Annotated in this window: 49 protein-coding genes and 2 pseudogenes; 24 read left to right on the top strand and 27 right to left on the bottom strand. The window is 69.4% G+C overall.

The genetic code is table 11. The annotated features are described in order from the left end of the window. Positions 1-213 precede the first annotated feature (213 nt). The 7 genes from D0D37_RS17095 to D0D37_RS17060 all read left to right on the top strand — a co-directional run bounded on the left by D0D37_RS17095 (position 214) and on the right by D0D37_RS17060 (position 10,085). Positions 214-4,299 carry an nSTAND1 domain-containing NTPase gene (locus D0D37_RS17095; protein ID WP_116201542.1) on the top strand — a complete coding sequence of 1,362 codons (4,086 nt, stop codon included), beginning with the start codon at positions 214-216 and terminating at the stop codon, positions 4,297-4,299. 112 nt (positions 4,300-4,411) lie between these two features. Next, complete coding sequence (locus D0D37_RS17090) at positions 4,412-4,939, top strand: DUF2165 domain-containing protein (RefSeq protein WP_116201541.1); 528 nt, start codon at positions 4,412-4,414, stop codon at positions 4,937-4,939. Between the two features lie 1,777 nt (positions 4,940-6,716). Further along, positions 6,717-6,857 carry a hypothetical protein gene (locus D0D37_RS46650; RefSeq protein WP_162834280.1) on the top strand — a complete coding sequence of 47 codons (141 nt, stop codon included), beginning with the start codon at positions 6,717-6,719 and terminating at the stop codon, positions 6,855-6,857. A gap of 194 nt (positions 6,858-7,051) precedes the next feature. Beyond that, positions 7,052-7,372 carry a hypothetical protein gene (locus D0D37_RS17075; protein WP_116201538.1) on the top strand — a complete coding sequence of 107 codons (321 nt, stop codon included), beginning with the start codon at positions 7,052-7,054 and terminating at the stop codon, positions 7,370-7,372. Further along, positions 7,365-8,522 carry a putative T7SS-secreted protein gene (locus D0D37_RS17070; RefSeq protein WP_116201537.1) on the top strand — a complete coding sequence of 386 codons (1,158 nt, stop codon included), beginning with the start codon at positions 7,365-7,367 and terminating at the stop codon, positions 8,520-8,522. The genes D0D37_RS17075 and D0D37_RS17070 overlap by 8 nt, the downstream gene beginning before the upstream one ends. Beyond that, the gene (locus tag D0D37_RS17065) at positions 8,519-8,788 is read left to right on the top strand and encodes a hypothetical protein (RefSeq protein WP_116201536.1); all 270 of its coding nucleotides are present in this window, start codon (positions 8,519-8,521) and stop codon (positions 8,786-8,788) included. The genes D0D37_RS17070 and D0D37_RS17065 overlap by 4 nt, the downstream gene beginning before the upstream one ends. An 829-nt stretch (positions 8,789-9,617) precedes the next feature. Then, positions 9,618-10,085, top strand: a complete 468-nt coding sequence (locus tag D0D37_RS17060) for a molybdopterin cofactor-binding domain-containing protein (RefSeq protein WP_208719998.1) — start codon at positions 9,618-9,620, stop codon at positions 10,083-10,085. Positions 10,086-10,243: 158 nt separating this feature from the next. On the opposite strand, the gene D0D37_RS17055 is transcribed toward D0D37_RS17060, so the two are convergent. Then, entirely contained in the window at positions 10,244-11,002 is a 759-nt protein-coding gene (locus tag D0D37_RS17055; RefSeq protein WP_116201535.1) for a GntR family transcriptional regulator, read from the bottom strand. Positions 11,003-11,122: 120 nt separating this feature from the next. Between D0D37_RS17055 and iolC the strand changes: the two genes are divergently transcribed. Genes iolC through D0D37_RS17030 form a run of 5 tightly spaced genes read left to right on the top strand, consistent with a single transcriptional unit; the run spans position 11,123 to position 17,139 of the window. Next, a complete protein-coding gene (iolC, locus tag D0D37_RS17050) occupies positions 11,123-12,070 on the top strand; it encodes a 5-dehydro-2-deoxygluconokinase (RefSeq protein WP_116201534.1) in 948 nt (315 codons plus the stop codon). Further along, entirely contained in the window at positions 12,067-12,933 is an 867-nt protein-coding gene (locus tag D0D37_RS17045; protein WP_116201533.1) for a Cgl0159 family (beta/alpha)8-fold protein, read from the top strand. Before iolC ends, D0D37_RS17045 begins: the two co-directional genes overlap by 4 nt. Next, positions 12,930-13,769 carry a 5-deoxy-glucuronate isomerase gene (gene iolB / locus D0D37_RS17040; protein WP_116201532.1) on the top strand — a complete coding sequence of 280 codons (840 nt, stop codon included), beginning with the start codon at positions 12,930-12,932 and terminating at the stop codon, positions 13,767-13,769. The genes D0D37_RS17045 and iolB overlap by 4 nt, the downstream gene beginning before the upstream one ends. Then, on the top strand, positions 13,766-15,634 hold the full coding sequence (gene iolD, locus D0D37_RS17035) for a 3D-(3,5/4)-trihydroxycyclohexane-1,2-dione acylhydrolase (decyclizing) (RefSeq protein ID WP_116201531.1): 1,869 nt from the start codon (positions 13,766-13,768) through the stop codon (positions 15,632-15,634). The genes iolB and iolD overlap by 4 nt, the downstream gene beginning before the upstream one ends. A gap of 11 nt (positions 15,635-15,645) precedes the next feature. Further along, a complete protein-coding gene (locus tag D0D37_RS17030) occupies positions 15,646-17,139 on the top strand; it encodes a CoA-acylating methylmalonate-semialdehyde dehydrogenase (protein WP_116201530.1) in 1,494 nt (497 codons plus the stop codon). Between the two features lie 47 nt (positions 17,140-17,186). On the opposite strand, the gene D0D37_RS17025 is transcribed toward D0D37_RS17030, so the two are convergent. Then, positions 17,187-17,555 carry a DoxX family protein gene (locus D0D37_RS17025; RefSeq protein ID WP_116201529.1) on the bottom strand — a complete coding sequence of 123 codons (369 nt, stop codon included), beginning with the start codon at positions 17,553-17,555 and terminating at the stop codon, positions 17,187-17,189. Between the two features lie 101 nt (positions 17,556-17,656). On the opposite strand from D0D37_RS17025, the gene D0D37_RS17020 reads away from it, so the two are divergent. After that, positions 17,657-18,058 (top strand): winged helix-turn-helix transcriptional regulator, encoded by a 402-nt coding sequence (locus D0D37_RS17020; RefSeq protein WP_116201528.1) that lies wholly within the window; start codon positions 17,657-17,659, stop codon positions 18,056-18,058. 60 nt (positions 18,059-18,118) lie between these two features. Here the strand turns inward: D0D37_RS17020 and D0D37_RS17015 are convergent, their stop codons facing one another. The 6 genes from D0D37_RS17015 to D0D37_RS16990 form a co-directional block, all read right to left on the bottom strand. Continuing rightward, on the bottom strand, positions 18,119-18,985 hold the full coding sequence (locus D0D37_RS17015) for a sugar phosphate isomerase/epimerase family protein (RefSeq protein ID WP_116201527.1): 867 nt from the start codon (positions 18,983-18,985) through the stop codon (positions 18,119-18,121). A 66-nt stretch (positions 18,986-19,051) separates the two neighbouring features. Further along, on the bottom strand, positions 19,052-20,044 hold the full coding sequence (locus D0D37_RS17010) for a sugar phosphate isomerase/epimerase family protein (RefSeq protein WP_116201526.1): 993 nt from the start codon (positions 20,042-20,044) through the stop codon (positions 19,052-19,054). Next, positions 20,041-21,060, bottom strand: a complete 1,020-nt coding sequence (locus D0D37_RS17005; protein WP_116201525.1) for a Gfo/Idh/MocA family oxidoreductase — start codon at positions 21,058-21,060, stop codon at positions 20,041-20,043. The genes D0D37_RS17010 and D0D37_RS17005 overlap by 4 nt, the downstream gene beginning before the upstream one ends. A 22-nt stretch (positions 21,061-21,082) precedes the next feature. After that, positions 21,083-21,427 carry a universal stress protein gene (locus tag D0D37_RS17000; RefSeq protein ID WP_116201524.1) on the bottom strand — a complete coding sequence of 115 codons (345 nt, stop codon included), beginning with the start codon at positions 21,425-21,427 and terminating at the stop codon, positions 21,083-21,085. A 3-nt stretch (positions 21,428-21,430) separates the two neighbouring features. Next, positions 21,431-22,879: a sugar porter family MFS transporter gene (locus D0D37_RS16995; RefSeq protein WP_116201523.1), complete on the bottom strand. Its 1,449-nt coding sequence runs from the start codon at positions 22,877-22,879 to the stop codon at positions 21,431-21,433. A 77-nt stretch (positions 22,880-22,956) separates the two neighbouring features. Then, on the bottom strand, positions 22,957-23,886 hold the full coding sequence (locus D0D37_RS16990; RefSeq protein ID WP_116201558.1) for a TIM barrel protein: 930 nt from the start codon (positions 23,884-23,886) through the stop codon (positions 22,957-22,959). A gap of 167 nt (positions 23,887-24,053) precedes the next feature. Here D0D37_RS16990 and D0D37_RS16985 point away from each other — a divergent pair, with 167 nt between their 5' ends. After that, complete coding sequence (locus tag D0D37_RS16985; protein ID WP_244223544.1) at positions 24,054-25,085, top strand: LacI family DNA-binding transcriptional regulator; 1,032 nt, start codon at positions 24,054-24,056, stop codon at positions 25,083-25,085. Between the two features lie 413 nt (positions 25,086-25,498). Here D0D37_RS16985 and D0D37_RS16980 read toward each other — a convergent pair whose 3' ends face one another. From D0D37_RS16980 to D0D37_RS16955, 6 genes are read right to left on the bottom strand one after another with little or no spacing between them, the layout of a single operon-like run. Then, positions 25,499-26,542 (bottom strand): LLM class flavin-dependent oxidoreductase, encoded by a 1,044-nt coding sequence (locus D0D37_RS16980; protein WP_116201522.1) that lies wholly within the window; start codon positions 26,540-26,542, stop codon positions 25,499-25,501. Continuing rightward, a complete protein-coding gene (locus tag D0D37_RS16975) occupies positions 26,542-26,751 on the bottom strand; it encodes a tautomerase family protein (RefSeq protein ID WP_116201521.1) in 210 nt (69 codons plus the stop codon). Before D0D37_RS16975 ends, D0D37_RS16980 begins: the two co-directional genes overlap by 1 nt. Before the next feature lies 1 nt (position 26,752). Further along, the gene (locus tag D0D37_RS16970) at positions 26,753-28,240 is read right to left on the bottom strand and encodes an aldehyde dehydrogenase (protein WP_116201520.1); all 1,488 of its coding nucleotides are present in this window, start codon (positions 28,238-28,240) and stop codon (positions 26,753-26,755) included. Further along, complete coding sequence (locus D0D37_RS16965) at positions 28,233-28,964, bottom strand: alpha/beta fold hydrolase (protein ID WP_116201519.1); 732 nt, start codon at positions 28,962-28,964, stop codon at positions 28,233-28,235. The genes D0D37_RS16970 and D0D37_RS16965 overlap by 8 nt, the downstream gene beginning before the upstream one ends. Positions 28,965-28,970: 6 nt before the next feature. Then, positions 28,971-29,522, bottom strand: a complete 552-nt coding sequence (locus D0D37_RS16960; RefSeq protein WP_116201518.1) for an amino acid synthesis family protein — start codon at positions 29,520-29,522, stop codon at positions 28,971-28,973. Next, a complete protein-coding gene (locus D0D37_RS16955) occupies positions 29,519-30,139 on the bottom strand; it encodes an amino acid synthesis family protein (RefSeq protein ID WP_116201517.1) in 621 nt (206 codons plus the stop codon). The genes D0D37_RS16960 and D0D37_RS16955 overlap by 4 nt, the downstream gene beginning before the upstream one ends. Before the next feature lie 330 nt (positions 30,140-30,469). Between D0D37_RS16955 and D0D37_RS16945 the strand changes: the two genes are divergently transcribed. From D0D37_RS16945 to D0D37_RS47945, 6 genes and pseudogenes are all read left to right on the top strand, one after another. Beyond that, positions 30,470-31,942 carry a purine-cytosine permease family protein gene (locus tag D0D37_RS16945; protein WP_116201515.1) on the top strand — a complete coding sequence of 491 codons (1,473 nt, stop codon included), beginning with the start codon at positions 30,470-30,472 and terminating at the stop codon, positions 31,940-31,942. Positions 31,943-31,967: 25 nt separating this feature from the next. After that, positions 31,968-32,396, top strand: a complete 429-nt coding sequence (locus tag D0D37_RS16940; RefSeq protein WP_116201514.1) for an ester cyclase — start codon at positions 31,968-31,970, stop codon at positions 32,394-32,396. Between the two features lie 38 nt (positions 32,397-32,434). Continuing rightward, on the top strand, positions 32,435-32,926 hold the full coding sequence (locus tag D0D37_RS16935; RefSeq protein WP_116201513.1) for a flavin reductase family protein: 492 nt from the start codon (positions 32,435-32,437) through the stop codon (positions 32,924-32,926). A 34-nt stretch (positions 32,927-32,960) separates the two neighbouring features. Beyond that, the gene (locus D0D37_RS16930; protein WP_116201512.1) at positions 32,961-33,650 is read left to right on the top strand and encodes a GntR family transcriptional regulator; all 690 of its coding nucleotides are present in this window, start codon (positions 32,961-32,963) and stop codon (positions 33,648-33,650) included. An 11-nt stretch (positions 33,651-33,661) separates the two neighbouring features. Beyond that, positions 33,662-34,324 (top strand): 3,4-dihydroxy-2-butanone-4-phosphate synthase, encoded by a 663-nt coding sequence (locus tag D0D37_RS16925; protein WP_116201511.1) that lies wholly within the window; start codon positions 33,662-33,664, stop codon positions 34,322-34,324. Positions 34,325-34,867: 543 nt separating this feature from the next. Then, positions 34,868-35,069: pseudogene (locus tag D0D37_RS47945) on the top strand (lysine 2,3-aminomutase); the annotation flags it as partial. 342 nt (positions 35,070-35,411) lie between these two features. Here D0D37_RS47945 and D0D37_RS16915 read toward each other — a convergent pair. Further along, on the bottom strand, positions 35,412-36,542 hold the full coding sequence (locus D0D37_RS16915; protein ID WP_116201510.1) for a flavin-containing monooxygenase: 1,131 nt from the start codon (positions 36,540-36,542) through the stop codon (positions 35,412-35,414). 6 nt (positions 36,543-36,548) lie between these two features. Then, positions 36,549-37,013 carry an ester cyclase gene (locus D0D37_RS16910; protein ID WP_116201509.1) on the bottom strand — a complete coding sequence of 155 codons (465 nt, stop codon included), beginning with the start codon at positions 37,011-37,013 and terminating at the stop codon, positions 36,549-36,551. A 62-nt stretch (positions 37,014-37,075) separates the two neighbouring features. Between D0D37_RS16910 and D0D37_RS16905 the strand changes: the two genes are divergently transcribed. Beyond that, positions 37,076-37,747, top strand: a complete 672-nt coding sequence (locus D0D37_RS16905; protein ID WP_116201508.1) for a TetR/AcrR family transcriptional regulator — start codon at positions 37,076-37,078, stop codon at positions 37,745-37,747. A gap of 369 nt (positions 37,748-38,116) precedes the next feature. Here the strand turns inward: D0D37_RS16905 and D0D37_RS46645 are convergent, their stop codons facing one another. Continuing rightward, the gene (locus D0D37_RS46645; protein ID WP_162834279.1) at positions 38,117-38,254 is read right to left on the bottom strand and encodes a hypothetical protein; all 138 of its coding nucleotides are present in this window, start codon (positions 38,252-38,254) and stop codon (positions 38,117-38,119) included. Here D0D37_RS46645 and D0D37_RS16900 point away from each other — a divergent pair. After that, positions 38,229-38,381 (top strand): annotated as a pseudogene (locus D0D37_RS16900) (undecaprenyl diphosphate synthase family protein); the annotation flags it as partial. The gene D0D37_RS46645 and the pseudogene D0D37_RS16900 overlap by 26 nt on opposite strands. 59 nt (positions 38,382-38,440) lie before the next feature. On the opposite strand, the gene D0D37_RS16895 reads toward D0D37_RS16900, so the two are convergent. The 5 genes from D0D37_RS16895 to D0D37_RS16875 are packed head-to-tail and all read right to left on the bottom strand — an operon-like array spanning position 38,441 to position 43,095. Continuing rightward, a complete protein-coding gene (locus D0D37_RS16895; RefSeq protein WP_208719997.1) occupies positions 38,441-39,190 on the bottom strand; it encodes an HpcH/HpaI aldolase family protein in 750 nt (249 codons plus the stop codon). Beyond that, complete coding sequence (locus D0D37_RS16890) at positions 39,187-39,951, bottom strand: SDR family NAD(P)-dependent oxidoreductase (RefSeq protein WP_116201555.1); 765 nt, start codon at positions 39,949-39,951, stop codon at positions 39,187-39,189. The genes D0D37_RS16895 and D0D37_RS16890 overlap by 4 nt, the downstream gene beginning before the upstream one ends. Next, positions 39,948-41,249: a histidinol dehydrogenase gene (hisD, locus tag D0D37_RS16885; protein ID WP_116201506.1), complete on the bottom strand. Its 1,302-nt coding sequence runs from the start codon at positions 41,247-41,249 to the stop codon at positions 39,948-39,950. Before hisD ends, D0D37_RS16890 begins: the two co-directional genes overlap by 4 nt. Beyond that, a complete protein-coding gene (locus tag D0D37_RS16880) occupies positions 41,234-41,986 on the bottom strand; it encodes an alpha/beta fold hydrolase (RefSeq protein WP_244223543.1) in 753 nt (250 codons plus the stop codon). Before D0D37_RS16880 ends, hisD begins: the two co-directional genes overlap by 16 nt. Further along, on the bottom strand, positions 41,953-43,095 hold the full coding sequence (locus D0D37_RS16875; protein WP_116201554.1) for a cupin domain-containing protein: 1,143 nt from the start codon (positions 43,093-43,095) through the stop codon (positions 41,953-41,955). Before D0D37_RS16875 ends, D0D37_RS16880 begins: the two co-directional genes overlap by 34 nt. A gap of 93 nt (positions 43,096-43,188) precedes the next feature. Here D0D37_RS16875 and D0D37_RS16870 point away from each other — a divergent pair, with 93 nt between their 5' ends. Further along, on the top strand, positions 43,189-44,211 hold the full coding sequence (locus D0D37_RS16870; RefSeq protein ID WP_116201505.1) for a hypothetical protein: 1,023 nt from the start codon (positions 43,189-43,191) through the stop codon (positions 44,209-44,211). On the opposite strand, the gene D0D37_RS16865 is transcribed toward D0D37_RS16870, so the two are convergent. Further along, on the bottom strand, positions 44,203-45,069 hold the full coding sequence (locus tag D0D37_RS16865) for an oxygenase MpaB family protein (RefSeq protein ID WP_116201504.1): 867 nt from the start codon (positions 45,067-45,069) through the stop codon (positions 44,203-44,205). The two genes, D0D37_RS16870 and D0D37_RS16865, sit on opposite strands and share 9 nt — an antisense overlap. 201 nt (positions 45,070-45,270) lie before the next feature. Between D0D37_RS16865 and D0D37_RS16860 the strand changes: the two genes are divergently transcribed. Further along, positions 45,271-46,278 carry an aspartyl/asparaginyl beta-hydroxylase domain-containing protein gene (locus D0D37_RS16860; protein WP_162834278.1) on the top strand — a complete coding sequence of 336 codons (1,008 nt, stop codon included), beginning with the start codon at positions 45,271-45,273 and terminating at the stop codon, positions 46,276-46,278. A 217-nt stretch (positions 46,279-46,495) separates the two neighbouring features. Here D0D37_RS16860 and D0D37_RS16855 read toward each other — a convergent pair whose 3' ends face one another. From D0D37_RS16855 to D0D37_RS16840, 4 genes are all read right to left on the bottom strand, one after another. Next, positions 46,496-47,284: an ABC transporter permease gene (locus D0D37_RS16855; RefSeq protein WP_116201502.1), complete on the bottom strand. Its 789-nt coding sequence runs from the start codon at positions 47,282-47,284 to the stop codon at positions 46,496-46,498. After that, a complete protein-coding gene (locus tag D0D37_RS16850; protein ID WP_116201501.1) occupies positions 47,281-48,243 on the bottom strand; it encodes an ABC transporter ATP-binding protein in 963 nt (320 codons plus the stop codon). Before D0D37_RS16850 ends, D0D37_RS16855 begins: the two co-directional genes overlap by 4 nt. Then, positions 48,240-56,837: a non-ribosomal peptide synthetase gene (locus tag D0D37_RS16845; protein ID WP_116201500.1), complete on the bottom strand. Its 8,598-nt coding sequence runs from the start codon at positions 56,835-56,837 to the stop codon at positions 48,240-48,242. Before D0D37_RS16845 ends, D0D37_RS16850 begins: the two co-directional genes overlap by 4 nt. Positions 56,838-56,840: 3 nt before the next feature. Further along, positions 56,841-57,671 (bottom strand): AMP-binding enzyme (locus D0D37_RS16840; RefSeq protein WP_162834277.1); only part of this gene is annotated, 831 nt, incomplete at its 5' end.

Genomic DNA, 57,671 nt, shown 5'->3' with positions numbered 1-57,671 from the left:
CAGAAGAGGCCGAGGCCACGCGTACACGACGTTCAGGGCCAACCCGCTTCGAATGTCTGGTCCACATACGTAACGACCAGCCCGTCAGGGATCACCTTGCATTCTCGGGCCACGGTGACGAGTATGGATCTCCGCCTCGCAGGGGTAGCCGCATAACTACTCACGGCACACCTCTTGCCGCAGCGGCGACATCAGCTTGGGGAGGGCGATGAGGTGGGCTTTGAGCCGCGTGGGCTGTTCGCGGAGCGCTTCGCGCTGCTCTACGCCGAAGCGGGCGATCCGCCGCTGAAGCGGGTAACCGAATCAGTTCTGCGAGCGCGCCGGGTCGATGAACGGGGTCGTCCCGTCAGAGTTTCGGCGCAGCGGGTAAGCGACTGGCGACGTGGACGGAACGTTCCTGCCCGCTTCGCCTCGCTGGCTGTCGTTCTGGAGATCCTGATCGGACAGGCACGCCAGATACGTCCCACCCCGATCGTGCCCGAGCTGTACGACCTGGTTGCCTGGCGAGAACTGTGGAAGCTGGCTCTCGACAGCCCGATTCCCGGCACTTCCGCGGCCGGTGACAGCCCTGACAGCAGAACTGCCGGGCAGCCCGGATCCACAGACTCGGGTGCGTGCCCTTACCGGGGCCTGGCGTCGTTCAGGCAAGAGGACGCTGGCTCTTTCTTCGGACGCCGTCGCGGCACGGACGCTCTTGTCGCCAGGTTGGCGAACAAAGCAGGCGCCGGGATGGTCATGCTGGTCGGGGCGTCAGGCGCCGGGAAGTCGTCGCTGATCGCCGCCGGTCTGCTCCCGAGGCTGGAAGAGGCGCCTTCGGCCGGCGCATCGAGCGGCAACTGGACGGCCGTCACGATGACTCCGCGGGACAATCCGATCCGCGAACTCATGGCACGTGTGCCGGAGCTTGAGAATGCCGTCAAGCTTTTGTCTGATTGGCGCAGCACAGAAGCTGGAGCTTGGTCAGGCGAAGACACGGCCATGGGGCAAGAGGATGCTGATGGCACCGAGGAAGATTTCCTGGCAGCGGTTCAGGTCGCCGTCGCCGAGCACCTCGACCGCCAAGCGCGGTCGATGACTCAGCTTGTGCTGGTCGTCGACCAATTCGAGGAAACCTTCACCCTGTGCACGGACGAGGTCCAGCGAAGGTTGTTCGTTCGCACCCTTCACGCCATCAGCACTGTCACTTCAGCCGACACTGGGCGACCTGCTGTCGTGTTGCTCGGGTTGCGAGCTGATTTTTTCGTTCATTGCCTCGAATACCCGGAACTCACGGCCGCCTCGCAGAGCAACGACCTGCAGGTTCTCGGCCCTATGACCACCGGCGAGCTGCGCGAGGCCATCACCGGCCCCGCGAAGTCGGCGGGGCTGCAGCTGGAACCAGGGCTCGTCGAATTGATCGTCCGCGACGTCAGTGCTGGTGCGGTGCGCACTCACACCGGTTGGGCGGAAAGCCTCCACGACGCCGGAGTTCTGCCCCTGCTGTCGCACGCGTTGCTGGCGACCTGGCAGCATCGCCAGCCTGGCAGGCTCACGATCGAGGCGTACCAGGCAGCCCGCGGAATCCGGGGTGCGGTAGCGGCGACCGCGGAACGGGTGTGGGCCGACCTGGATCAGCCAGGGCGAACAGCCGCACGCGCCATTCTCCTGCGACTTGTGCGAGTCAACGAGGACATGCGCGACACGCGGAGGCGATCGACCCGGCAGCAATTAGTCGACCAGGCCGAGGATCCCGCGTCCGCGGAGAAGGCTCTGGAAATGCTGACCGCAGCCCGGCTGGTCACGCTCGACGAACGATCGGTCGAAATCACGCACGAAGCCCTGCTTCAAGCCTGGCCTCGGCTGCGAAGCTGGCTCGATCAGGACCGGGCGGGAAACCTCCTGCGTCAACGACTTGAAGAGGACTCGACGTCCTGGGACAGCCAGGAACGCGACGCGTCCTTGCTCTATCGAGGTGCGCGCCTGGAGACGGCTGCGCAGTGGATGAAGACAGCTGGCCCCGCTGACGTAACGATCACTGCCCAGGAATTCCTGGCGGCATCTTCACGACAACACCGCCGAAACAGCTGGGCCCGGCGCGCCACCATGGCTGCTGTGGTCGTCTTCGCCCTTGTCGCGGCATCAACGGCAGTGGTAGCCATTCGGCAACGCGACGAAGCCCAGTTCCTGCAGGTCGTCTCCGAAGCCGACCGGCTGCAGGCGTCCGATCCCTCGCTGGCGGCCCAGCTCGATCTCGTCGCGCACCAGTTGCGTCCAGACGATCAGAATGTGCTGACCAGGCTGCTCTCCACCCAGCAGAGCCCGCTGGCCACACCGCTGACCGGCCACAACGGCGCTGTGTACTGGACCGGCTTCAGTCCCGACGGAAATGTCCTGGCTACCGCCAGCGCCGACCGTACAGTCCGGCTCTGGGACATGCGTGACCGCGGACGACCACGCCAGCTCGGGGTCCCCTTGACCGGATTCGGCAGCTGGGTCGCTTCGGCGGTCTTCACGCCGGACGGCCGCACACTGGTCACAGCCGGCGACGACCACACGTTCCGACTGTGGGACGTGGCCGATCCCGCCCACCCACGTGCGCTGGGCCCCCCAACAAACGGCGGCGGTGGCACCATTTACACCGCCACAGTCAGTCCGGACGGACGCACGCTGGCCACCGCTGCCAGTGACCGCGCGGTAAGACTCTGGAACATCGCCGACCGCGAACACCCGGTCTCGCTCGGGAGCCCGCTCGCCGGCCATGCCGGACTTGTGCGGACCGTGGCGTTCAGCCCGGACGGACGCACCCTCGCTTCCGGCGGCAACGACCATACGGTCCGGCTGTGGGACATCTCCGACCCCGCCCGGCCATCGCCGCGAGGCCAGCCGCTCCTCGGTCATTCCGGCATCGTGCATTCGGTGGCTTTCAGCCCCGACGGGCACGCTCTGGCCAGCGGGAGCGAAGACAAGACCGTGCGCATCTGGGACCTCGCCGCGCCCGGAGGTCCGGTCGTTCTCGGCAAGCCTCTCCTTGGGCACGTCGGGGAGGTCTGGCAGGTCGCGTTCAGCCGGGACGGTCGCATGCTCGTGTCAGGAGGTGACAGCACCGCGCGGCTCTGGAACCTTTCCAACCCGTCCCGTGCGGTGCCCCTGGGCAAGCCGCTGTCGGCCAGCAACGGCAACGTGTTCTCAGCCATGTTCAGCCCAGACGGACGTACACTCGCGGTCGGCAGCGGGGATGGCATAGCACGGCTGTGGTCGATACCCGATCTCATCTTGCTTGGGCACAAGTCAGCCATCACATCCTTGGCTTTCAGTCCGAACGGGCAGCTCCTGGCAACTGGTTCCGAAGACAACGCCAGCCAGCTCTGGAATGTCACCGATATAGCACATCCGCGTCCTCTTTGGCTCTCGAAGACGGGACACAGCGGGCCCGTCAGCTCGGTCGCGTTCAGTCCCGACAGTCGCATCCTCGCCACCGCCAACGACGACGGCACAATTCAACTCTGGGATGTTGCCGCCCCGGCGAGCCCGACTCCGATCGGACATCCCCTCCGGCTGAAAACAAGATATGGCAGCCCCGTTCTGTTCAGCCCGAACGGCCATCTTCTTGCCACAGCCAACGACGATCGAACCCTGCAACTCTGGGATGTCCGCAACCCGGCGGACCCCGTGCGAATGGGCCAGCCCATTCCCGGCAAACCCTCGAGCGGGATGCCAGCGGCATTCAGTCCCGACAGTCGCATCCTCGCCATCAGCAAGGATGACAGCACCCTGCAACTCTGGAACATCGCCGACCCCGCACATGCGGCACGCCTCGGACTCCCTCTCGCCGGGCACACAAAGCCAGTGCTGTCCGTGGCGTTCAGCCCGAACGGCCACATCCTCGCCACGGGCAGCGACGATCAAACCCTCAGGCTGTGGAACATCGATGATCCGTCGAACCCGACTCCGCTGGGCCAACCTCTCGTCGGGTACACCGAGGCCGTGAACTCCATCGCGTTCAGCCCCGACGGCAGGATGCTTGCGACCGGCAGTACTGATCGAACATTCCACCTATGGGCCGTCTCAGGGACGTACGCAACGCCCATAGGTCAACCCATAGGCACAGACGCAGACGTCGTCCATCTAAGTTCCTTTTACCCCGTCGATCTGCGCGGGAAAATCCTGGCAACCGGAGGAGAAGACGGCACAGTCCGAATCTGGAACCTCGACGAGGAGCAGGCCATCCAACGAATATGTGCGTCAACCAACAACGTGCTAACTGATAAGCAAGCACAACTGCATATCCCGCAGATCGCTTATGATACACCTTGCCGGTAATTTTTCCGCCCGCTGGCCGCAGCACTCAACCGGACTGAGCCGGGTGTCACTGCCGGACATTTCATTCACTTCGGCTCTCCACAACATTCATGCCAGCATGTAGTATTCAGGCATGAATATTATCAGCAGGTTCGGAGCCCTTCCTGCTGCGGTCACAGTTCTCACTGGAACGACAGCCCTGCAGATGACGCTTATTACAGTCGGTAACATCACGGACTTCGGGACGAATCAAGATTTCGTCCGTCATGTTCTGGCAATGGACACTACATTCCAGTCGCCTAACATGATGTGGCGCGCCATAACCAGCCCTGGACTCGCCGACGCCGCTTACATTGCCATCATCGCATGGGAGCTGATCACAGCACTGGTGCTCATTGCCGGATTTATCTGGTGCATACGGAATCAACTAGCTGATTACCCTCTGCCGATGGCGCACAAGCTGTCCAGCCTTGGCTGGGTGATGCAGTTAACGCTTTTTGGGGTCGGCTTCCTCGCAATAGGCGGGGAATGGTTCCAAATGTGGCAATCCAGCAAGTGGAACGGCCTCCAGGCGGCCCTTCAGCACGTCATTATCGCCGCATTCGGTCTCGCACTCGCCCACCTCGCCACGAAAGATTCGAAGCGCAGCGGGCGAACCTGATGGCGATTTCAGCTGACCGTTGACCCGGCTGGCACAAAGCCCCTGGCACAGGGTGAGGTTGCCGCGGCCCTGCCACGGTGCCACTCCGCAGTGAGACAGTGGCACATCGAACCCTGGCACTGAAACCCCGCTGCTCGAAGCCCACCGCATCGCGCCTGGCACCTGCAGCCGGATTCCCGAACTGAAGGTTCAAGGAGGTTATGCGCGTAGCCCACGAGTCCGGAATCGATTTCTTCATAGCTGGCTTCACGCCACGCTGGCAGGCGGCCGGTAAAACTGGCCGATGCGCCACCAGGCATGCCTACCCTATGATTCAGAGCCCGCGGTAGGACGCGTCAGCAATGCGCAAATACCGCTATGATTTGAACAGCTGCATCCCTCGGAAAAGTCGAACCGCATTATTGGACTGTAAGTCTGAAGCTGCGATTTCAGTCCCGCGCGAGTTGGGGGCCCGAGCGGGACACGTAAGCGTTCAGCTTCCCCGCGCGAGCGGGGTGGTCCCCGGCGCAGGAATCCGGCTGCTGTGCCGGCTTCCCCAGGCCGGGATCGAGTCCAGTCGGCTTCTCCCCCATCCATCAGCAATGCCACCGCCGTCAGATCAACCGCCGGTGCGACCAACGGAGCCACCCACACAGGCACGCCCAGACAAAGCGCATGCACATTGCCGAAGCCGAACAAGTACGTCAGCCCAACCACGACACCCGCCATCACGGTCACCGCAGACACGCCCGGATCACGCCCAGCACCCGACCCCGTCCAACCGCCCGTCGTACCGCGCCCGGCTCGCAGCGAACCACAAGGCACAGCCCGGCAGCTGCGAGCCCGAGACCTTCACCGCACGACAACACCAACCGCACGAGACGACACCGCTAGCGCGCTAAGACCAGACGAGAAGACACTGACCACCATCGCCCGGCATCATCCGACACGTCGGGCCGTCAGCTCTTAACCAGCGGGTTCGTGATCAAGTCGAGAGGCCCACCCGTCGACGATCCGGCACCGCCAGGTTTTCGATCCGTCGCGGGGCGACTCATCACCCACCGCACACCACGCTCAGAGACCACCGGCAACGGCGGACCTTGCCTCTCCGTTCTGGACCTCCGGCATTTGGGCGAACGAAGCGAGACGGCCCGCAGTCCGCCACTGACGCAGCACTCGCCGCCCGTAGTTATGGGTCCCCGCCACACGGTCCAGCTCCGCACCCGATTGCCGCCGACCCGAGGCCATCTCCTGCTCATAGTGCAGCCACATCCGCTGCTCAGCCGTCAACGCCTCACCCACCGCGACCCCAGCCGACACTGACTCCGCGACCGCCTCGATTTCATCCGCCCGCCGGCCCGACTCGATGCCCTGCGCCAAGTCGACCGGCAACGGCCGGTGCCGACGCAAGGCACGGTTGAGCAACTCCACGACAAGCAACAGAGCAAGCGGAGGACAAGCCGCCACCGCGCACCCGACGACAGCTCACAATCCCCACTACAGCGGAAACCCGCAGCTCAGAGGCTATTTCTTTCGACGTAGATGTCGTCCGAACCGCCCCGGGGATTCGAACTCACACTGGACTTTCTTCGTTCGTTAGCCAATCGACAGCCGTGTGGATAGTGTGCAACTCGACCCGCCGATCTCTCGCCGCCTGCGTACGCAGGACTCGATGACGAGAACGCCGGCTCGCTGGCTATTCCGAGCCGCCAGCCAGCCCAGCCCACCGGAGACCAGTGCGTGCGCAGTGCTCGCGTCGCACCGGAGTTGCCGAGCCGTATAGACGCCGGGGCCGAAGGTGGCAGCACTAGGCGCCGTCGAGGTCGGCGGAACAACTCAGTCCGATGGCAGCGTGCTCGAAGCCGCGGCGATCACTGGACTCGCCGCGCTCGAACGCCGCCACGGCGGCAACGCCAGCACCACACGCGAGGCGAAGTAGCGGCTGCCCGCCTTGTATGAAGCGCCAGGAGCGGGCTCGGACACGAGAGCAGGCGAGTCCTCTGCTGCACTGCGGCTTTGGGGCAATCATGGCTGGCGGCCTCACCAGAGAGGCGGATTGCAGGAAGTTGAAGACTCTGCTCCCGCACTGCACACTGGTGTGCACGATCTGTGACCTTGGGGAGGGATCACGCGATGGACGGACCCGGCTTTCACGTCGACGTGGACAAGCTGGAAGAGGCCGCGACGGGGATTCGGGAAAGCGTCGACGGCCAGCGAAACTTCGAGCTGCGCGGATTGTGCGGCGACACCGACCTCTATGGCCACGCCGGCGTGCACGACGCGCTGATGGACCTCTGCGTGCGCTGGAGCGACGGACTCGACACGCTCACCGACGACGCGGGAGCCATTGCCGACACGCTGGCGCGAGCAGCCGTCGCCTACCGCCTCGGCGACGGGGCCGCAGCACGCACGTTCACCGCAGACCCAGGCGAAGAGGCAGTGACCGGTGGCTGAGCTTGGACAAACCCAAGAGCCGACCGAACTGGTGAAGGGGGACGCTGCCGCCATCGAGGAAAACGTCCGGGCGTTGCGTGGTCGCGCCGACAGCGCCGGCCGTGCCTCGGACGGGCTCAAGTCCCTCGACACCGGGGCGTGGCAAGGCCCCGCCGCCCGGGACTTCCACGACAAGTTCTCGTATGAGCCTGCGAAGTGGTACACCGCCGCCGACTCCTTGCTGTCCGCAGCCGACGCGCTCGCCGGATACGCCAGCACGCTCCGCTGGGCTCAAAGCCAAGCCACCGAGGCCATCGCAGCATGGAACAAGGCGCAAGCAGCGACCCAGCAAGCGCAGCAACAACACAACGACGCGTCAACTCGGGCAGCCGCGAACGGCCAGCCGCCACCGCCTTTCTCCGATCCAGGCGAAGCCGCACGAAGAGCAGCTCAGGCCACGCTCGACAATGCCCGCCGCCAACTCTCCGACGCGGGAGACGACGCAGCCGCAGCCATCACGGAGGCCACTGCTGGCGCACCCGAGGATTCGAGCTGGCTCGACGATGCAGGCAACTTCCTCGCCGACGCCGGAGGTCACCTGGTCAACGGCCTCGCGTCGTTCGGGAACGCGATGATCAACCATCCGGGCGAAGTCGCCGCTGCCGCCGCCGGAATCGGACTGACCGTCATCAGCTCGGCCGGCGAGGGCCTCGGTGCTGCGCTGGACGCGACGGGAATCGGAGCGGTCGCCGGCGTGCCGCTCAACGTCGTGTCCGCGGCAGGCATCGCCACCGGCGCCACGATGGCCGGCGCCGCGATCGGGAGTCTCGCAGCCCACGCCGCAGGCGACGACCACGTCTCGCCCATGCAGGCCAACCAGAGCACCAGCGGTGCGGGAGCGGAGGCCGAACCCCCGTTCTCCGCACCGAAGGAGATCACCGGCAAGACCGACCACGGCGGCAAGCAGATGGCCGAACGCGACGGCCACGGCGTCAACGACGCCGCAGCACACGACGCCGTCGCCAACCCGACCAAACCGCCCAAGTTCAGAATGGACAACTACGGCGGGAGCTACCGCTACGTCGGCAAGGACGCCACCGTTAACCTGAACCAACACGGGGAGATCACGACAGCGTGGGCACGAACACGAGCAGGCTGGAGGCACGAATGAGCACGGTGATGGACAGCCTCCCCGACCGGTTCCGGCCCATCGTGACCAGCCTGCTGAAGCAACGCGACCCTGAACTATTGACGGCATTTCAGGCGCAGGAGAAACCCACCCTCGACCAGCAAGAGGCAATGATCGACGTCTTGGGCGACGCCTTCACCGAACACTTCGGCCCGGGACACGAACCGACGGAACAAGGCAAACTCATCGACGACGCCCTCGGCGCGTTCCTCACCCGCTGGCCGTCCGAAGACCTCACAGAGGGCTGAACTGCGACCATGCTGACGACCAGCCAGGACGCCGGGCTGGGCGCAGCAGGCTTTCTCGGCACATGGAGTGCGCGGGACAGGAAGCCGAACCTGTCGCCGCACAGCAGACGACCTGCCATGCGGTACTCCCTGGACTTGGTCCGGCTAGTGCGCATTGCGACTGAGCGCAGGCCGCTGCGTCCGCCCCTTTCGTATGCCGACTTCGGTTCTGTGCGGCGACCCCGTCGCTCTTCGCCGGGCGGTCGGATCGCGGCGCAGCAATCGATAGCGTTCAGCCGCAGAGTCCAGTGCGGCAGGCAACGCTGACCGGTCGAACGGTAGCCGCGACCTGGTCCCGGTCAGTCGATCACTCCGACCAGTTGCACCCCTCAGCCGTGGCCAGCCCCCTCCTCGAACTGGCTTCGACGGCTCGTTTCTTTGCCGAAGAGTTGACAGCCGAGATCGAAAAATCGGCTCGCGCAGTGGTTGCCGACCTTAACAAGGTTGCCTTTTGCAGTTGCCGGGGATTGTCGGCGCTGGTGAGGGCTGACCGGGTGGCCGCTCAGCGGGCGTGCCACTGGTGATTGTGGCGCACCAGCGTGCCGTAGTGCGCCCTCTTCAGCTGGTGGGTCTCGACCGAGCGCTCGACCTGCGCCGCAGGGCCGAAAATATTGTCCCGCTAGGCTGTTGGACACCACGAACAACGATGACAACGCCATGGCCGCACCGGCGATCAGCGGGTTGAGCAGACCGGGAGCGCGGCGAGACTGTAGCCGAACGCCCAGCGCGACGCGTCCGCCTGGCCTGAGGACTTCGACCCGGCGATGGAAGCCACGACGCGGCCCGGCCGATGTTCTCCGACGGCGGGCACGCGATGGTGGTCGAAGTCGACCCGTTCACCGGTTTCGTCACCGTCGAAAAAGTCTGGTCGGCGGAGGACTGCGGAACGGTCATCAACCCGGACATCGTCGACGGCCAGGTCCGCGGCGGCGTCGTGCCGGGAATCGGCGCCGCGTTGTTCGAACGGCTCGCCTACGACGCCGACGGCCAATCGCAGACCACCACCCTGCTCGACTACCAACTGCCCACCATGGACGTTTCGCCGCCGTTCGAAATCGCGCATCTGCGCTCGCCCTCGGCCCACACCGCCTACGGCGTCAAGGGAACGGGCGAATCCGGCCTGATCGCCGCCCCGGCCGCGGTCCTGAACGCCGTCAACGACGCCCTGAGCCCGTTCGGCGCGCAGCTGCGCGCAATCCCGGTGACGCCCGAAGCCGTCGTCGACGCGATCGCCGCCGCGGAACCGGTTCGCCGGTGAGCACGACGTCTTCCGCGCACCAGGACAATTCGCCCGGCCGCGTTGTGCGTTCGCACCAAGGGAAACCCGGCGGCCGAAGTACGAGCGGCAGGAATTCAACCGGCAAGGTCAAAGCGAGAATTCGCCCGCAGCGATTTCGACCGGGCGCCCGGCAATCCTCAATTGTTCGTCAGGGAGAGGTTGAACGTGTAGCGCGACGCCCGGTACACGTGCCATCCGTACTCGACGACTCGGCCGGTTTCGTCGTAAGTGGTGCGCTGCATGGTCAGCAGCGGCGCGCCGGGCTCCTCGTCGAGCAGTTCCGCGTCCTCGGGGGTCGCGAGGCGGGCTCCGATGCTCTGCTGCGCCGAGTGCAGCCGCACGCCCGCCGCGCGCAGCAGCTGGTACAGGCCCTTCTCGCGCAGGTCCGCGTCGGACGGGTCGAGCAAGCCGCCCGGGAGGTAGTTGTTCATCACCGCCAGCGGTTCGCCGTCGGTGGACCGGATCCGCTTCAACCGGCGGATGCGGGTGAGCGAGGGAGTTTCGAGCAGCGCGGCGGATTCGGCGTCCGCGTCTTCGAGGCGGTTGCACAGCACCGCGGTCTCCGGTGCGCCGCCGAGACCGGCCAAGTCGTCGTACAGGCTGCTCAGTCGCAGCGGACGGGAAACTTTGGTGCGCACCACCTGGGTGCCGACCCCGCGTTTGCGCACCAGCAGCCCCTGGTTCACCAGCGACTGGATGGCCTGGCGGATCGTCGGGCGGGACAGCCGCAGGCTCGCGGCCAGGTCCAGCTCGTTCGCCAGCCGGGAACCCGCGGGCAAGCGGCCGTCGTCGATCGCGGCGTGCAGCTGGCGCGCGATCTGGAAGTACAGCGGCTCGGGGCTGGCCGGATCCACGACGATCTCGCGCGCGGGGTCCCAGGCCGGGCTGGTGCTCATTCCGCCGAGCCTACCGGGTCCAGGTTCCGATGACCTAATGTCCATATGTCTTGACAAAGTTCTCCGGTGTGCTGCACTGTCGGGGAGCGGAGCCACCGCGGCAGGCAGGAGGACGCGACAATGACCACGAGGTTCGACCTCGTCACGATGGGCCGGATCGGGGTGGACCTCTACCCTCAGCAGACCGGCGTCGGACTGGAAGACGTCACCTCGTTCGGCAAGTATCTCGGCGGCAGCGCGACCAACGTCGCGGTCGCCGCGGCACGCTACGGCCGGCGCAGCGCGGTGATCACCAAGACCGGCGACGACCCGTTCGGCCGGTATCTGCACCGCGCGCTCGGCGAGTTCGGCGTGGACGACCGGTTCGTCGGCGCCTCCCCCGGTCTGCCGACGCCGGTGACGTTCTGCGAGATCTTCCCGCCGGACGATTTCCCGCTCTACTTCTACCGGTTCCCCAAGGCGCCGGACCTCGACCTCGCTCCCGAGGACCTCGACTTCGACGCGATCCGGGCAGCCGAGGTCTTCTGGGTGACGGTGACCGGGTTGTCGCAGGAGCCGAGTCGTGCGGCGACGCTGGCGGCTCTGGAAGCCCGTGGTCGCAGGGGGATCACGGTGCTGGATCTGGATTACCGGCCGATGTTCTGGGAGTCGCGCGAGCAGGCGCGCGAGTGGGTCGGCAAGGCGCTGGAGCACGTGACGGTCGCGGTCGGCAACCTCGACGAGTGCGACACCGCGGTGGCCGTGCGCGAGCCCCGAGCGGCGGCGAAAGCGTTGCGGGACAAGGGCATTTCGCTCGCGGTGGTCAAGCAGGGGCCGAAGGGCGTGCTCGCGGTGGACGACACCGGCGGGGTGGAGGTGCCGCCGGTGCCGGTCGAGGTCGTCAACGGCCTCGGCGCGGGCGACGCGTTCGGCGGCGCACTCGTGCACGGACTGCTGTCCGGGTGGGGCACCGAGCGCGTCATGCGGTTCGCGAACGCGGCCGGAGCGCACGTCGCCGGCGAACTGTCCTGTTCGGACGCCATGCCCACCGAAGACCAGGTACTGCGCAAGCTCGGAGGAGCCGAATGAACACCGTGGAGCGGATCGTCGCCAAACGGGTGCACGATCCGGAGGCGATCGCCGAGGCGGCCGCGGCTCGCGTGCGCGCGAAGTCGCCGTTCAACGACAAGGGCGCGGCGATGATCATCGCGGCCGATCATCCCGCGCGCGGAGCGAACGCGGTGGGCAGTGACCCGCTGGCGATGGCCGATCGCGGCGAACTGCTGGAGCGGCTGTGTCTCGCGCTGGAGCGACCCGGCGTCACCGGCGTGCTGGCGACGCCCGACATCGTCGACGACCTGCTGCTGCTCGGCGCGCTGGAGGGCAAGACGGTCATCGGCTCGATGAACCGGACCGGGCTGGCCGGGTCGAGCTTCGAGATCGACGACCGGTTCGCCTGCTACGACGCGGAAACCATCGCCCGGATGCGGTTCGACGGCGGCAAAACGCTCACCCGGATCTGCCTCGACGATCCCGCGACGCCGAGCATTCTGGAGAACACCGCCAAGGCGGTGAACGACCTGGCCGAGAAGAAGCTGATCGCGATGGTCGAACCGTTCCTGTCCGCGTGGGTCGACGGGAAGGTCAAGAACGACCTCTCCCCCGAGGCCGTCATCCGGTCCATCACGATCGCGTCCGGGCTCGGCCGGTCCTCGGCCTACACCTGGCTGAAGCTGCCGGTGGTGGCCGACATGGAGCGAGTGCTCGCAGCCTCGACGCTGCCCGCCGTGCTGCTCGGCGGCGAGGTCAAGGACCCGGACGCGGCGTTCGCGGCGTGGCAGAAAGCTCTCGCGCTGCCGACGGTGCAAGGGCTCGTCGTCGGGCGTTCCCTGCTCTATCCGCACGACGGCGACGTGGCCAAGGCGGTCGACACGGCGGTGGGGCTCCTGTGAACCTCTATCGGAAAGCCGGAAGCACCGCGGACGGCCCGTTCAGCCTCGCCGTGACGCCCGAATCGGCGGGCTGGGGCTTCTCCGGCCTGCGGGTGCTCGAACTGGACGGCACCGAGACTTTCTCCACCGGCGACGCCGAAGCCCTGGTGCTCCCGCTGTCCGGCAGTTGCACGGTAGAAGTCGACGGCGAGAAGTTCGACCTGGCCGGTCGCGCTGGCGTATTCGACGCCGTTACTGATTTCGCTTACCTGCCAAGGGAATCCGAGGCGACCGTCACCGGTCGAGGCCGGTTCGCGCTGCCCTCGGCGAAAACGTCGAAGCGGCTGCCCGCCCGATACGGCCCCGCCGAAGACGTGCCGACCGAGCTGCGCGGCGCGGGAAACTGCAGCCGCCAGGTCAACAACTACTGCCTGCCGCACACCTTCGACGCCGACCAGCTGCTCGTCTGCGAAGTCCTCACCCCCGGCGGGAACTGGTCGTCCTACCCGCCGCACAAGCACGACGAGGCGCGCGAGGGCGAAAGCGAACTCGAGGAGATCTACTACTTCGAGGTCGCCGACGGCGGCATGGGCTACCAGCGCGTCTACGGCACTGACGAGCGCCCGATCGACCTTCTCGAAGAGGTCCGCAGCGGCGACGTGGTGCTGATCCCGCACGGCTGGCACGGTCCGTCGATGGCCGTGCCCGGCTACGACCTGTACTACCTCAACGTGATGGCCGGGCCCGGGCAAGAGCGGGCCTGGCTGATCTGCGACGACCCCGCACACGGCTGGGTCCGCCAGACCTGGGAATCCCAAGACGTCGACCCGCGGCTGCCGTTCGGAGGCGCACGATGAGGCTGACCACCGCGCAAGCCCTGGTGCGTTTTCTCGCCAACCAGTACTCCGAACGCGACGGCATCGAGCAGCGGCTGATCCCGGGCTGCTTCGGGATTTTCGGGCACGGCAACGTCGCGGGCATCGGCCAGGCACTGCTGCAAGCTGCCCGCACCGGCGAAGCCGACCTCCCCTACTACCTCGCCCGCAACGAGCAGGGCCAGGTGCACGCCGCGACGGCGTTCGCGAAGATGCGCAACCGGCTGCAGACCTTCGCCTGCACCGCGTCGACCGGTCCCGGGTCCACCAACATGATCACCGGCGCCGCGCTGGCCACCACCAACCGGATCCCGGTCCTGCTGCTGCCCAGCGACATGTTCGCCACCCGCGGCCCCGACCCGGTGCTGCAGCAACTGGAAGACACCCGCGGCGGCGACGTGACGGTCAACGACGCCTTCCGTCCAGTGTCGAAGTACTTCGACCGGATCAGCAGGCCCGAACAGCTGATCCCCGCCGCGCTGGCCGCGATGCGCGTCCTGACCGACCCCGTCGAAACCGGCGCGGTCACTCTCGCGCTTCCGCAGGACGTGCAGGCCGAAGCGTACGACTGGCCGGAGGAGTTCTTCCGCCGCCGCGTCTGGCACCTCGACCGCCCGGTCCCTGAACCGGAAGCGCTCGCCCGTGCCGTCGAACTGCTGCGCTACGCCAAGGCACCGTTGATCGTCGCCGGGGGCGGCGTCGTCTACTCCGAGGCCGAACAGGAACTGCGCGCTTTCGCCGAGGCGACCGGCATCCCCGTCGCGGACACGCACGCGGGCAAGGGCACCGTCCAGTGGGACCACTCCTGCGCGGTCGGCGGCCTCGGCTCCACCGGCACCTCCGCGGCCAACGCACTGGCCGCGGACGCCGACGTCGTGCTGGGCATCGGCACCCGCTACAGCGACTTCACCACTGCCTCGCACACCGTGTTCGGCAACCCGGCGGTGAAGTTCGTCAATCTCAACGTCGCCCGCCTCGACGCCGCTAAGCATTCCGCCGAAATGGTGCTGGCGGACGCGAAACGCGGGATCACCGCACTGCACGAAGCGCTCGTCGGCTGGCACGTGGACGACGCGTACCGGACTCGCACGCGACTGCTCGCCGACGAGTGGAACCGCACCGCCGAGGAATGCTTCCGTCTCGGGCACGGCCCGCTGCCCGCGCAGACCGAGATCCTCGGCGCGCTCAACAGCGAACTCGACGACCGCGACGTGGTGATCAACGCGGCCGGTTCGATGCCCGGCGACTTGCAGATGTTGTGGCGTGCCAGGGATCCCAAGGCTTACCACGTCGAATACGCCTACTCCTGCATGGGATACGAGGTCGCCGCGGGCGTCGGCACCAAGATGGCCGCACCGGACCGCGAGGTGGTCGTGCTGGTCGGCGACGGTTCGTATCTCATGATGGCGCAGGAGATCGTCACCATGATCGCCGAGCGGCTCAAGGTGATCATCGTGCTGGTGCAGAACCACGGATTCGCCTCCATCGGCTCGCTGTCGGAAGCACTGGGCTCGCAACGATTCGGCACGTCCTACCGTTATCGCGCCGAGGAGTCCGGCCTGCTCGACGGCGGCGTGCTGCCGGTCGACCTCGCCGCGAACGCCGCCAGCCTCGGCGCGACTGTCCTCAAGGCGTCCACTGTGGACGAATTCCGGACCGCGCTCAAGCAAGCCAAGGCGAACACCACGACCACCGTCGTGCACGTCGAAACCGACCTGTACGGTCCCAACCCGCCCGGATCCGGGTGGTGGGACGTGCCGGTCAGCGAAGTGTCCGACCTGGACTCCACGCGCGAAGCGCGCGAAACCTACACCGCGGCCAAGCGGCGACAGCGGCACTACCTGTGACGAGGAGCAGCGTGAACACCATCGAACACTGGATCAACGGCACCGCCACGCCAGCCGGGTCGACGCGCACCGCGCCGGTCTACGACCCGGCGACCGGCCAGCGGCAGTCGTCGGTCCTGCTCGCCGAATCGGCCGACGTGGACACCGCGGTCGCCGCCGCGAACAAGGCGTACGAGTCCTGGGGCGACTCGTCGCTGACCCAGCGCACCCGGATCCTCTTCGCGTTCCGCGAGCTGCTGGTCAAGCACGAGGACGAACTGGCGCGGATCATCTCCAGCGAGCACGGCAAGGTGGTCGACGACGCGCGCGGCGAGATCGTCCGCGGCCGCGAGGTCGTCGAGTACGCCTGCGGCATCGCGGACGCGCTCAAGGGCAGCTTCTCCGACCAGGTCTCGCGCGGCGTCGACGTGCACGACTTCCGCCAGCCGCTCGGCGTCGTCGCGGGCATCACCCCGTTCAACTTCCCGATCATGGTGCCGCTGTGGATGCACCCGGTCGCGATCGCCACCGGCAACACCTTCGTGCTCAAGCCCAGCGAGCGCGACCCGTCCGCGTCCAATCTCGTCGCGCAGCTCTACGCCGAGGCCGGGCTGCCCGACGGCGTGTTCAACGTGGTCCACGGCGACAAGGTCGCGGTCGACGCCATCCTCGACCACCCGGACATCGCCGCCGTGTCGTTCGTCGGCTCCACTCCGATCGCGAAGTACGTGCACGAGCGCGGCACCGCGACCGGCAAGCGCGTCCAGGCGCTCGGCGGCGCGAAGAACCACGCCGTGGTCCTGCCCGACGCCGACCTGGAGTTCGCCGCCAACCACCTCACGGCCGCCGCGTTCGGCTCTGCCGGCCAGCGCTGCATGGCGATCTCCGTCGCGGTCGCGGTCGGCGAGGCGGGCGACCGGCTGGTCGAGGTGCTCGAGCGCAAGGCCCGCGAGGTCAAGGTCGGCCCTGGCTCGGACTCCTCCAGCGACATGGGCCCGGTCGTCACCGAGGCGGCCCGGTCCCGGGTTGTCGAGGCGGTCGGCCGCAGCGCGGAAGAAGGCGCCACCGTCGTGGTCGACGGGCGCGGCCTCTCCGTCGACGGACACGAGGAAGGATTCTTCGTCGGACCGTCCCTTGTGGACCACGTCACGACCGAAATGCACGCCTACCGCGAGGAAATCTTCGGCCCGCTGCTGGCCGTGGTCCGCACCGACACAATCGACCAGGCGATCGCGCTGATCAACGCCAACCCGTACGGCAACGGCACCGCGATCTTCACCGGCAGCGGCGAGGCCGCGCGGAAGTTCCAGCGCGGGGTCAAGGTCGGCATGATCGGCGTCAACGTGCCCATCCCGGTGCCGATGTCCTACTACTCCTTCGGCGGCTGGAAGGACTCGCTGATCGGCGACAGCCCGATCCACGGCCCGGCCGGCGTCCGGTTCTACACCCGCGCGAAGGTCGTCACCAGCCGCTGGCCGGAGACCGAGGCGCACGGCGCGGCGTTCAACTTCCCCACCGCCACCTGACTCCAGTGCCGCGGCACGCCCGGTGCTCCCGGGCGTGCCGCGGCCGTTCAGCCGGCGAACCTGCCGATCGCGACGACGACGGCCAGCACCAGCAGGAAAGCGTTGACCGGCAACGGACCGCGTTCGGCCCGCACCAGATGCACCCGGAACGCGAACACCTGGACCACGGCCAGTCCGGCCGCGGCGACCGGGGTGAGGACCGGCGAAATCCCGGTCAGCCACGGCAGGACCACGCCGAGCGCCCCGAGGACCTCGACCAGTCCGACCGCCTTCACGCCCGCGTCCGGCGAATCCCTCATCCATTCCAGGCCGCCCGTCGCGATCAGCCGCTCGCGCGACCGCACGAGCTTGAGCCCGCCCGCGGCGAGATAGACCGCGGCAAGCAGTCCCTGGCCGATCCACAGTGCGAGGTCCACCGCGTGCCTCCGTCCGTCAGTGCGTAGCCTGATGATCTGCGCGCCCGGGGACGGCGGCAAAAGGCACACCCGTGTATGTGTCCAGGAACGGAGCCCTGCGTATGGCGGAGGTCACACCCGGGGCGGGCGTTCCGCCGAGGATCCGCGAGCGCGGTGCGGTTCGGGAAGTGCTGGACCGGGTCGGCGACAAGTGGAGCATGCTCGTGATCGGCACCCTGCGTGCCGATCCGCTGCGGTTCGGCGAGCTGGAGCAGGCGACCGCCGGTGTTTCGCAGCGCATGCTCACGCTGACGCTGCGGCGGCTGATCGAGGACGGGCTGGTCACGCGCACCGCCTTCGCGGAGGTGCCGCCGCGCGTGGAGTACGGACTCACCGACCTCGGCCGGACACTGGTTCCGCTGGTCATGGCCCTGGCCGAATGGGCAATGGCGCACCACGAACAGATCAACGCCCACCGGTCCCGGCATCGCTCCGGCACGGCGGACGCGCCAAGCCGCCCCTGACGACACCGTTTCGGGGCGACAAGGCCGGGCCGGAGCGGGAAACCCGGCCCGGCCTCGCGGTCACCCGCCGAAGTGCTTCTCGATCAGCGCGGTCGCTTTTTCCCGCTGCCGCACGGAGATCTCCTCCGCCTGCTCCTCCCAGCCGAACACGCAGGAAGAGACGACGCCGTCGAATCCGACCGACGCGAGCGCGGCGAAGACCTCGTCGAAGTCGACCTCGCCGCGGCCGATTTCCGCGTGCTGGTGCACGCGCACGGTCGAGCCGGGCGGGTTCACGATGTAGCGCAGCCCGTTCGAGGCCGTGTGGTCCAAAGTGTCCGCGAGATGCACGTACGCGACCTTCTCCGCTGCCTCGGCGATGATGCCGGACGCGTCGTTGCCCTGATGGAAGGTGTGCGGTGTGCAGTAGAGGAACGAGATCCAGTCGCGGTTGAGGCCCCGGACGAACTGCACCGCGGCGTGGCCGTCTTCGATGAAGTCGTCCGGATGCGGTTCCAGCACCAGCTTCACGCCCTCGCGTTCGAACACCGGGATCAGCTCGTCCATCGAGCGCAGGAACTGGCTCTCGGCGAACTCGGCGGCTTCGGGACGGCCGTTGAACTCGGAGTTCATCGTGTCCACGCCGAGATCGACAGCGATCTGGACGGCCCGCTTCCACGCCCGGACCGCCGCTTGCCGTTCCTCCTCCCCCGGCCCGGACCAGCGCAGCACCGGGAGCACCGACGCGATGCCCACACCGGCGTCCGCGGCCCGCTTGCGCAGCTTCACCACGGTCGCGTCGTCGGCGCGCGGATGCCCGAAAAACGGGATGAAATCGGCCTTGGGCGACAGCTCCATCCAGTCGTAGCCCATGCGCGCCACCACGTCGGGCAGCTCCAGCACGGAATGGGTCGCGTAGAACATCTGCGGATCGAGAGCGAGTTTCACGGTTTCCTCCGGAAATGGGACAGGGCGGCCGGACGTGCGCCCGGCCGCCCTGGGTTCGGGCGGATTTCAGCGGCCGCGCGCGGCGGCGTGGAGGTTCTTCGCGGCGAGCGCGAGCCCGTCGGTCCGGGTGTACGCGGCGTCCTCGTGCTCGATGTTCACCGCGATCTCCGGGTCGACGTCGGCGAGCGCCCGCAGGAACCCGGTCCAGTAGTCCACGTCGTGCCCGAGACCGACGGCGACGAACTTCCACGCCGGATCCGCCGGCCACGCCGAACACCAGTGGCCGATGCCGGTCGGCACCCGTCCGGGCACGTCGGCCGGCACCCGGGCGAACGACGTGTCGAGCACGCCGCGGACGTCCTTCCCCGGGCACAGCGTCACGTCCTTGGCCGCGGCGTGGAAGACCAGCGGACCGAGCCACCGAACGCACGCGACGACGTCCATGCCCTGCCACATCAGATGCGACGGGTCCAGTTCCGCGCCGAGATTCGCCGCGCCGGTCTCGTCGATCAGCCGCTTGAGCGTCACCGGCGAGAAGGCGAGGTTGTGCGGGTGCATTTCGATCGCGACCCGGACCTCGTGCTCCAGCGCCAGTGCGTCGATCTCGTTCCAGAACTCGGCCGCGACGTCCCACTGGTAGTCCAGCACGTCCAGGTACACGTCGTCCCACGGATTCACCACCCACGACGGGTACTTCGCGTCCGGGTCGGACCCGGGGGTGCCGGACATCGTCACGACGTGCCGGACCCCGAGCAGCCCGGCCAGCCGGATGCTGCGGCGCAGGTCCTCGGCGTGCTTCGGCCCGATGCCGGGCAGCGGGTTGAGCGGATTCCCGTTGCAGTTCAACGCGGTCAGCTCGATGCCCCGCTCCGCGAACTCCGCGAGGTACTCGCGACGCGCGGTGGCCGAGGACAGCAGCAGGTCGACCGGGCAGTGCGGGGCAGGCAGGAATCCGCCGCTGTTCACCTCCGCCGAAGTCAATCCGTTGTCCCGCAGCACATCGAGTGCCTCGGCCAGGGTGCGGTCGTGCAGGCAGGCGGTGTAGGCGCCCAGCTTCACCGCGCGTCCCTCGGGTAGAACGCGGGCCGGTCCTTCATCGCGACGCCGACGACCCGGCCGCTGTGCAACGCCTCCACCGTCGCGTCGGTGATCACCGTCGCCGCGTAACCGTCCCAAGAGGACGGTCCGGCCGGCTCGCGCCCGGCGGCCAGGGTGTCGATCCACTCCTGGAACTCGACGTCGAACGCGGCGCCGAAGCGTTCTTTCCAGTCCTGGGGCACGGACACCCGCGTCGCGTCGCCGGTGCGCACCGCGAGCCGGGACGGCTCAGGCAGCCGGGCGAGACCGAGTTCGCCGACCGTCTCGCACTGGATGTCGTAGCCGTACTGGCAGTTGACGAACACTTCGAGATCGATCCGCACCCCCGCGGCGGTTTCGAACAGCATGATCTGCGGGTCCCGCAGATGCTCGAACCGCTTCGCCGTCGGCCGCGGCGTGAGCACCTGCGCCGACACGATCTCGTCGGACAGCAGCCAGCGCAGCACGTCGATCTCGTGCACCGCGGTGTCCTGCGCGGCCATCTCGGAGTGGTAGCTCTCCGGGACGGTCGGGTTCCGGTGCGCGCAGTGCACCATCAGCGGCGTGCCGATTTCCCCGGCGTCGAGTGCCCGCTTCAGTTCGCGGTAGCCGGCGTCGTAGCGGCGCATGAAGCCCACCTGCACCAGCCGCCGCCCGGCCGCGACCTCCGCCTCCACGATGCGCAGGCAGTCCTCCGCCGTAGTGGCCAGCGGTTTCTCGCAGAACACCGGCTTGCCCGCCGCGATCGCGGCCAGCACGTGCTCCGCGTGCGTCGGCCCCCACGACGTGACCAGCACCGCGTCCACCTCGGACGCTCCGATCAGCTCGGCCCCGTCGGCGGCGACCCGGGCGCCCGCCGAGGCCGCGACCCGCGCTGCCCGGTCGGCGTCCAGGTCGGTCACCGCGACGACCTCGGCGCCGTGGACCACTTCGGTCAGCCGGCGGATGTGGTCCTGCCCGATCATCCCGGCTCCGATCACTCCCACCCGTACGGTCACGGCGGGTTCTCCCTTCCTTCGCTCAGCTTCCCGCTGTTTTGACGGCCAGCACCGGGACGTCGGCGCCCAGCAGCAGCTGCTGCGCGACGCTGCCCAGCACCAGCTTTCCCACCGGCGACCGGCGTTTCATGCCGATCACCAGCAGATCGATCTCCCCGGCCCGTTCGTCGATCAGGTCGAGGACGTACTCGGCGACGTCGACGCCCGCGCGGCGTTCGAGGACCTCCGCCGCTTCCGGCACGGCGAGCGGGCTCAGCCGCAGGTTCGCCACCAGCAGCTTGGTCCCGCGCAACTGCGCTTCGGCGAGGCCGCGCGCGAGCGCGAGGTCGCCTTCGGCCGAATCGGTCACTGCGGCGAGCACTGCCATGGCTCAGCCCTTCTTTCCGGCCGCGACGGGCACCGGCCCGGCGAAGCGCTGGTGCAATTCGGTTTCCAGGACTTCCAGCGAACGGCCGCGAGTCTCCGGCACCGCCTTCGCGACGAAGACGATCGCGCCCAGCCCGAGGATCACGAACAGGAAGAACGTCGTGGAGATGTGCAGCGCGGCGACCAGGATCGGGAACGTCAGCCCGATCGCGAAGTTGGTCAGCCACAGCACCAGGCTCGCGATGCCCATGCCGAGCCCGCGCAGCTTCAGCGGGAAGATCTCCGCCAGCATCAGCCACGTCACCGGCGAGATCGCGCCCTGCTGGAAGGCCAGGAACGTGACCGTCAGCGCCAGCACCACGAACGCGCGGCCCTCCCCGGCGGGCAGGACGAGCGAGAACAACCCGATCAGCAGCAGCGCCGACGTCGTCCCGATCTGCCCGATCAGCAGCATCGGCCGCCGGTTCACCTTGCCCAGCAAATAGATCCCGACGAACGTCGCCAGCACCGAGATCACGCCGTTGGCGATGTTCGCCGTCAGCGCCCCGTTCGCGGAGAACCCGGCGTCGGTGAGGATCTGCGTGCCGTAGTACATGATCGAGTTGACCCCGGTGATCTGCTGGACGATCCCGATGCCGATCCCGACGAACACCAGCCGCCGGATCCACGGGGTCGCCAGGTCGCGCAGACCGCCGGTCTGGGACTTCTCGTCCTCCAGTGCCAGCTGCCGTACCTCGCCCAGTTCGGCCGCCGCCCGCTGCCGGGAGCGGACCTGCTCCAGCACGGCCAGCGCGTCGGCGAACCGGCCTTTGGACACGAGCCAGCGCGGGCTTTCCGGCATCACCAGCATCCCTGCCCACAGCACGACCGCGGGCAGGGTCGCGATCACGAGCATCCAGCGCCACACCCCGTGGCTCTCCCCGAACGCGTTGCCGATGATCGCGTTGAAAGTGAACGCGAGCAGCTGGCCGGTCACGACCATCAGCTCGTTCTGCGTGACCAGCCTGCCGCGCCGCTCGGCGGGCGACACCTCGGCCAGGTAGGTCGGCACCGTCACCGACGCGCCGCCGACCGCGAGACCGAGCACGAACCGGCTGACCACCATCACCGCGGTGACCGGCGCGGTCGTGCAGCCGATCGTGCCGACCAGGAAGATCACCGCCAGCAGCAGGATCATCCGGCGGCGGCCCCGCCGGTCCGACAGCCGCCCGCCCACGATCGCGCCGAGCGCCGCGCCCAGCAGCAGCGAACTCGTCACGAGCCCCTCGGTGAACGGCGACAGCCCGAGGTCGTCCTTCATGTACGGCAGCGCGCCGTTGATCACGCCGGTGTCGTAGCCGAACAGCAGACCGCCGAAGGTCGCCATCACGGTGACCAGCCGCAGCCTGCGGGTATGCGGTCCCTTTTCGTCGAGCGGAACGGCCGACGGCGTCGTTGCCCGGACCTGGTTCATGTGGGTGCTCCGTTGCCCCGTGCGCCAGACCCCGCTGGCGCGGATCAGTAAGTTCCCTGCGGTTCCCCGAAAAACGCTCAGCCCAGACGCGGGCGGGTGCTGCCTGCCAGTCCGTGGGCAGCGAGGTATTCGCGCGTGCGCACCGCGATCGGCAGCGGGACCTCGGCCGCGCACGGGTAAAGGTCCTGTTCCACGATCACGAACAGCTCAGCGTCCAGAGTGGACAGTGCCTCGACCACCGACGCGGGATCCGGCACACCCGCCGGGGGCTCGACGCAGACGCCGCGCTTGACCGCTTCGCCGAACGACAGCCCCTCCTCAGCGACCTGGGCGAGCACGGCGGGATCCATCTGCTTGATGTGCACATAGCCGACGCGCTCGCCGAACCGGCGGATCAGGTCGAGGTTGTCGCCGCCGCCGTAGGCGACGTGACCGGTGTCGAGGCACAGGTTGGCGTAGCGGGAATCGGTTTCGTTCAGGAACCGCTCGATCTCCGGCTGGGTCTGGATGTGGCTGTCCGCGTGCGGATGCAGCACCAGCCGGACGTCGTACTCCTCCAGCAGGATCCGGCCCAGCTCGTTCGCGCGGCCGCCGAGCGAGTTCCACTGCTCGGCGCTCAGCCGCGGCTCCTCGGTGTACTCGCCGGTCTTCTCGTCGCGGTACATCGGCGGGATGAACACCAGGTGGTGCGCGCCCGCCGCGGCGGTCAGCTCGGCGACGCGGCGGGCGGTCGCGACCGTCTCCTCGAACGCCTCCGGCCGATGCAGCGCACCGAAGGTTGTGCCGCCGGAAACCTGCAGCCCCCGGGAGGCAGCCTCCTCGGCAAGCTGTCGCGGATCGGTGGGTAGGTAGCCGTACGGGCCCAGCTCGAACCAGCGATAACCGGCGGCGGCCAGCTCGTCGAGGAAGCGGAGGTAGGGCACCTGGTTCTCGTCGTCGGGGAACCAGATCCCCCAGGAGTCGGGCGCCGAACCCAGGCACAGGTTTCCGGCGGTGATACGGGACATCGTCGTCACGGCGGGTCCTCCCGGACATCGGAGGTGAAGAGGTTGTCGCGGTCTCCTAGTGCGCTCTACTAGCGCGCTCTAGTCCGCAGCACTATGCTGGCTGTCACACCGGGCTGTCAAGAGCCTGGAAGAATCCCGCCGGGAACGCCGACGAGAGGAGGAACGCCGTGCCCGAGCAGTCCCCCGGCGAAGAGCCGACTGGGAAGCAGCGCCGTCCGACCATGGTCGACGTGGCCGCGAAAGCAGGCGTTTCGCGCGCGCTCGTGTCCCTGGTGTTCCGCAACCAGCCAGGCGCCAGCGAAGCGACCCGGCAGCGAGTGCTGGCCGCCGCGGACGAACTCGGCTACCGCCCGGACAACGCCGCCCGGCTGCTCGCCCGCGGCCGCAGTCGCACACTCGGCGTCGTGCTGACCGTGCACCAGCCCTTCGACGCAGACCTGGTCGAAGGCATTTACCCGGAAGCCGAACGACTCGGCTACGACGTCCTGCTGTCCGCGACCGCGCCCGGCCGAGACGAAAGCAAAGCCGTGGAAGCGCTGCTGAGCCACCGCTGCGAAGCGGTGATCCTGCTGGGCTCGAAAGCCGAACCGGCGTACCTGGCCGAGCTGGGAAAGCGCACCGTCGCCGTGTCGGTGGGCCGCCGGGTGCCAGGCGCCCGCGTCGACAGCGTCCACACCGCGGACCTGGTCGGAGTCCGCCAGGCGATCGACTACCTGGCGGAGCTGGGCCACCGCGACATCGTCCACGTCGACGGCGGAAAAGACCCCGGCGCACCCGACCGCCGCCGCGCCTACCGCGGAGCGATGCGCCGGCACAAGCTGACCGCGCGCGTCCTGCCCGGCGCGTACTCGGAAGACGCCGGGATCGCCGCCGCCCAGCAACTGCTGAGCGAGGACCGGTTGCCGACCGCCGTGCTGGCGGGCAACGACCGCTGCGCAGTGGGCCTGATGCACGCGTTCGGCCGCGCCGGCCTCGAACTGCCGAAAGACATCTCGGTCGTCGGCTACGACGACAGCCACCTCTCGCACCTGTCCTACATCGACCTGACGACGATCCGCCAGGACGCCGACCGCATCGCGGAACAGGCGGTGCACCAAGCCGTGGCCCGGCTGGAGGACGAAACACTCGAACCGACGGAAACCGTCCTGGACCCGAAACTGGTGATCCGCGGTACGACAGGCCGCCCGGCCGCCCGCTGACCCAAGGCGCGCCTGACTGCCCGCAATCGCGAGCGAGTCGGGTTTCCGTCGGTGTCGCCGGACAGTTCCACGGCATCCGGGGCGCGCATCTTCGCCCGGCGTCGCCATGAGGCCGGAGTCGCACCCGGGTCAGGCGGTGCGGCGGTCGATCGCGACCTGCCGACACGCATCCGAGTTGCTCATGCCTTGCGCCATCAGGTGAAGATATTGATCACGCTTGACTGCCTGAGGCTCCGGCCTGCGCTTGCGGAAGTTTCGCCGAGATCCATTCGTTGCAACGCGTTTCGTGCCTGGTGTCGCGACCCCGCTGGACGCAAAATGCCGAACCGGGGCCAGATCACGATGCCACGGCCGTCTGTGCCGCTGGCGCGAGGCCTACGTTCTCGCACCAGCCGGCCGGGATCGGCGCGTGTTCAGGAGAACAGCGGGACGACGTCGGAGATGAAGCGGGCGAGGGATTCCCTCTTCTCTTCGTGGGTCATGCTGTTGTCGGTCCAGTAGCTGAACTCGTCGATGCCCATGGCCTCGTATTCCTTGAGGCGGACGCCGATTTCGTCCGGGGTGCCGATCATCGCGGTCCGGTGCAGCGAGTCGAGTTCGAATTCCGGGCGGTCGGCGAATTTCGATTCCGGGCTGGGTTCGAGGAACCCGTTGACGGGTGCGGTTTTGTTGCCGAACCAGGCGTCGAAGGTGCGGTAGAACCGCGAGATCGCCGCGGCGGCGGGACGCCAGCCCTCGGGATCGTCGGGCGAGTGCACGTAGGTGTGGCGCAGCACCATGATCTCGGGCTGAGCGACCTCCGGGTGGTTCGCTACCGCGGTGTCGAACTTCTGCTTGAGCGCGGCGACCTCTTCGTCGCCCTTCATCAGCGGCGTGACCATGACGTTGCAGCCCTGCTCCACCGCGAAGTCGTGCGACGCGGGGTCGCGCGCGGCGACCCACATCGGCGGGGTCGGCTGCTGGACTGGCTTGGGGACGCTAGTCGCGGTCGGGAACTGCCAGATTTCGCCGTCGTGGGCGTAGTCGCCCTGCCAGAGGGCGCGGACCGCGGGCACGAGTTCCCGCAGGTGCTTGCCGCCGTCGGTGGCCTTCACTCCCGGGGCCATCCGGTCGAATTCGATCTGGTACGCGCCGCGGGCGACGCCGACCTCCATGCGGCCGTTGCTGATCACGTCGAGCAGCGCGGTCTCGCCCGCGGCGCGGATCGGGTTCCAGAACGGGGCGATGATGGTGCCCGCGCCGAGCCGGATGGTGCTGGTTTTCGCGGCGAGGTAGGCGAGGACGGGCATCGGGCTGGGGGCGATGGTGTATTCCATCGCGTGGTGTTCGCCGACCCACACGGTGCCGAATCCGCCTGCTTCGGCCATGAGCGCCAGTTCGGCGAGATTTTCGAACTGCTCGCGGTGCGTGGTCTGCTCGTCCCAGCGTTCCATGTGGACAAAGAGGGAGAACCTCATTACTGCTCCTTCGATCGGCTCGCGTGCATCTCGGCGATGGTCTGGTTCCCGGTCGACCAGTGGGTCCGGGGCACCTCGCGGACGACGACGCGGATGTGTTCGGGACGGGCGTCCACCGTGGTCAGCACTGCCTCGTGCACGGCGGAGAGCAGGCTCCGGAGCTGCTGCGGCGAACGGCCTTCGGCGAGGGTGATGTCGACGTTCGGCATGTCAGCTCCGCATCACGAACGGATCGGGAACCGGGCCTTCGTCGGTGTTGATCCAGACGCTTTTGAGCCGGGTGTATTCCTTGATGGTTTCGGTGCCGTGCTCGACGCCGACGCCGCTGCTCTTGAAGCCTTGGCGGGGCGACATCGGCGACATGGCGCGGTAGGTGTTCACCCACACCGTGCCCGCGTCGAGTCGGGACGCCATCCGGTGCGCGCGGGCGAGGTTCGTCGTCCACACGCCGGCGGCGAGTCCGTAGTCGGTGTCGTTCGCGAGCGCCACGACCTCGTCCTCGGTGTCGAACGGCATGATCGCCGCGACCGGCCCGAAGATTTCCTCGCGCACGGCGCGCATCGAGTTGTCGACGTCCACGAGCACCGTGGGCTCGTAGAAGCAACCGCCGAGGCCGCCGTCGGTGGCCCGGCCTCCGGTCAGGACCCGTGCGCCCTCGCTGCGGGCGAGGTCCACATAGGACGCGACTTTGTCGCGCTGGTCCGCGAACGCCAGCGGGCCCAGTTCGGTGTCGTCGGCGAGCGGGTCGCCCATGCGGATCGTGCGGGCGCGTTCGCTGACGCGTTCGAGCAGCTCGTCGTACACGGCACGCTGGGCGAACACCCTGCTGCCCGCGATGCAGGTCTGCCCCGCGGCGGCGAAAATCCCGGCCACCACGCCGGTCGCCGCGTTCGCGATGTCCGCGTCCTCGAAGACGATGTTGGGCGACTTCCCGCCGAGTTCCAGCGTCGAACCGACGAACCGGCCCGCAGTCGCGGAGGCGATCCGCGACCCGGTGGCGGTGCTGCCGGTGAACGAGATCTTCGCGAGTCCGGGGTGGTCGACGAGCGGCTGTCCCGCCTCGCCGCCGAAGCCGGTGACGACGTTGACCGCTCCGGGCGGGAAACCCGCCTCGACGGCGAGTTCGGCGAGCCGCAGCACGGTCGCGGAGGTGTGCTCGGACGGCTTGACCACCACGGTGTTGCCCGCGCACAGAGCCGGTGCGAGCTTGCTGCTGGTCAGGGTCAGCGGGGAGTTCCAGGGCGTGATGGCCCCGACGACGCCCAGCGGCTCCCGGACGGTGTAGTTCAGCACGCGCCGGTCGGACGTGGGGATCACGTCGCCCTGGATCTTGTCCGCGAGGCCAGCGTAGTAGTGGTAGTACTCGGGCAAGGTCGCGAGCTGGCCGCGCATTTCGCGCAGCAGTTTCCCGTTGTCGAGGCTCTCCGACCGGGCGAGTTCCTCGGCGTTCTCGGCGATGAGGTCGCCGAGCCGGCGCAGCAGGTGCCCGCGGCGGGTCTGGCTCAGCGCCTGCCACTGCGGGTCGTCGAACGCCTTGCGCGCCGACTCCACGGCGGCGGCGATGTCGCGGTGGTTGCCGCGTGCGGCGTCGTAGAGGGCTTCGCCGGTGGCCGGGTTGACGCTCGCGAAGTACTCGCCCGAGTCCGGCGGGGTCGGCTTGCCTCCGATGAAGTGATGCAGCCGGGGCAGATCAGGCATGGGCGTACCTTCCGATGAAAGCGGTCAAGCAGGTGACCAGTTCGCGTGGTTTCTGGACAGGAAGCATGTGCCGGGCGCCTGCGATCACCTCCGCCGCGCAGTCCGGGATGGCGTCGGCGAGCCGCAGCGCCATCTCCGGAGTGGACCCGGGATCGAATTCGCCGGTGACCGCGAGCGACGGGGCCGAAATCTCCCCCAGCCGCGGCCCGATCTCGGCGTCGCCGGTCGCGAAGACCCGATAGCAGCGCACGAAGCTGTCCGGATCGTTCGACGACAAAGTGGATTCGGTCGCGCGGATCAAGTCCGGGGGAACGTCCGTCCCGCCGAACCAGCGTTCCAAGGACGCCGCTGTGCTCGCGCCAGGATCCGCCGCGGCGGTGGCCAACCGGCTCAACACCGCGGCCCGCTCCGTGTCCGTCCGCCGGCACACAGAACTGACTGAGGCCAACGTCCTGACCAGTTCCGGGCGATACACCGCCAAGTGCTGCGCCACGAGCGCGCCAAGCGAGAAGCCCGCCACGTGCGAACCTGGCGGGATCTCGTCGGCGACTCCGGCCGCGAGATCGGCCAGCGTCGTGCCCTCCGGAACCGGCGGACGCGAGCCGTGGCCGGGCAGATCAGGCGCGACGACCTGGAACCGGTCGCCGAGCAGCTCGGCCACCGGTCCCCACACGGTGTGGTCGAGACCCACACCGTGCAGGAGAACCAGCGTCTGCACAGTCATGGTCGGTCACTGCTCGGTCGTAAGCGGGGCGAGCCGCTGCTGCGGCCGTCCCTGCGAAGCCGCGGCGAGGGCCACGACGATCTCACCGGCGTGCGGCGCGTCGGCGATGCGTACCTCGACTGTCTGGTGGTGCGAGCGGATCGTCGCGTCGGTGATGTGCTTGAGCGGGATGTCGAAGACGATGCCCGCGGGGGCGCGCTTCTCGACGGCGGGCAGCAGGGTGGTGGCGTTGGCCGCCTTGCGGAAGTGGTCGCCGAACTTGAGCGTGTGGATGAGCGCCGAGCCGTGCTCGACCTCGCCGTCGAGCCCGACGATCGCGGCCTTGCCGTACGCCTCGGCGGGTTCGCCCAGCGCCTCCATCACCCGGGGGGCGAGCAGCGCGCCGACGCCGGAAGCGGTCGCCTCGATGCCGGGAGCCAGGTCGTCGACGAATCCCTGTCCGTGCCAAGGGTTTTCGATGATCGCGGCGACGACGGCCACCCGGGCCGCCGGTTCCACGGGGCGACCGCCTTCGGCCACGGTTTCCTCGACGACGGTGACGATCTTGCGCAGCTTCATGACGGGACGCTCTCCAGTTTCTTCGAGGTGACGGCGGGGTCGGTGGTGCGGTCCCCGATGCGGGGATGCGGACGGGGGCCGGTGGAGGCCGCCGCGACGACGACGATCTCGTCGGGCCGGGGCGCGTCCGAGATCCGGGTGGTGACGGTCTGGTAATGGCTGCGGGTCGCCGCGTGCGTCTTGTGCCACAACGGAACGACCAGCGGTGTCCCTGCCTCGGCCCGAGTGTCGGCGAAGCAGATGATCGATTCGCCCTCGAGGAACTCGCGCATGAGATTGCCGAAGTAGGGCGTGTGGATCAGCGCGCCGCCGTGCTCGATCTCGCCGGCATTGCCCACCACCGCGGCTTTTCCGAAGGCTTCGACGGCGTCGACTCCGCCGAGGGTTTCGAGCAGCCGACTGGTCAGGAGGCGAGCGAGGCCGGGTGCGATCGAAACGACCTCGGGCGCGAGGTCCCGCGAAGGGCTCGTCCCGGCCCAGGGATTCCGCAGCACCGCGGCGACGCTCGCCTGCACCGCCGGCCGCGCGGGCCGCGCACCGGCTTCGGTGACGACCTCTTCGCGGTAGACGACGACCTTGCGAAGGCCGATCTCGTCGGAACTCACTTCCTCTTGCATGCCACAGACCGTAAGTCTGATCCAGTCAATCGTCAAGCGACTACGTGTCCGCCTGGCCGCACACCCGCGCTCCAGACTTCAATTCAACAGCTCAGCCGCGCCATAAAGGCAGGTAAAGGACCTTTTGATGGTCCGCTGGCACGGCAGAGACAACGACCAGCTCGCGGTCGTCGCAGGCAAAGCATTGACATACAAGAGTGACCCGACCTACCTTCTCTTGCATGCCAGGGAGGCGGCCAGCGTCAGCACGGGCCGCAGGACCGGCCCCTCCGGACGCGATGCGTCCCCACCGCTCTTCAGCGCCTCGATCTCCACGTGAAAGGTGATCCGATGCCCAGCAACGAAGCTGAGTCCCCGGTACCGGCCGGAGAAGCACCGGACCTGCACTACCGCGACCGGATCGCGGTCGTCGAACCGTACGGGGTGGACGCCATCCCCGACTCCGAACGGCACGGGAAGCCGGTCTCGCAATTCTTCATCTGGTTCGCCGCGGGCATGAACTTCCCGATCATGGTCCTCGGTTTCGTCGCGGCCAGCTTCGGGCTCTCGCTCACCTCCGCGGTCACCGCGATCATCGGCGGCTCGCTGCTGGGCGCGGTCCTGATGGGGGTCTTCTCCCGGATGGGCGGACGGCTCGGCGTCGCCCAGCAGATCCAGGCCCGGGGACCGCTCGGATTCTTCGGGAACTTCATCCCGGTCGCCTACGTCAACGTCTTCGCCGGGATCGGCTGGGCCGCGGTGACGGTCATCCTCGGCGGGCAGGCGCTCAAGGCACTCGCGCCGGGAATCCCGTACTGGCTGGGCACGCTGGTCCTCGTCGTGCTCCAGCTCGTGGTCGCCGTGTTCGGCTACAACATGATCCACTACCTGGAGCGGATCCTCGCGGTCGTGCTGTTCTTCGGGTTCGTGATGATCACCGTGGTCTCGGTGAGCCGGGGCTGGACGGGCGGATTCCAGGCCAATCCGCACGCATCCGGATGGATCGGCGGCGCCGGCGGCTGGATCACCTTCGCCGGCTACTTCCTGTCCTTCCTGATCGCGTGGTGGCCCTTCGCCTCGGACTACTCCCGCTACCTCCCGGACAACAACCGCGTCAACCGCGCCAGCGGGCTCTGGACGTTCGCCGGCAACTTCCTTTCGCTGTCCTGGCTGGGGATCGCCGGCGCCCTGCTGGGCAACTCGGCGGCCTCGGGCGAGAGCCCCATCGAGGCGCTCGACCGGCTGACCGGCCCGTTCCACATCCCCGCGCTGCTGGTCATCCTGATCTCCTCGTTCTCGCAGAACTTCCTGAACGTCTACGGCGGCGCGATCTCGGTGCAGACACTGCGGATCCCGATCAGCCGGCGCACCGCGGTCACCGCCATCTGCGCTCTCGCCTACGTCATCAGCCTCTGGGCCGACGAGGGTTTCGAGGCGAAGTTCAAGACGTTCCTGTTCCTCGGCGCGTACCTGATCGCTCCCTTCGGCGCGGTCCTGCTGCTCGACTACGCGCTCGGGCACCGGCGCGACCGCGCGCGCATCGCCGAACTGTACGACTCCCGGCGAATTCTGGAGTGGGGCTTCGTGGCCTGGGCGGTCGGCGCGGCGGTCTCCGCGCTGTTCTGGAACCTGTCGTTCTACGTCGGCCCCATGGCGAAGGCACATCCCGAGTGGGGCGACCTCTCGTACTTCGTCGGGTTCGGCGTCGCCGCGATCGTCTTCGTCCTGACCTACCGGCTGCCCCCGTTGTGGCATCGCGCGAAACCGGTCTTCTCAGACCCCGCCGTCACCGGTGACGCCAAGACCAAGGCCCGGGCGTCCTGACCCTCTTCAGAAAGGAGAGATCCTGATGGCAGACAACGACTTCCGGCGCGACCGGATCCGCAGCGCCTGGGAAGCTGCCTGGGACCGGGGCGAAGTCGACGCTCTCGACGAGCTGCTCAGCCCTGGCTACCGCCGGATCGAGAGCGGCGGAGCCGAGCACGATCGCGACCAGTTCAAAGCGTCCATCGTCTCGACCCGGGCCGCGTTCCCGGACCTGACCACCGTCGTGGACGAGATCGTCGTCGAGGGCGATCGGGCAGCGATCCGCTGGCACAGCAGCGGCGCGCACTCCCACTCGTTCCTCGGCGTTCCCGCGACCAACCGGTCCGTCGCGGTCAACGGCGCCACCTTCGCGCGGTTCCTCGACGACCTCATCGTCGAGGAAACGGTCACCTGGGACCCGCGCGCCCTGCTCACCGCGCTCGGCATCGTCCCCGTCGGACAGGACCGGTGACCGCCATGACGTCGACGATCACTCCGAGGAACACCCCGATGACCTTCCCTGACCCGGACTTGATGAAGCAGGTCAACAGCCGGTTCGTCAGCGGCGTCACCGTCGTGACCGCACTCGACGACGGCACGCCGCGCGGGCTCGCCGTGAACGCGTTCTCCAGCATCTCCCTGGACCCGCCGACTGTCATGGTCGCCGTCCAGCACACGTCGTCCACGCACGACTGCCTGTACCGCACCGGGCACCTCGCGATCAACATCCTGTCCGCCGGGCAACTCGACGTCGTCAAGACCTTCGCGACGAAGTCCGCCGACAAATTCGCCGGACTCGACTGGACGCCGGGCCCGCACGGCAGCCCGCTGCTGGAGGGCAGCGCCGCGCGGATGGAAGTCGAGATCCGCGAACGCCTCCTGGCCAGCACCCACACCGTGTTCATCTGCCGGGTGATCCACGCGGAGGCCGCCGACGTCCCGTCGATGGTGTACAGCGCAGGTAGGTTCTTCGACGGAAACGCCCTCGACCCGCTGACCTAGTCCGGGACGGGGCAGGAGAAGGGAAGCAGACACAGTGGCAGGCGTCAACGAGGCGAGCAACGGCTCAATCCAAGGCAGGCTGATCGCCGAGATCCGGCGGCGCATCATCGCCGGCGAGGTCTCCCCCGGGACGAGCCTGTCCGAACTCGCCCTCGCCGAGGAGTTCGGCGTCAGCCGGACCCCGGTCCGGGAAACCTTCAAGCAGCTGCAGACCGAGGGCCTCGTCGAGATCCGCCCGCGGGTCGGCACGTTCGTCACCGCACCGTCGCGCCGCGAGATCACCGAGCTGTTCGAGATGAAGGAACTCCTCGAAGGGGCCGCGGCGAGGCTGCTCGCCCAGCGCGGACAAGTGCCCGAGGTCGACCAGCTCAAGGAGAACCTTCGCCAAGCCGACCTCGCCGTCGACGCCGACGACCGGCAGCGCTACGCGGAACTCGTCGAGGAGTTCCACGACCTGATCATCGTGGGCGCGGACAACCGCAAACTCGAAGCGCACTACCGCACCCTGATGAACCAGCTCGCGTATTCCCGGCTCGTCACCACCTCCCTCAAACAACCCGGTCGCCCGCACCAGTCCGACCGCGAACACCACCACGTCCTCGAACTCATCCTGTCCAAAGACGGCGACAGCGCCGAGCAGGTCATGCGAGAGCACGTCCGGGCCAGCCGGCGCGCGCTGCTCGCGGGCCTCCGCACCGGCGACGCCCCGCCCGACGACCGCTAGGAAAACCCACGATGACCGACCTCTGCACCCTCCCGACCCCAGCGGCAACCGCCCCGCATCCGGACGACACCGTCCGCGCCGCCTTCGCCACCGGGAGGCCCGCAGTCCTGCTGGACGACGACGGAGCAGTGCTCGCCCTGCCCGCGCAAGCCTCGACACCCCAGTCGCTGCACTTCGCCATCCGGCACTCCTCCGGTCTGCTCCACGCCGCCGCACCGTCCGCCTGGCTCGACCGCCTCCGGATACCTGACCAACCCGTGCTTGGATCCGACGACAGCGGCCTCTCCTTCACCGTCGCCGTCGACGCGACCGGGGTCGGCACCGGCATCTCCGCACGCGACCGCGCCCTCACAATGCGAGTCCTCGCCGACCCGCGCGCAGTCCCAGCCGACCTCATCCGCCCCGGGCACGTGCTCCCCATCCGGTGCGCCGACGAAGGATTCACGACACGCCCCCGAGTATGGGAACGAGCCGTCGCCCTCGTCGCGTCCGCCGGACACTCCCCCGTCGCGATGGTCTGCCGCCTCATCGACGACACCGGGGAACCCCTGGACGACCTGTCGGCGGCGCGCTTCGCCAAGGCATACGCTCTCCCGGTCGCAGGCCGGAATCGAGCGAACGGAAGCGCCTCACCCAACTCGGCACTTGCGGCCTCGCTCGCTTCAGTCCGGTGACTCCTGCGCCGCGCGGCTCGTCCGGATCCTGGAGGAAACGTTCGGCGGTCGGTTCGGAGCGGTGCAGATGCCCCGCCGCGACCCCAGGGCCGCTCACCTGCATTGCTCCCACGCTCCTCCGTTCGGCCGCGGTCAGGTCGGGACTGCTTCTTCCGTCGGCCGAGCCAGCCAAGCACCCCGGGGCGCATCGGAGACCACGCTGCGTAGTTCCGCATGCCACTCCCTCGCCATGCGGCTCCGACCAAGCCTTGTTCGTCGCACGTCCCGACCGCACGAAACACACGACTCGGTCCGAACGCCTATCATCAAGTACCAGACCGCCGCATAAAACGTACGGCTGCTTATTGTCCCAGCCCGCGTGCGAGGAAAGTCGAAGCGGCATGGTGCTGCCGCCAGCGACCAACGTCGCGCCATGACCGCCAACCACCAAGGCGAACCGCGACGGCCACAGCACACCGCGCCCCAGATCCCTGCTCCCGTATCTCCCAGAAACAGCCCGTCAATCCACTATGGACGTTCGTCTTCGTTTTGACCTGCCACGAGCACTTCTATACGTGCGACATGATTCCCAATGCGGAGCACTGGCGGGTTTCCGTGCACGAGGCGCAGGAATTGCAGCATTCGATCATGGGGCATTTACCGGGATATCCGACGCCGGATCGTCTGCGACGTTCCTTACGTCGAGAAGCGGTGGGTGCACCAGTTGGCGGGGTACGACCGGGATCTAGGGATTTCCTGCTGGACCTGCCCGCCGTCCAGACCCTGATCCGGCTGCCAGGATGCACTGCGAGTGCCGCGGACGCGATCGGCATATGACCCATGGATTCCACTGTGGACACTCGAGGACTGCTTCCGGTCAGCGAGACCAGGGCTCCAGGCGAGATGGAGAGCGGCGGCTGCGCCCGGCGAACATCAGACCCGGACCCGCTTTTCGGCGACAGCGCGTTGCGAACGGCTCGAGGCGGGTGTCGGCGATGGGCTGCCCGACTGCGGTCGCAGCGATGGAGCATCCTTGATCCAAGCCCAGCCGCTGGGGCCTATCCGATCGTGACACCTCGCCGGACAGACACCTCCGATCGGCCGAGGCCTAACGCGCTTCAGGCTGTCGCGCACGCTCAGCCCGGGTGTCGCGTCGCGTCGAACGCGCGGATTGCCCGCCGGCAGCGAGGTGCCGGGCGATGTACTCCGCGTCGCGACCGACCCCGTGGATCATCGACGACGACAGCGCGTACTGGAACAGCAGGCCGAGGAAGTACAGTCCGGGCTGTCCTCGCACGATGCCGCGCCCATGTTCGGGCGCGCCGTCCGCGCCGAACACGGGCAGGTCGATCCAGCTGGTGTCGGGGCGGAAACCGGTGCACCACACCACGTTCGACACGTTCGCCACGCGACCGTCCTCGAGCACCGGCAGACCGTCGCGGACGCCGGCGGTCCGCGGCACCCGTTCGACTCCGGCCGCGGCCAGGTCGCTTGATTTGATCCGGACGAGCGGGCCGCTGTGCGCCAGCGCCTGCGGCCGGGCCTTGCGCCCGATCGGCGTCTTGACCGTCAGGACGTGGGAGAAGGCGAAGAACACCATGCGGGTGAGCGGACGGGCGACCCTCCGGTCGATCCGCCACGGAACCTGCCCGGGGTGCCTGCCGGACAGGTAGGTCCGGTGGTCTCGCGACACCTCGAGCGCGATGTCGGCGCCGCTGTTGCCCGCACCGACCACGAGCACGCCGCCATCGCGCAACTGGCTCGGGGCGCGATAGTCGGCCGCGTGCAGCTGTCGGACGCCGGGATCGAGTTCGGCGGCGAACGCGGGCAGCGTGGGCAGGCGGTCGAAGCCTGAGGTCACCACGACATGGTCGGCTTCGAACCGCTGGTCCGCCGACTCCACGAGATATCGGTCGCCGTCATGGCTCAACCGCCGCACCCGGACCCCGGTCCGCACCGGCAGGGCGAGTTCTGCCGCATACGCCGCCAGGTAGTCGGCGAACTCGTCGCGACTGGGGTAGGACCACCCTGGCGCCGGGAAGCGGCTGCCCGGCAGCGCGTCGTAGCGGGCCGGGGTGAACAGCCGCAGCGAATCCCATCGCAGCCGCCACGAGTCACCGATGTTCTGATGGGCTTCGAGGATCACGAACGACCGCTGCAGCCGCGACAGCTGGTACCCCATCGCAAGGCCGGCCTGGCCGCCGCCGCTGATCACCGTGTCGAAACGTTCGGCAGGCATGACGGTCTACCCTTCCGCCTGGTCGCGCCGGCCAACCAGTCCGGCGAGGAGGCCCAGCTGGGCGAGCAGCGCGAACCGGTCGGGCACTCCCCAGTGCTCCACCAGCCTGCCGTTGTCGAAGCGGGCCACGTCGATGACCGCGATCTCGATCCGCCGACCGGTCGCCGGATGCCCGAACGCACCCTCGCTGTCGGTGCCCCGCGCGGTCATGCGGGTCCACACGGTGTCCCCGTCGGCGACCATCGAGTCGACGCTGTAGCGCACGTCGGGCATCAGGGCGTGCACGTCGACGACCGCCTGCTTCAAGTTCTTGATCGCCTGCGCGCCCGATCCCGCGAGGCCGAACTGATGCTCCACCAGCGCGGCGGAGACCAGCTCGTCGACGACGGCGGGATCGCCCGCCTGGAAACCGTCCACGATCAGGCGGCGGAAGGCCGCCTTGTTGTCCGATGCGAGGGATGTCGAGACCATCACGGGCCTCCTGTAAAATTGACCCGAACTGACTTCGGATGAATAAAGGCAGGTTAGGCTTGATGGCGGGCGACGTCAACACCGAGAAGCGGCGCTACCACTCGCCCCGGCGCGCGGAGCAGGCCGCCGAGACCCGGCGTGCCGTGCTGGCCGCCGCGCGCGAACTGTTCGTCCAGCAGGGATACGCGGCGACGACGGTGACCGACATCGCCCGCCGGGCCGGAGTCGCGGTGGACACCGTCTACGCCGCCATCGGGCGCAAACCCGCCCTGCTGCGCGAGGTCGTCGAATCCGCGATCTCGGGAACGGATCATGCGGTGGCCGCCGAACAGCGCGACTACGTGCAGCGCATCCAGCGCGCGGCGACCGCCGCCGAGAAGATCGGCATCTACGCGCGGGCCCTCGCCGAGATCCACCCTCGGCTGGCGCCTGTCTACCTGGCCCTGCGCGACGCCGCATCCACCGATCCGGACTGCCAGGCGCTGTGGACGCAGGTCACCGAGCGGCGGGCGGCGAACATGCGCAGGTTCGTCAGCGATCTCGCCGGCAACGGCAGACTCCGCACCGACCTGACACACGACGAACTCGCCGACGTCGTGTGGAGCATGAACGGCCCGGAGTACTGGGCACTGCTCGTGGAGCAGCGCGGCTGGTCGCCGAAGCGGTTCGCGGACTGGCTGACCACCGCGTGGATCCGGCTCCTGCTGGCCGACGGCGCCGACGAACCGCGCTGACCCCGAGTCCCCCGCACGCTCCGGGGCGGTCGACTCGGTGCGCGCCCGACGCAGACGCATCCACAGACTGGTGTTGCACCGCCATATTCGGCGACCTCACCGGAACGCAGTTGACCATCCGCTGCCGCCTCTGGAGCGGTCTCGGAGAAAACGCCACGAACGAGACTGGCCGTGGGTGACCTCAGCGCGAGACAACCACGTAGCCGCACGTCAGCGAAGATCAGGCGGCTTGAGGCGCCTGCACATCGCGCGTACTCGACTTTCCTGGCAGGTTCTCAGTCCGGCGGAAAGAACGATCCCCCTCGCGGCGACAGCCGAGTGCAGCGCAACCCATAGGCAACGCATCCGAATCCTCGTCAGCGACGGGAATCAAACGCTGTGGATCTGGGACGCGCGGCGGACCGCTACCTGGACCTCCGTCAGCCTGCCCGGCGACGCGCCCTGCTGACCGAACACGCCGCCGCCGGGAAGCTGGACGAACTCGCCGACACCATCACCCCTGGTCATCCGCACCAGCGAGGAACAACGCCTTTCCAACTTCCTCGTCTGGCAAAGCGCCTACTCCGAACTGTACTTCTGGCCCGCCTTCCGCGAAGTCGACTTCCTCCGGGCACTGCGCAGCTACGGCCGCTGACCGGCTGGACACTCCCCTGGCTCGAACACCCGCCGCCGTGTCTCCGGCTCCGACCGGGGTCAGCCGGGCATGCGGGCCTCCGCTAACCCCGCGAAGGTGTGGAGCAGGACGTGCGCGAGGTTGTACACCACAGCACCCGGCGGTGCCTTTCTGGCCTGTTCGACGGTTCCCACGATGCTGGTCATCGGCTTCCCCGCGGTCTTCGCCGCCGCCACCGCGGCGCGGATCGCTTGCGCGACAGCGGGTTCCGCCGCGCCGCCGGGGATGCCTAGCGTCACTGCCAAGTCGGCGGGGCCGACCAGGACCGTGTCGACGCCTGGGATCGCGAGGATCTCCTCTGCCGCCGCGATTGCCTCGGGGGTCTCCAGCATCGGCACGACGATCGTCGTCTCCTCGGCTTGCCGGAGGTGTTCGGCGGCGCTTCGGGCACCGAACCGGCCCGCTCGGCTGTAGGTGGCGAAGCCTCGTTTTCCCAGCGGCGGATAGTGCGCCGCCGCGACCGCCGCCCTCGCCTGTTCCGCGGTGTCGACGTGCGGCACGATCACCCCGTCCGCGCCAAGATCGAGAACCCGCAGGACCAGCGCGGGCTCGTCGGCGCCGACCCGGACCAGTACTCCGAGCCCGTGTGCTTGGGCCGCTACGACGTGGTGCTGCAGCGGCACCAGGTCCGCCGGTCCGTGTTCGCAGTCGAGGACGACGAAATCCAGGCCGGCCACCCCGGCCATCTCGACCAAGGTCTCGGCGGGCAGTCGCAGCAAACCGCCGAGCAGGCGTTCGCCGGATCGCAGCCGGTGTTTCAGCGTGGTCACCGGGCCACCATCCCGGCCGAGAGGTCGATGTCGGCCGCGCATAGTCCGGACATCGTCAGCATCGCGAGCACGGCCGCGGCTACTTCCTGCTCGGTGACCATCCGGCCCAGTGCCGCGCGGCTCGTAAAGGCCTGCTCCGCCTCGGCGTAGCTGACGCCGGTCCGTTCGGCCTCGAGCCGGAAGTTCCGCTCCATCCGCGGGCCGTCGACCGGGCCCGGAGACAGTGAGTTCACCGCGACCCCGGACGGTCCGACCTCTCCCGCGAGCGTCGCCGTCAAACCCAGCACGGCCATTTTGGACGCGCAGTACGGCGTCCGGCGCAGCAGCGGACGTTTTCCGCTCACCGAAGCGATGTTGACGACGTCGCCCGCGCCTCGCGCGACCATCGGCGGCAGAAAAGCACGGCACACCAGGTAAACCCCGCGCACGTTGACGCCGAAGACCTCGTCCCACTCCGAAGGTTCAACGTCGACTAGCGGCTTGACCGGCCCGGCGACCCCGGCGTTGTTGACCAGGACCGAAATCTCCTCGTCGGCAAGCTCGGCAGCGAGCGTGGCGACTGAGGCCGGATCGGCGACGTCGCACACCGCTGCCCGGCCTGGGCCCGGCAGCGCGGCCAAGGTTTCCTCGAGGGTGTCCTTCCGACGCCCAGCCACGACCACCCGCGCACCTGCCTGAGACAGCGCGCGGGCGATCGCGCGGCCCAGACCGTTCCCGCCGCCGGTGACGAGCGCGGTCCGCCGGGCGAGCGGGGCCGTCATGCCGGGTTCCACGAAAGTTCTCCCCGCCGGAACTCGGCCGCGCGCACGTCGCCGGATCGGGCGTGCCCCTCGAACAGCTCGACGCGCGCCGCGCGTCCGCAGACCTCGCCTAGCCGCACGCTCGATTCGCTGCTCGTGACCTCCTGGTAGGTGACCGTCTTGAGGTACTTGCCCACCCAAAGCCCGCCGGTGTAGCGCGCGGCGCCCCGCGTCGGCAGGACGTGGTTGGTGCCGATCACCTTGTCGCCGTAGGACACGCACGTGCCCGGGCCGAGGAAAAGCGCACCGTAGTCCCGCATCTTGTCCAACGCCTGCCGCGGCTGCTCGGTCAGCACCTGGACGTGCTCGAACGCGTAGGTGTCCGCCAGCGCGAACGCCTCGTCGAGATCGTCCACCACGTGGATCTCGCCGTGGTCGCGCCAGGCCGGGCCGGCGAAGTCGCGCGTGGGCATTCCGGGCAGCAGCGCCTCGACGTGCTCCAGCACCTCCCGGGCGACGTCCTCGGACGTGGTGATCAGCACCGCCGGGGAATCCGGGCCGTGCTCGGCCTGGGACAACAGGTCCACCGCGACGACGAACGGATCGGCGGTGCGGTCGGCGACGATCAGCACCTCGGTCGGGCCGGCGAACAGGTCGATCCCTACCTCGCCGAAAAGCTGGCGTTTCGCTTCCGCGACGTAGGCGTTGCCCGGACCGGCGATGAGGTCGACGCGGCCGACGGTTTCGGTCCCGACCGCCAGTGCGGCCACCGCCTGCACCCCGCCGAGCAGGTAGATCTCGTCCGCCCCGGCCAGGTGCATGGCGGCGACGGTCGCTTCCGGCACCTCCCCGCGGATCGGCGGCGTGCACGCGGCCACTCGCGGCACCCCGGCGACCTTCGCGGTCACGATCGTCATGTGCACGGACGCGGTCAGCGGGTACCGGCCGCCGGGCACATACGCGCCCGCGGCGGCGACCGGGACGTGCTTCTGTCCCAAGTGGACACCGGGAAGCGTCTCGATTTCGAATTCCTGCAACGAATCCCGCTGGCGCTGCGCGAAGGTGCGCACCTGGTCCTGCACGAACCGGATGTCGTCGAGCACCTGACCGGGGACGCGGGCGACGATCTTCTCGATCTCCTCGGCGGAAAGCCGGAACGATTCGGGCGTCCACGCGTCGAATTTCGCCGAGCAGTCGCGGACCGCGGCGTCCCCGCGTTCGCGGATGTCGGCGATGATCGCACGGACCCGGTCGCCTACGTCAGTGCGCTCGGCGGCGACCTGCTCGGCCGGAACGGCGGATTTCAGGGTCTTGGGCATTCGAAACTCCTTCGAGAGTGAGGAAAACTGCGCAGCCAGCCGGACATCGCCGCGGCCGCGGCGCGGGGTGCCTCGTAGGTCAGCAGGTGCCCGGCTTCCGGGAGCACCCGCAGGACGGCGTTTCGCGCCTGCGCGGCGATCGCACGGTGGAACTCGGGCGGGCACAACCGGTCCCGTGCGCCGGACACGACGAGCACCGGGCAGGACAGGCCCGCGACCGCCGCGTGGGCGTCCCGCCTGGTCGCCTGGGCGGCGAGCTGGGCCCGGAACGTGCCGGGGCCGACCCGCCGGACCATGGCGAGGAAACGCCGGTGCAGCAAGGGGTCCGGGCCGGAGAACATCGTCGGCAGGATCTCCTCCGCGACGACGGCGGAGAACTCTCCGTCGCGCGTGCGGCGGTCGAACCCGGCCCACGCGGCGAGCTGCTCGGCGGTCGGCGCGGCGGCATTGGTCGAGACGGCGCAGAACCCGGCGAGCCGCTCCGGCGCCCGGCGGGCGACCTCGAACCCGGCGATCGCGCCGAGGCTGAGCCCGGCGAGCACGAACGGGCCCTCGACCGCGGCCAGGATCTGCTCGGCCATGCCGCCGATGTCCGGTGCGGTGATCCCGGCGTGGACCACCGGCCCGGGGAGGTGCGGGCCGACGTCCGCCCAGACGTCGGCGTCGCACAGCATCCCCGGGACCAGCACCACCGGCAGGTCGGTCACCGGACGGCCGCGCGGGGCAGCAGATGCCACGGCGCGAGGTATCCGTTGTGGTCCAGGCCCACGCCCGCGTCGGCGGCCGCTTTGACGACCTCGTCGTCCCAGTCGAGCCGCACCCGGCCGTCCCCGCTGTTGACGACGAGCAGCGTCGCCCGCTCGGCCGAAACGTTGCGGACGCTCCGCCACGCGCCGCGCGGCACGGAGACCATGTCCCACGGGCCCAGGCGCACGCTCACCTCGTCGTGCCGGTTGAGCGTGACGTCCCATTCGCCGTCCTTGACCAACAGCACCTGCGTTTCGTCGTGCCGGTGCAGCGGAATGCCCTCGCCCGGCTCGGCGCGCAGCCACGCCACGTTGTGCCCGTGCGGGTTGTAGATCCGCGGTTCCTGGTCGCGGTCCTCGGTCATGCCGAAGCCGATCACCGGAGCCAGTTCGGCGCGCCCGCCGGGAACCGCGCCGCCCAGCAAAGCATGGCTGGACCACTGCAGATCGTCGGCCGTGGCCACGCGGCGGCGCAGCTTCGCCGCGTCGTAGGACGGCAGGGCGGCGATGTCGGCGGGAGCCATCGGCTGGACCAGCTCGGCCGGGTCGGGCGCCTCGTCGCCGGCGAGAGTATCGACCAGCCGGTTGTCCGCGGTCAGGTGCAGGCCGTGCCGCCCCGCCTCCCGCAGCACCGACGGGCCCCAGATGATGCCGCCGGTGTCGTCGTGGCCGAGGACGGTGAACAGCCAGCCGTCGTCCGGGCCGATGTTGGTGAACCCGCGGAAGATCCACGTCGGGATCGAGGCGATGTCGCCCTCGCGCAGCACCAGCTCGCCTTCGTCGCCGTCCGCGCCCCAGCGGAGCAGGAACTCGCCGCGGAAGCACAGGAACACTTCCGCGGTGAAGTGCAGGTGCAGATTGTTGGTGATCCCGTGCGGCATCGCCGCCGCCCCGATGCTGAACCCGTGCGGCTCGCGCAGGTTCACCACCTGGTCCGCGTTCTGGGTCACCCCCGGGCCGATCATCGAGTAGTTCTCCTTGCGGTCCGACCCCGGCGTCCGGCAGTCGATGAACGCCTGGTCGCACGACACGAAATCGGCCCGCCGGATCGTCCGGCGCGCCAGTTCGCCCGCCGGGACCCGCCCTTCGTCGGTACGCATGGGCACCCCTCCGGAAATCTCGTTGTTCATACGTATGCATGGCGCTGGTCCTGTTCGCCCGACGCGACATCAACAGCTGACGAGGTGTTCGCCATGACGACCGACGTACTGGAAATCCCGGCCGGGCACCCGGCCCGCCGTCCCGCCGCCTGGGCTCTGTGGTGCAGCGTCCTCAGCGGGGTCGTGTTCACCGCCTGGGCGTACGCGACCACCCAGTTCCACAGCATCAGCGCCAGCACGCCGTGGCAGGACGACCCGTACCACGGGATGATCTCGTTCACCGAGTTCCTGGTGCCCGCGATGACCGTGCTGCTTCTCGTGCGCGCCTCGCTGTGGCGGCGCGGGCAGCCGCAGCCGGTGTTCCGGATCAACCAGCTCGCGCGCGGCTGCCTGGTCAGCTCGGCACTGGTGGCGCTGACCGTCCTGACCGACGTCGTCGCGACCGTGCTCGCGGCCGACCACGACCGGTGGGACGCGAAGACGCCGGGGCTGATCGCGAGCCTGCTCCCGCTGGCGCTGCTGGCCGCGGCGTCGTTCGCGCTGCACCGGATGGCGCTGCGGCAGCTGCCGCACACCGAATCCGGCCGTCCGGACGGCGACTGGCTCGACGACCTGGCCGAACTGGTGCGCCGCATCGCCGGCGTGCGGCTCGACCGGCCGCTCGGCTTCGTGCGCGACCACATCGTCGCGTTCGCGGTGCTGCTCAGCGCACTCGCCGGCATCGGAGTCGCCTCGATGCAGGCGCTCGGCGAGGGCGGCGAAACCCCGCTGCTGTACGGCATGAGCGTGCTCGTCGCGTTCGGCGGATTCCTCGCGTTCTGCCTGATCTCGAACGCTGTCCTGCACATCGCGATGCCCCGGGGCGCGGAATCGGCCCGCCCCGGCCGCATCCGGCAGGCCACCCGGGTCGCGGTGATCGCCGGCGCGCTGGCGCTGCCGGCCGCGGCGGTGCTGCGGGACCGGATCTGGCAGTTGCTGGGCCACCAGGCGGAAGTCGATTCCGTCGGAACGTACGCGGGCATCACGCTGATCACCGCGCTGCTGGTCGGTCTGCTGGTGTTCGGCGCGGCGGCCGCGGTGTCCCGCGGAGGCGGCGGACGGGCCGCCTCACTCTGAACCTGATTCGTCCGCCGCGCAGGCGGTCCGGGGGTCGCCGGCCCGGGCCGCCTGCCTTCGTATTCTCCGCACCGCCGGGACGTAGCGCAGCCGCTCGGGCAGCCAGGGCGCCCAGGTGCGAACACCGGCCGCGAACCGGTCGAAGCGGCGCTGATCGGCCGGTGTCCAGCGCAGTTCCAGCAGATCGCGCACTTCCGGCGGCAACGTGCCGACGGTGAGAAACCTGGCGGCGCGGCCGAGGATCCGGCCGGGCCGCCGCCACAGCGCGTGCGGCACCCCCGGCGGCGGCACCGGATCGCGCAAGTCCGACAGCACCGCCAGCGCCGCGTCCGAACGTTCGAGGCACTCGCCGACCATGGTCGCGAAGTAGTCCCGGAACGCGCTCAGCGTGGGCGGCATCTCACGGCCGGGAACGCCCAGCACGTGTCCTAATTGGACGGAATCGGCGTAAAGCCGTTCCTGTTGCCGCGCCGACAGATCCGGCCCGAACAGCGCGCACGAGGTCAGGTACCGCTCTGCCAGCGTCGCGTTCACCCAGGCATAGGCCGCGCCGTTCAGCGCGTGGTAGCGGCGGCCGCGCTCGTCCACGCCCTGGAACGGCTTGTGCAATTCGCGCAGCCGGCGCGCCTCGGCGAGGGCCAGTTCGCCGCCGTAGATGTAGCGCAGCATCGAGTCCGACGTCCGGCTCGCCCGGCCCCACTGGTCGGTGCGGAACGCCGAATGCGCGCTCACCGCCGCCCCGACCACCGGATGCATCACCTGGAGCAGCAGTGTGGAGGGAATGACGAGAAACGCGCGCAGCTCCCCCGCGACGTCCCACATCACGCTGCCCGCGCCGAGCGGTTCGGGATTTCCCATCGCCCGCCAGCATACGCCGAGTTCGTCTCCGGCGCGGCCCCGCGAGCGCAATAACCGTAATTCGCCGCAATCGGAAAACTGTCCCGCGGCCCATTTTTCCGTAGTACGATGACCGGCATAACGCGCACGGCGCGAATAGCCGCGCCGCCGCGCTTCCGACGAATTCCCGATATCCGGTACGCACCGGTGAAAGGCGAGCACATGGGAACGTCCACGGCAACCCGGCCAGCCGCGCCGGACGGCCCGCCGGATGCGGTCAAGCTGCTGCCGGTCATCGACCCGGACCGGCTGCGCGCGGACCTGGCCGCGGTGGAAAAGCACTTCCTCGTCCACGCCAACCCGGCCGCCGAGGACGCGGAGCGGCCGGAGGGCGAGCAGACCGGCTGGGACGTCCTGGTGCTGCGCTGTCCCGGCGGCGACCTGGAGAAGATCGGCCGCAACGCGGGCGGGCTGCAGGACTTCGCCGACACCTCCTACCTCGGGCTGACCCCGTACGTGCGGGAAATCCTCGACAGCATGGACGTGCCGATCCGCGGCGTTCGGTTCAGTTCACTGGCGGCCGGCGCGGAGGTGCAGGAACACACCGACAGTCCGTACGGACTGCCGGTCGGATGGGTGCGGCTGCACATTCCGGTGGAAACCAGCGACGCCGCCGTGCTGACCATCAACGGCGCCGACCAGCGGTGGAAGCCGAGCGAATTCTGGTACGCGAATTTCGGGATGCCGCATTCGCTCTACAATCGCGGTTCCGCGGCGCGCGTCCACCTGATCATCGACTGTTATGTCGCGCCCGGGCTTTTCGACCTCTTCCCGGCGGACGTACGCGCGCAGATCGCCGCGGACGAGGTGATGTTCTTCCGGGAAGAACGCGCGCTGCCGGATCAGCTGCGCACCGTGCACGGCACGATTCGGATGCCGGCCGCGTTCCTGAAACCGCATCCGGAGCTGCCCACCGCGGAAGAATGGGATTCCGGCGAGGACGCGGAGGGAGAGCTGCGCGTGCAGGACGACCGGCTGGTGCTGCGGATGGGCGAGCACGAAACCGCGCTCGCGCACATCGGGGACCGCGAGTTCCGTCCGCTGTGCTGGACGCACGAACAGAGCATGGTGCTGGACCCGGCCGGCCCCGCGCCCCGGATCGTGTTCCGCTACCGGCGCGGCAGCCAGGTGATCGAGACCGTCCGGGAGCAGCCCGCGCTGGAGAGTTGAACCGGTGAAACCGCACGTGCGCCGCACCGGTGGGTGCGGCGCACTTTGCGCGTCGCGGCTCCGGCGGAGTGCGTCGCGGAACCTGTGAATCCCTGAAAAGCCCTGGCAGGGCTGGGAATCCGTCAACGCCCCTTGCGGAAATGCGGTTCCCGCAAGGGGCGTTGACGGACGGGAGCGGGGACAGCGAGCGGTCCCCCACGGCCCGGTACAGCTCCGCTCAGTATTGGCCGAGCGACCCGCGCACCCGTGCCCGGCGGATGCCCACCTCGAACACCAGCACGCCGAGCCCGAGGTAGATCCCGGTGTTCAGGAGCAGCCCGGGCAGTCCGCCGTCGGACCACATCGCGGCCAGCGACCGGCCCTGCAGCACCGATTCGCGGAGCATGGTGACCCCTTGCGTGCTGGGCAGGCTGTTGGCGATCGTCGTGAGCCAGCGCGGGAACTCGTCCACCGGCAGCAGCGTGCCGTTGGTGAAGATGATCATGTTGATCATCAGGTTGGCGAGTGCCCCGACGTGCTTGAACACCAGCATCGCGCCGCCGATCATCAGACCGAAGCCGAACAGGCCGGTCAGCGTCAGCGCGAGCATCAGCAGGCCGCCGCCGGACACCGGGACGGACACGCCGAAGCTCGCCAGCAGCACCAGGTCGAGCACCGCGACCAGGCCGGTGGTGGTGACCAGCGCCGCGACCGCCCGGCCGAGCAGCAGCAGCTCCGGCGGGCTCACCGACATGCACATCTGTTCCAGGGTGCCGGTCTGCGCCTCGCTGACCAGGTCGATGCCCACCCAGCTGACCATGTTCACCGCGTAGAACCACACCACGTAGCCCAGCAGCGCCGAGGTGAGCTGCCCGGGGTCCATCGAGCCGTGGCCGAGGAAGAACACCAGGAACAGGAAGATCGCGGTGAGCGTGACGAGCTGCATCACCATGTTGAACTTGTAGTACCAGTTGACGCGCAGGCCTTTGCGCGCCTCGGCCAGCACCACGTGCGCCGCCGCGCTCATCGCCGCAGCTCCTGTTCGTCCTGGACCACTCGCAAGAAGACTTCCTCCAGTGTCGGTTCGAGGCGGTTGACTCCGAGCACGGTCAGCGACCGGCTGCGCGCGTGCGCCAGGAGTTCGTGCAGTTCCTCCTGGTCGTTGATCTCGCCGGAGAGGGTGATCTCGCCGTCCCGCGCGGTGACCTCCAGGTCCCGCCAGGCCGGTTCGCGGGCGTCCAGGCGCCCGCCCAGCCGGATTTCGTAGCTGTCCTTGCCGAACAGCGCCAGCAGTTCCTTCACCGGCTTGTCGATCAGCATCCGGCCCTGGTGGATCACCGCGACCCGGTCGCACAGGTCCTGGACGACCTCCAGCTGGTGCGAGGTGAGCAGCACGGCGCGGCCCTCCTCGCGGGCCAGCCGGTCCACCCAGAGCCGCACGGTGCGCGAGGCCTGTGCGTCCAGGCCGAGCGTCGGCTCGTCGAGCAGGATCACCGGCGGGTCGCCGATCAGCGCGCAGGCGATCGCCACTTTTTGCTGCATGCCGCGGGAAAACCGGGTGACCGGCTCGTCCTTGCGCTCCCACAGCTCCAGGTCGCGCAGCAGATGCTCGGCCCGCTCCCGCCAGGACGTGCCCCGGGAACCCTTGAGCCGGGCGAAGTACCGCAGATTCTCCCAAGCCGAGAGCTGCCAGTAGATGTTGCGGGTGCCTTCCAGCACCGCCCCGATCTGCGCCATCGCGCGCCGCCGCGAGCGGCGCACGTCGCAGCCGTTGACGCGCAGTTCGCCCGCGGTGGGGGTGACCAGTCCGCAGATCATCTTGATGGTGGTCGTCTTGCCCGCCCCGTTCACGCCGAGCAGGCCGAGCACCTGACCGTGCTCGATGGACAGGTGGAGGCCGTCGACCACCCGGCGGGTCCCCGATCCGGCGCGGTAGACCTTGGTCAGCCCGGTCACCTCGACGGCCTTGCCGCTGTCGGAAGTCATGTCTGCATCGCCTGTCCGTTCTCGCTGGGGTGCCGTCCGCCGGGCGGCGGGGTGCGCAGGTGCCCGGCCAGCGCCGCGACGTGCGGCGGGTCGAGCATGGTCAGATGGCTGCCCGGCACCAGCCGGACGTCGAGGCCGCCGCGGGCCAGCTCGCCCCAGCCCCACGCCGGATCGCTGTCCGGCGGTTCGTCCGGGTCGGCGCAGCGCAGCAGCAACGCCGATCCGGCACAGGGTTGCGGCCGGTAGGCGAGCGCGGCCCGGGTGTGCGCGCGGGCGATGTCCACGTACTGGCGCATCGTGCGCAGGTCCATGTGCTCGGCCAGCAGCCCCGCTTCGCCGGCCAGCGCGACCACGTGCGGCAGCCGTTCGTCCGCGGGCAGCGCGCGCAGCCGCGCTTCGGTCACCGGCAGGTGTTCGGCGAACTCGCTTGCCAGGAACTGCACGTCGTCCATCGCCTCGAATTCGGCCAGTGACGGGAAATCCGGCCCGAGGTCGGGACTGCTGTCGAGCAGTACCAGACGGGCCACCTCGTGCCCGGCCGCCCGCAGTTGCCGGGCCATCTCGTAGGCGATCAGCCCGCCGAGCGAGTACCCGCACAGGTGATACGGGCCCGCCGGGCGCACCTGCCGAATGTCCGCCACATACGCGGCGGCCATCTCTTCGATCGATTCGTGCGGTGCGCACGCCAGTTCGAGGGAGTGGGCTTGCACGCCGTAGACCGGGCTCTCCCCGGGCAGGACGCGGGCCAGCGAGGTGAAGCAGAAAACCGTGCCGTTCTTCGGGTGTATGCAGAACAGCGGCGGCTCGGCGGTTCCGGCGCGCAACGTGATGACCGAGCGCGGCCAGTCCTCCCGTGGCTGCTCCAGCGCTTCGGCGAGTTCCGCGGGCGTCGGGTTGCCGTACAGGTCGGCCAGCGACACTGCGCGTCCGAGAATCCGGCGCAACTCCCCCACCAGCCGCAACGCGACCATGGAATGACCGCCCGCGTCGAAGAAGTTGTCGTGCGCGCCGATGCGCGGGACGCCCAACACGTCCTGCCAGACCGCGGCGATCACCGCCTGCACCGGGGTCTGCGGCGGGACGTACTCCGCCGCGGGCAGCGGACCGGCCGGCGCGGGCAGCGCGTCCCGGTCGATCTTTCCGTTGCGGGTCAACGGGAGTTCGCCGAGTGCCACCACTGCTGCGGGGACCAGGTAGTCCGGCAACGCCGAGCGGCAATGCGCGCGCAGATCTTCCGCACTGCCGTCGCCGACGACGTACGCGACAAGACGCCAGCCCGCCCGCTCGTCCCGGTGTGCGACGACGATCGCCTCCCGCACCGCGGGGTGCGCGCGCAGCACCGCTTCGATCTCGCCGGTCTCGACCCGGAAACCGCGGATCTTGACCTGGTCGTCGGTCCGGCCGACGAAATCCAGCACGCCGTCGGCGGTCCAGCGCACCAGGTCGCCGGTCCGGTACACGCGGGCGCCCGGGTCGCCGAACGGGTCCGGCAGGAACCGGTCGGCGGTCAAACCGGGCTGGCCGAGGTAGCCGCGGGCCACGCCCGCGCCGGCGACGAACAGCTCGCCGACCGAGCCGGCCGGCACCAACCGCAACTGCGCGTCGAGAACGCGCACCGCCATGCCGTCCAGCGGACGGCCGATCGGGACCGACGACGGCACGGTCTCGCTGTCGGTCATCCGGTACCGAGTGGCGAAGGTGGTGGTTTCGGTCGGCCCGTAGCCGTCCGTCACCGCGAGTCCGGGGCATGCGGCCAGCACCCGGCGCACAGCGTCGGCGGGCACCACGCCGCCGCCGGTCCACAGCTCGCGAAGGCCAGCCAGCGCGGACGGTGCGGTGTCGGCCAGCACGCGGAACAGTCCCGACGTCAGGAAAGCCGCGGTCACCTGGTTCGCGGCGACGAGTTCGCCCAGGTCGTCGATGGTGAGGTCGCCCGCCGGTGCGACGACCACTTCGCCGCCGGACAGCAGGGGCGCCCAGAGTTCGTAGGTGACCGCGTCGAATGCGTGCGGGGAGTGGAACAGGACCCGCCGGTGGCCGTCGGCCCAGGACGAGTCGGTGGCGAGAGCCACGACGTCCGCGTGCGTGACGGCGACGCCCTTCGGGGCGCCGGTGGAACCGGAAGTGTGCATCACGTAGGCGAGGCCAGCTGGGCGCACGGGACAATCCGGTGCTGTGGCAGGGAAATCAGCCCGGTCCGCTGCCGTGTCGACCACGCGCACCACGGCGGATCCGGCGACGTTCCGGGCCGCCGAGGCCCGGTCGGCGAGGACGACCTTCACCGCGCAGCGGCGGACCATCGCGGCCAGCCGGTCGTCGGGGCTGCGAGCGTCCAGCGGAACGTACGCGCCGCCGGCCTTGAGCACCGCCAGCGTCGAAACGATCAGCTCCGCTCCGCGCTCCTGGAGCAGGGCGACCCGGTCTTCGGGGCCGATCCCGGCCGCACCCAGCCAGTGCGCCAGGCGGTTCGCCCGCTCGTCCAGCTCCCGGTAGGTGACCGTTCCGCCCTGGTGCCGCAGGGCGGGCGCGTCGGGGGTGCGGGCGGCCTGGCGGGCGAACAGCTCGTGCACGCACCGGTCGGCGGGCGGCCTGCCCGGCGTCCGGCCCCACTGCTCCAGGATGATCCGGCGCTGGTCGGCCGGGAGCGCCGTCAGGTTTTCCACCGGCGCATCGGGCGCCGCGGCCATGCCGTCGAGGATCCGGACGAGCTGGTCCAGCAGCGTTCGCGCCGCGTTGCCGTCGAAGCGGCCCCGGTCGTGCCACAGTTGCAGGTGCAGTTCCTCGCCCGGTGCGGCGGCGAGGGTCAGCGGGTAGTTGGTCTGCGCGTCGGTCCGCACCTCGCGCACGCGCAGCCCGGTCTCGTCGCCGCTGCCGGCGCGGGACGCGGGATAGTTCTCGAACACGACCACGCTGTCGAACAACGCGCGGTCCCGCGGCACCTCGCTGAGGGCGTGGATGCGGGCCAGCGGCGTGTGGTCGTGCTGGCGTGATTCGGCGAGCTGCCGCTGGACGTCGGAAAGCCACTCGCCGACCGGCTGCCCGGTCCGGAGGACCGCCCGGACCGGCACGGTGTTGATCAGCAGGCCCACGATGTCGTCCGCACCGGGCAATTCCGGCGGACGGCCGGAGACCGTCATGCCGAACACCACGTCGTCGGCTCCGAGCCGACGCGCGGTGAGCACTGCCCACGCGGCTTGCACCACGGTGTTGAGCGTGACGCGGCAACGCTTCGCGAGTTCGGCGAGCTTGCTGGTCGAAGCCGCCGGCAGACCCGCTTCCTGGCATCCCGATTCCCCGCTGTTCCCGGGGCCGGTCTCGACGGGCGGCCGGTAGCCGGCCATCAGCTCGCGCCAGTACGACTCCGCTCGTGCCGGATCCTGCTCGCCGAGCCAGGCGAGATAGTCGCGGAACGGCCGTGCCGGCGCGAGTTCCGCCGGCACGCCGCGGACCGCGGCCTCGTACCGCTGGAATGCCTCGCCGGTCACCCTCGGGAAGGACCAGCCGTCCAGCAGCAGGTGATGATGGCTGAAGACGAACCGGCGGTCGTCGGCAGCGAGGCGGATCAGCGCGAAGCGCAGCAGCGGCGGGCGGTCCAGCGCGAAACCGCGTGCGCGGTCGTCGGCCAGGAACTTGTCGAGCCGGTCCTGGTGGTCCACGGCGGGCGTGTCGCGCCAGTCCAGCTCCGTCCATTCCGGACTGACTGCCTCGTGCACCACTTGCACCGGGGCGGACAGACCCGACCAGTGCACCGAGGTGCGCAGCACCGGATGCCGCTGCACGACCGCTTCCCACGCCGCACGCAGCGCGGCCGGGTCCAGCGGGCCTTCGAGGCGGCAGGTGAACTGTTCGACGTAGAGCCCGCTGCCCTGTTCGCTGTGGAAGACCATGCCTTCCTGCATCGGGGTCAGCGGGAGGACGTCCGCGACGCCGTCGAGACCGGCCAGCGCTCGGTCGAGGTCTTCCTGGTCCAAAGTGGACAGCGGGAAGTCGGACGGCGTCCGTCCGCCTGCCCCCGGGGCACAGCAGTGCGCGATGAGCGCGCGCAGCCGGTCGGCGAAGGAGGCGGCGAGTGCTTCGATCGTTTCCGGCCGGTGCACAGTGGTGCTGTAGCCCCAGGCGACTTCGAGCTGTCCGCCGCTGACCGCGGCCGTGATGTCGAGCAGGTTCTCCCGCGGCTCGTCCGGGTCGTGCATCCGCCCGGCCGGTTCCGGCGCGGGTTCCCACCATGAGTCGGACTGGAACGAGCTGTCGAACTGGCCCAGATAGTTGAACGCGACCTGCGGACGGTGCGCGGCGCGGATCTCCGGCGTGCCCTCGATGTAGCGCAGCAGGCCGTAGCCGATGCCGCCGCGCGGCACCGCGCGCTGCTCTTCCTTGACCCGTTTCAGGAGCGCACCCGGATCTCCGTCCGGCCCCAGCTCCAGCAGCACCGGGTGGAAGCTGGTGAACCAGCCGACCGTGCGCGACAGGTCGAGGTCTTCGGGTGCGGCGTCGCGGCCGTGGCTTTCCAGCTCGACGAGCACTCGCGACGCGCCGAGCCAGCCGCCCAGCGCTTGCCCCAGCGCGGCGAGCAGGACGTCGTTGACCCGGGTTCGGTATGCCTGCGGCACTTCGCGCAGCAGGGCGGCTGTCTCGTCGGAGCCGAACCTCGTGCGCACGACGTCCACTGTGGACACAGTGGGCGGTTCAGCGGACGGCAGGTCGAGCGGAATCGCCGCAGCGCCGGTGAGTCCGGCCCAGTATTCCGCTTCCCCGCGTATCTCCGCGCTCCGCGCATAGCGGTGCAAGTGGTGTGCCCAGTCGCGGAACGACGTCGTTTTCGGCGGCAGCGCGGACGGTCCTCGCGCCATCACCGATTCGAGGTCTTCGAGCAGGATGCGCCAGGACACGCCGTCCACCGCGAGGTGGTGCACCACCAGCAGCAGGCGGCAGCCGTCCGCGCCGAGGTCGAAATAGACCGCGGCGACCAGCCGGCCGGCCGCGAGGTCGAGGCCGGTTTGCGCGCGTTCCGCCGCTGTCGCGATCCGGGCGGGCCGGTCGGCTTCCGGCACCGCGCGAAGGTCTTCCACCGTCAGAATCCGCTCCGGGACACCGGAGAGCCCGGCCTGCTCCTGCCGCCAGCCCGAGTCGGTCCGCTCGACGCGCAGCCGCAGGGCGTCGTGGTGTCGCAGCAGTTCGCGCAGCGCCGCTTCCACGGCCGACGGCGAAGTCGGGCGGCGCGCTCGCAGCAGGACAGCCTGGTTGTAGTGATCCGGAACCGGCGGGCGCTGCTCGGTCAGCATGGCGAGCTGGATCGGCGTCAGCGGCACCGGGCCGGTCACCGCACCCTGTTCGGCCTGCTGGACATCGGTCGCCGCGATCTCGCGCGCGGCGGCGGCGAGCGCCCGCACCGTCTGGTGCTCGAAGACCTGCTTCGGGGTCACGGCCCAGCCGGCGGCGCGGATCCGGGCGACCACCTGCAGGCTCACGATCGAATCGCCGCCGAGGGAGAAGAAGTTGTCCTCCGCGCCGACCGCGTCGAGGCCGAGCACCTCGGCCCACGCCTGCGCGATTGCTCGCTCAGCGGGCGTCGACGGAGCGGTGCGCACCGTGGCGGGCCCGGGGGCGGGCGGTGCCGGCAACGCCTTGCGATCCACCTTTCCGTTGGCGCTCAACGGCATTCGGTCCAGCACCACGATCGCCGACGGCACCAGATACGGCGGCAGGCTCTGCGCCGCGTGAGCCCGCAGTGTCTCCGCGAGGCCGCGGCCTCCGGCACCGGGCGCGGCCACGGCGTAGCCGACCAGCCGGGCGTCGGTCCCTGATTCGGCGCGCGCGACGACGACCGAGCCGGCCACGGCCGGATGCGCGTCGAGCACCGCCTCGACCTCGCCGGGTTCGACCCGGTGGCCCCGGATCTTGACCTGATGGTCGGCCCGGCCGAGGAATTCCAGGTCGCCGCGGGCGTTCCGGCGCACGAGGTCGCCAGTGCGGTAGAACCGGGCGCCGGGCTCGCCGAACGGATCCGGGACGAACCGGGCCGCGGTGAGCCCGGGCCGGTCGAGATAGCCGCGGACCACTGCGTCGCCGCCGAGGAACAGTTCCCCGGGCACGCCCGGCGGAACCGGGTTGCCGTGCCGGTCCAGCACGTGCGTCCGGCTGTGCCCGAGCGGCCGGCCGACCGGGGTGAGCGCGCCGTCCGGCTCGGAGCCGGACTCGAACCAGGCGTTGTCGATGGTCGCTTCGGTGACCCCGTAGGAATTCACCACCCGGCCGCCCGGCCCGACGATCTCGCGCGCACGCACGTACTCCGGGACCGGCCACGCGTCGGCGCCGGAGATCAGCAACCGCAGGGCGGCGAGCCGGCGGCCGCGCAAGGCGGTGACGACGTGCCGGAGCACGACCGGGACGAATTCCGCGCAGGTGATGCCGTGCGCGTCCGTCAGTTCGGCGAGCGCGGCCGGTTCCAGCAGCAGATCCCGCTGACAGAGCACGAGGGTCGCGCCCGAACCGAGTGCGCGGGCCACATCGCCGGTGAAGACGTCGAAGGAGGCGCTGGCCATTTGCAGGTGCCGGTCGTCCGGGCGGAGGCTATAGGCGGCGCGCCAAGCCTCAATGGCGGCAGCGAGGTTTCGATGAGTCACCTGCACGCCCTTGGGACGCCCGGTCGAGCCGGAGGTGTAGACCACGTACGCGAGATTGCCCGGCTGCGCGCGGCCAGGCAGGTTGTCGGCGGAGCGCTCGGGTGCTCGCGGGCAGACCAGCGGAAAGTCCGCCAGCGCGTCCTCGGCGATCAGCAGGGCCGCGCCCGCGTCGGAGAGCAGCATCGCCTGGCGTTCCCGCGGATGGTCGGGGTCCACCGGGACGTACGCGGCACCGGCTTTGAGCACGGCGAGCACTGCGACGATCAGGTCCGGAGAACGGCGCAACAGCACGCCGACCCGGGTTTCCGGCCCGGCCCCGCGCTCGAGCAGCGCACGCGCCAACCGGTTCGCCGCGGCGTTGAGCGCGGCGTAGGTCAGGGTCCGGCCTTCGCCGGTCACCGCAACGGCGTCCGGCCGAGTCCCGGCGTGCTGCTCGACGAGTTCGTGCAGCGACCGCCCGGGGTGTGCGACCTGGTCCGGGCGCGCCGCGGCGAGGGCGCGCGCTCGCTCGTCCGGGGCAAGCATCGACAGGTTCCGCACCGGTTCCGCCGGATGGGCCGCCGCCTCGGAGAGCAAGGTCCGGCAATGCTCGGCCATCCGCCGCACGGTGCCGGCGGCGAACAGATCGGTGTTGTACTCCAGCGTGCCCTCGAGGCCGTCCGGAGTCTCGCGCAACGACATGCTGAGGTCGAATTTCGCGGTGGCGCCCAGCAGCGCCTCCCCGCCGGCGAACGGGCGGAGCCGCAGCCCCGGCCATTCGACCTCCCCGCCCGGGGTGTTCTGCAGGTCGAAGAACACCTGCACCAGCGGGCTGTGGCTCAGCGAACGGTCCGGGCGCAACGCCTCCACCAGGCGTTCAAAAGGCAGGTCCTGGTGGGAAAACGCGTCCAGGCAGGTGCGGCGCACCCGCGCGACCAGCGACCGGAAACCGGCGGAGCCGTCGCACCGGGTGCGCAGCGCGAGCGTGTTGACGAACAGCCCGATCAGCCCGGCCAGTTCGGACCGGGTGCGGCCGGCCACCGGCGTGCCCACCACCACGTCGTCTTGCCGCGTATAGCGCGCCAGGGTGGCCGAAAAACCGGCCAGCAGCACCATGAAGAGCGTCGCGTCCTGGCTCCGGGCAAGTTCGCGCAGCCGCTCGACCAGCTCCGCGGGCCAGGTGAACGCGACCGTCGCGCCGCGGAAGCTCTGCACCGGGGGCCGGGGGAAATCGGTGGGCAGATCGGCGAGATCCGGTGCCCCGGCGAGTTCTTCCCGCCACCAGCCGACCTCGCCTTCGAGCCAGTCGCCGGCCAGCCGGTCCCGTTGCCAGGCCGCGTAATCCTGGTACTGCACCGGCAGCTTCGCCAGCGCCGGCGGACGGCCCTCGGCGCGTGCCAAGTACACTTCCCCCAGCTCGCGCACCAGCACGCCCAGCGACCAGCCGTCGCTGACGATGTGGTGGGTCGCCAGCACCATCACGTGGTCGCGGGCGGAGATCCGGAACAGGGTCAGCCGCAGCAGCGGCGGACGGGCCAGGTCGAACGGAACCTGCGCGGCCCGGGCCGCCAGGCCGGGCAGCACCCGTTCGGCCTCCGCCGGAGCCAGCCCGGAGAGGTCCACGACCGACATCGGCGTCGGCAGGGCCGGCCGAACCGACTGGTGCACCCGGCCTTCGCTGCTGTGGAACGCCGACCGCAAGGCGTCGTGCCGGGCCAGGACGGACTTCAGGCCGGCCCGCAGCGCATCGGCCCGCAGCGGTCCGTCGATCCGGGCGCTCATCGCGATGTGGTACGTGGACTGGCCGGGCTCGACCTGGTCCAGGAACCACATCCGCTGCTGCGCGAACGAGAGCGGCAGGTCGTCGGTGCGGCCGGCCGGGACGATCCGGTCCGGCTCGGGCAGCGTGATTCCCCGTTTGCGCAGCAGCTGTGCCAGCAACCGCTGTTTGGCGTCCGCGGCCTCGGTGTCGGGGGCGTGCTGGTCGGTCATCGGCTACTCGCCGTCGTCCAGCTGCGCGAGGATCTCCTCGAGCGACAGCTCGTCGATCTGGCCTCGGAGTTCGGCGACCGCCGCGACGTGCCCCGGCGCGGGCTCGGCCGCCGCGAGAGCGCGCGCCAGCCGGGCGGGGGTCGGCGCGTCGAACAGGGCGCGCAGCGGAAGGTCCACCGCGAAGTCCGTGCGCAGCCGGGCCGCGACCTGCGTCGCGAGCAGCGAATGGCCGCCGAGGGCGAAGAAGTTGTCCTGCGCCCCGACTGGCGAGACGCCGAGCACGTCCTCCCACACCCGGACAACCGCGGCCTCGACGGCGTCGGCGGGCGGCTGCGCGGCGGCTGCCGCTTCGCCGCGGCCCGCCGGGGCCGGCAAGGCGCCGCGATCGAGTTTTCCGTTGGGGTTCAACGGAAACCGGTCGAGCAGCTGGACCGTGGCGGGCACCATGAAGGCGGGCAGCCGGTCAGCGCAGTGCGCCCGCAGCTCGGTTTCGGCCACCGGACCGGCGGGCACCGCGTAGGCGACCAGCCGGCGGTCGCCGGGCGTGTCCTCGCGGACCAGCACGGCGGCTTCGGCCACCGAAGGATGGGCGCGCAGCACCGCCTCGACTTCGCCCGGCTCGATCCGGAACCCGCGCAGCTTGACCTGGTGGTCGCGCCGGCCGAGGAAGGCCAGTTCGCCGTCGGCGCGCCAACGGGCGAGATCGCCGGTCCGGTACAGCCGAGCCCCCGGTTCGGCGGAGAACGGATCGGGCACGAACCGGTCCGCGGTCAGCCCCGGCCGGCGGAAGTATCCGCGGGCCACCCCGGCGCCGCCGAGGTACAGCTCCCCCGC

Source organism: Amycolatopsis circi, assembly GCF_003385235.1.
Classification (GTDB): domain Bacteria; phylum Actinomycetota; class Actinomycetes; order Mycobacteriales; family Pseudonocardiaceae; genus Amycolatopsis; species Amycolatopsis circi.
The sequence above is the reverse complement of the archived record's forward strand: the minus strand, read 5'-3'. Positions and strand labels throughout refer to the sequence as shown.

Coding starts and splice junctions, on each gene's coding strand:
- D0D37_RS17020 (WP_116201528.1), top strand. CDS start 17,657: ATGGCGGAGGTCACACCCGGGGCGGGCGTTCCGCCGAGGATCCGCGAG.
- D0D37_RS17065 (WP_116201536.1), top strand. CDS start 8,519: ATGAGCACGGTGATGGACAGCCTCCCCGACCGGTTCCGGCCCATCGTG.
- D0D37_RS16995 (WP_116201523.1), bottom strand. CDS start 22,879: ATGAACCAGGTCCGGGCAACGACGCCGTCGGCCGTTCCGCTCGACGAA.
- D0D37_RS16845 (WP_116201500.1), bottom strand. CDS start 56,837: ATGACCGACCAGCACGCCCCCGACACCGAGGCCGCGGACGCCAAACAG.
- iolD (WP_116201531.1), top strand. CDS start 13,766: ATGAGGCTGACCACCGCGCAAGCCCTGGTGCGTTTTCTCGCCAACCAG.
- D0D37_RS17075 (WP_116201538.1), top strand. CDS start 7,052: ATGGACGGACCCGGCTTTCACGTCGACGTGGACAAGCTGGAAGAGGCC.
- D0D37_RS16960 (WP_116201518.1), bottom strand. CDS start 29,522: ATGAAGCTGCGCAAGATCGTCACCGTCGTCGAGGAAACCGTGGCCGAA.
- D0D37_RS17045 (WP_116201533.1), top strand. CDS start 12,067: ATGAACACCGTGGAGCGGATCGTCGCCAAACGGGTGCACGATCCGGAG.
- D0D37_RS16850 (WP_116201501.1), bottom strand. CDS start 48,243: ATGACTTCCGACAGCGGCAAGGCCGTCGAGGTGACCGGGCTGACCAAG.
- D0D37_RS16875 (WP_116201554.1), bottom strand. CDS start 43,095: ATGCGTACCGACGAAGGGCGGGTCCCGGCGGGCGAACTGGCGCGCCGG.
- D0D37_RS16965 (WP_116201519.1), bottom strand. CDS start 28,964: ATGACTGTGCAGACGCTGGTTCTCCTGCACGGTGTGGGTCTCGACCAC.
- D0D37_RS17055 (WP_116201535.1), bottom strand. CDS start 11,002: ATGAGCACCAGCCCGGCCTGGGACCCCGCGCGCGAGATCGTCGTGGAT.
- D0D37_RS17060 (WP_208719998.1), top strand. CDS start 9,618: ATGTTCTCCGACGGCGGGCACGCGATGGTGGTCGAAGTCGACCCGTTC.
- D0D37_RS16940 (WP_116201514.1), top strand. CDS start 31,968: ATGGCAGACAACGACTTCCGGCGCGACCGGATCCGCAGCGCCTGGGAA.
- D0D37_RS16870 (WP_116201505.1), top strand. CDS start 43,189: ATGACGACCGACGTACTGGAAATCCCGGCCGGGCACCCGGCCCGCCGT.
- D0D37_RS46645 (WP_162834279.1), bottom strand. CDS start 38,254: ATGACCAGGGGTGATGGTGTCGGCGAGTTCGTCCAGCTTCCCGGCGGC.
- D0D37_RS16860 (WP_162834278.1), top strand. CDS start 45,271: ATGGGAACGTCCACGGCAACCCGGCCAGCCGCGCCGGACGGCCCGCCG.
- D0D37_RS16990 (WP_116201558.1), bottom strand. CDS start 23,886: ATGTCCCGTATCACCGCCGGAAACCTGTGCCTGGGTTCGGCGCCCGAC.
- D0D37_RS16925 (WP_116201511.1), top strand. CDS start 33,662: ATGACCGACCTCTGCACCCTCCCGACCCCAGCGGCAACCGCCCCGCAT.
- D0D37_RS17090 (WP_116201541.1), top strand. CDS start 4,412: ATGAATATTATCAGCAGGTTCGGAGCCCTTCCTGCTGCGGTCACAGTT.
- D0D37_RS16970 (WP_116201520.1), bottom strand. CDS start 28,240: ATGCCTGATCTGCCCCGGCTGCATCACTTCATCGGAGGCAAGCCGACC.
- D0D37_RS16935 (WP_116201513.1), top strand. CDS start 32,435: ATGACCTTCCCTGACCCGGACTTGATGAAGCAGGTCAACAGCCGGTTC.
- D0D37_RS16975 (WP_116201521.1), bottom strand. CDS start 26,751: ATGCCGAACGTCGACATCACCCTCGCCGAAGGCCGTTCGCCGCAGCAG.
- D0D37_RS16955 (WP_116201517.1), bottom strand. CDS start 30,139: ATGCAAGAGGAAGTGAGTTCCGACGAGATCGGCCTTCGCAAGGTCGTC.
- D0D37_RS16980 (WP_116201522.1), bottom strand. CDS start 26,542: ATGAGGTTCTCCCTCTTTGTCCACATGGAACGCTGGGACGAGCAGACC.
- D0D37_RS16915 (WP_116201510.1), bottom strand. CDS start 36,542: ATGCCTGCCGAACGTTTCGACACGGTGATCAGCGGCGGCGGCCAGGCC.
- D0D37_RS16905 (WP_116201508.1), top strand. CDS start 37,076: ATGGCGGGCGACGTCAACACCGAGAAGCGGCGCTACCACTCGCCCCGG.
- D0D37_RS16910 (WP_116201509.1), bottom strand. CDS start 37,013: ATGGTCTCGACATCCCTCGCATCGGACAACAAGGCGGCCTTCCGCCGC.
- hisD (WP_116201506.1), bottom strand. CDS start 41,249: ATGCCCAAGACCCTGAAATCCGCCGTTCCGGCCGAGCAGGTCGCCGCC.
- D0D37_RS16945 (WP_116201515.1), top strand. CDS start 30,470: ATGCCCAGCAACGAAGCTGAGTCCCCGGTACCGGCCGGAGAAGCACCG.
- iolC (WP_116201534.1), top strand. CDS start 11,123: ATGACCACGAGGTTCGACCTCGTCACGATGGGCCGGATCGGGGTGGAC.
- D0D37_RS17000 (WP_116201524.1), bottom strand. CDS start 21,427: ATGGCAGTGCTCGCCGCAGTGACCGATTCGGCCGAAGGCGACCTCGCG.
- D0D37_RS16865 (WP_116201504.1), bottom strand. CDS start 45,069: ATGGGAAATCCCGAACCGCTCGGCGCGGGCAGCGTGATGTGGGACGTC.
- D0D37_RS16855 (WP_116201502.1), bottom strand. CDS start 47,284: ATGAGCGCGGCGGCGCACGTGGTGCTGGCCGAGGCGCGCAAAGGCCTG.
- D0D37_RS16890 (WP_116201555.1), bottom strand. CDS start 39,951: ATGACGGCCCCGCTCGCCCGGCGGACCGCGCTCGTCACCGGCGGCGGG.